The following is a 57,671-nucleotide window of genomic DNA, read 5'->3' on the forward strand; positions in this document are numbered from 1 at the left end:
AAATCGAAGCCGGCCATGTCCGCCTTGAACAGATCGCTGGCCATATAGCGGTCTGAGGCCGCTTTGGGATCGACGCCTTCTGGATAGTCGACGAGCGCGACGACTTTCGCCGGATCGCTCGCGACGGCAAACACGCCATGGGTGACGATCCCGAATGCTTTAAGGCTTTCGATATGCTTGATCCAGATCTTGCGATAGGCCGTGGCGGCCTCGGCGGATTTCAGCGTGTAGATGCGCATTTCATAGGTCGTCATGGTTTTCTCCGCTCGATGGCGTGATCAGAGGTTCGCGCTACTGCATCGGTCCAGGCTGTGGCGGCGACGCCTCGTCCCTCGGCACACGCCGGCGTCGGCAGATGCTCGGCTGCCGAGCCTGCAGAGCTTGCTCGCTCAGGGCGCGACCCTCGAATAGCCGGCGATCAATTCCTGCATGATGACGCTCGCCGGCAAGATGGCGTCGAGCAGCCCGAGGTTCTGGCCGACGACGAGACTGCCGTTCTCGACGTCGCCGTCGACGGCCGCCGCGCGCAAGACGCCACGGCCAATCTCGCGGATGCGCTCCGCGGCCTCTTCGGGCGGCAGTTCCCGTTCGAAGCGCAGCATTTCATCCGTCAGCCGGTTTTTGACGCCACGCACCCCGTCGCCTGCGCTGACGCCGGTCAGAACGGTGTCGCCCTCCCCGGCGGCGACGATGGCGTTCTTGTAGTTGGCGTGGATCGGGCATTCCTCGGCGACCAGGAAGCGGCTCCCGACCTCGACGCCGGCGGCGCCGAGCATGAACGAAGCGGCGACGCCGCGTCCATCGGCGACGCCGCTCGAATTGATCACGGGGATGGAAACGGCGTCCACGACCTGGGGTATCAGCGAGAATGTGCCGGTGAGGCCGAAGATGTGACCGCCGCCGTCGTAGCCCTTGACCGAAACGAAATCGACCCCGGCCGCTTCGAACACTTTGGCCTCCGACACTGAGGACGCCTTGCCGATCGTCGCGGCGCCGTGGCTCCTGAGCGCTTCGACGTAACGCGGAAGCGTGTCGAAATAGGCGAGGAATGTCTCGATCTCGACGACCCTGATCCCTTCGCGCAGGGTGATTTCCAGCAGCTTCTCGGCGTCGGGCAGGCAGGTGATGATGTTGAGGCCGAAGGGCGCCTCCGTCAGGACCCGGGCCGCGCGGATCTCGGCCTCGAAAACGGCCGGCGGGCAAAAGCCGAGCCCCATGATCCCCAGCCCGCCGGCGTTGGAAACGCTCGCGGCGAGCTTGCTGTCCGACGCCCAGGCCATCGGCCCTTGCAGGATCGGGTAGCGAATGCCGAGCTTGTCGCAGACAATGTTGGTCATGATCCCCTCTCGCCTACCCTGACGGCGACGGCGTCCTTTGCGGGATTGGACGGGCGCCCGCAGCGCCGCGACCGCCTCTTCCGAAACTGCGCGCCGTTCAAATGAACGGATTGGTTTTGTGTTTGCGCTGTAAAAGGCTATCAATGTCCAAGCGAGCCGTCAACTATTGAACGGTGACGTTCAATTACGGATTACGAATGAGGATCGCAATGGCGGATGCCGGCAGACCGAAAGTCAGGACGAGAGGACCGCGTACGGTCGAGCGCATCGTCGAGGCGGCTCACCGGCTGTTTCTCAGCAGGGGCTTCGCCGAAACATCGATGGAGGCGATCGCTCAGGAAGCCGGCGTCAGCAAGGCGACGCTCTATGCCCATTATGGCAGTCGGGATGAACTGTTCACGGCGGTGATCTGGTCGACCGGCGACCGGTTTTCCTCTCGCCTGGTGTCGGGGGTGACAGGCGCCGCAGATTTGAAAAGCAAAATGGAGCGTCTCGCCGGCGCAGTGCTCGATCTATTGCTGTCGCCCGACGTGGTGGCCACGAACCGGATCGTCGCGGCCGAGGCTCGGCGCTTTCCCGAACTCGGCAAGCTCTTTTACGAGAACGGGCCGGACAGGCTGATCGCGCGACTGGCGGAGGTGTTCGAGACCGCAATGGCGGCAGGCTCGCTCCGCCGGTCCGTTCCCCGCGACGTCGCCAAGCATTTCATCGGCCTGATCCGTGGCGACCTTCAGTTGCGGGCGATGCTCGGCGACGAATCGGCAGTGTCGGCGACCGAGCGCAACCGCGCGATCGCCACCGGAGTCGCCGTATTTCTCGCCGCCTATGCTCCGGGGGAGCAAGTTCGAGAGAGCTGATGATCGAGATCAGCGCCCAGCAGCGTCGATCAACCTTGTCCTTTCGGACCTGGCGCGAAAGCGCGAGCTTGCCCGCATTTTCCTGCGCCGAGGCTCTTGACCCGACAGCTCATGCGCCATAGGTATGTGTGTGTATACTTACTTATGAGGCGACATGCACTCCGACGACATGGTCCGCAAGCCACGAGCCCGCGACCGCCAAGCCACTCGTGACGCTCTGATCGCGGCCGCAGCGACGGCGATCGCCGATTGCGGCTACGAGGGAGCGACGACGCGCGCCATCGCCGACGCCGCAGGTTGCTCGGAGGCCCTGATCCAGCGCTATTTCAACGGCAAGGAAGGACTGCTGCTCGCGGTTCTCGACAAGGAGGACGACCGCTCCGACGCGGCGCTCTTCTTGGCGCGACCGCTTTGTCCGACCATGGCGCAGGAAGCGCGCGAGATGCTCGGTCATTCGGTCGAGAAAATCTCGGAACGTTCGGACCGAATTCGCATCGTGATCTCGAGAGCTCTGCTCGATCGAGCCTTCAAGACGCATTTCAACCGCATCTGGATCCGAGAGGAAATCAGGAGCGGCCTCGAGACGCGGCTCGCGCGCTACGTCGACGCTGGAATTGCGGAAGCGGATCTCGACGTCGGCTCCGCCGCCGAAATGTTGCTGAGCCTCGGCTTCGAGCTGGGGTTCGTCCATCGCGAGGTTCTCGAGACTTCGCCCGAAATAGCGAGCCGGCTTCTGGAACAGTTCGCGGACATGTTCGGTCGAGCCGTTTCGGCGCCGCCCTCCTGCGGATCGTCCGCGGAGACCCGGCAAGGCGGCGAATGAGAGGCCTCGGCCTCTCCGACGCCCTACGAAGAAAAACGCCATGTTTTCCGCACTCTCTCGAGCGAAGCCGCACATGATGTCGACGCGTCACCGAGCCCCCTCGTCGCCCTTGATCGTCACGAATCCTGAAGCACGGATTTCGCGCCCGGCCGCAGCAGGCCTCTTCGGCGGTTTCTTCGCGCTGCTGTCTCTGGCGGTCGCTGCGAATTGTGAGCAAGCGCTGGCCGCAGAGCCGACGCGTCCGCCTGCGCAGGCGGGCTATGTCGTCGTCCATCTCCAGCCGATCACGCGCGTGACGGAACTACCCGGGCGCACGACCGCCGTTCTGACCGCAGAGGTGCGGCCCCAGGTCAATGGGGTGGTCCTGAAACGGCTATTCGAAGAAGGCAGCGAGGTCAAAGAAGGCCAGCAACTCTATCAGATCGATCCGGCTCTCTACCAAGCAGCCTATGACAGCACGGTCGCCACATTGGCGCGCAATCGAGCGACTCTGCAAGCGGCAAACGCGAAAGCCGCTCGTTACAAGTCGCTGTCCTCCATGAAGGCCGTGAGCAAGCAAGACCTCGATGACGCCGTGGCGACGGCGCAACAAGCGGAGGCCGATATCGCCATCGCCCAGGCGAGCATCTCCCAGGCGAAGATCAATCTTTCCTATACGAAAGTTCTGGCCCCCATCTCCGGTCGGATCGGTCGATCCACAGTCACGCCGGGCGCACTCGTGATCGCCAATCAGAGCAATGTGCTCGCGACAGTGACGCAGCTCGACCCGATCTATGTCGATGTGACGCAATCGGCGACGACTCTGTTGCGTCTGCGCAAGGCGCTGGCGAGCGGCGAGATCGAAAGCGTCGGCCGTGGCGCGGCGAAGGTCACTTTGAAGCTCGAAGACAACAGCACATATGACGTCCCGGGAAAGCTGCAATTTTCGGAGGTCACCGTCGACGAGGGGACGGGCACGGTTCTCATGCGGGCGATTTTCCCCAACCCCAAACATCTCCTGTTGCCGGGCATGTATGTACATGCCTCCCTTCAGGAAGGGGTCGATCGAAACGGCATTCTGGTGCCGCAGCAAGCCGTCTCCCGCAATACGCATGGAGATGCGACCGTCTTGCTGATCGGAGACGATGACAAGGCGAGCCTGCGCGTCATACAAACCGGTCAAGCGATCGACGATCAATGGATCGTCATCGGCGGCCTGCGCGCTGGCGAGCGCGTGATCGTCGACGGATTGCAGAACATCCGTCCCGGCGATGTCGTTCGGCCCGTCGCCGTCGAAGACGCGGCAATCCGCCCCGACAAACGGTCCTGACGTTTCGTCGCGGGGATTCCATCGATGTCACGTTTCTTCATCGACCGTCCGGTGTTCGCATGGGTGCTCGGCCTGATCGTGATGCTGCTCGGCGGCATCTCGATCTTTCGGTTGCCGATCGCGCAATATCCCAGCATCGCTCCGCCGCAAATCTCGATCACGGTCACCTATCCGGGAGCCTCCGCTCAGACGGTCATGGATACGGTGGTGAGACCCATTCTCCAACAAATGTCCGGCCTCGATGGCTTGGAATATCTTCTTTCGACCGCCCAATCGAATGGATCGATGGAAATCGACCTGACCTTTGCGCAAGGCGTAGATCCGAACATCGCGCAGGTGCAGGTTCAGAACAAGCTTTCTCTCGCCCAGCCGAATCTGCCGACCGAGGTCACCCAGCAGGGGATCAAGGTCAACAAATCCGTCAAAAGCTTCATGTTGATCGTCGGCGTCTATTCCGACGACGGCGCGATGTCGGCCATCGACATCGACGACTATGTCTCTTCCAACCTCAAGGATCCGTTGACGCGCATCACCGGCGTCGGCGACTTCACTTCGTTCGGATCCGAATACGCCATGCGCATCTGGCTCGATCCGGATAAGCTCAACAAATATTCGCTGACCGTCGGCGATGTCACGAGCGCGCTCACCGCGCAGAATGTGCAAGTCTCGTCAGGAGAGCTCGGCGGACTGCCGGCCAGCAGAGGCAATCGCCTCGACGCCGCCATCATAGGACCGGCCCGGCTCGAAACGCCCGAGCAATTCGAGAACATCTTGCTCAAAGTGAATCCGAGCGGCTCGCAGGTGAGATTGATGGACGTCGCGCGCGTCGAGATCGGCGCGCAGTCCTATTCGACAACATCGCTCTATAATGGCAAGCCCTTCGGCGCTCTCGCGCTCAAGCTCGCCCCGGGAGCCAACCAGCTTTCCACGGAAGCGGCCGTGCGCGCCGAGCTGGGCCGCCTCGAAAAGTTTTTCCCTCCCGGCCTGAAGCTCGCCTATCCGCTCGACACCGAGCCCTTCATCACGCTTTCCATCGAGGAGGTGGTGAAGACGCTTTTCGAGGCCGTCGCGCTGGTCTTCGTGGTCATGCTCGTCTTCCTGCAAAACTTTCGCTCGACGCTCATTCCGACGATCGCTGTGCCGATCGTGCTGCTCGGCACATTCGGCGTTCTCGCCGCTTTCGGCTATTCGATCAATACGCTCACGATGCTCGCAATGGTGCTCGCCGTCGGCCTCCTCGTGGATGACGCCATCGTCGTCGTCGAAAACGTCGAACGGCTCATGAGCGAAAAGAGATTGTCGCCGCGAGACGCCACGCGCGCGTCGATGGACGAGATATCGGGAGCGCTCGTCGGCATCGCGCTGGTGCTCTCGGCGGTGTTTCTGCCGATGGCCTTCTTCGGCGGCTCGACCGGCGTGATCTATCGTCAGTTCTCGGTCACGATCGTATCGGCGATGGCGCTCTCCGTGCTGGTGGCGTTGATCCTCACCCCCGCTCTCTGCGCGACGCTGTTGAAAGAGCCGGCGCGGGACAGCGGTCCCAGGTCCCGTTTCTTCGCATGGTTCAATCGCACATTCGCTCGCCTCACCGAGCGCTACAAGAACGGCGTCCACAATTTGATCATGCGCCCGCGCGCGTTCCGTCTGATCTTCATGGCGATCACCGTGGCGGCGGTCGTTCTGTTCAACCGAATACCGACCGGCTTTCTTCCCGACGAGGATCAGGCGCTGCTCTTCGGCCAAGTGACGATGCCGCCTGGAGCCACCGCGGAACAAACGGCGGCATTGAACAAGCAGATGGCCGATTACTTGCTGACAGCCGAAAAGGAGAATGTCGAATCGGTGCTGACCGTCTCGGGATTCAATTTCGCCGGTCAGGCCCAGAACGCCGGTTTCGCGGCAATCAAGCTGAAGGATTGGTCGGAAAGACCGAGCGCCCGACAGAGCGGCGCAGCGGTCGCCGGTCGCGCGATGCAACATTTTGCCGGGAGCCGCGACGGTCGAGTCTTCGTCTTCCAGCCGCCGGCGGTGATGGAGCTCGGCAATGCGACGGGGTTCGACCTCCAGCTCGAAGACCGCGGCCAGCTCGGGCGTGATAAATTTCTCGCTACACGCAATCAATTGCTCGGAATGGCGGCGCAGGAGGTTACACTTGCCGGCGTGCGCCCGAACGGGCTCGAAGATGCGCCCCAGTACCGGCTGAAGATCGATCGCGAAAAAGCCAATGCGCTCGGCGTCTCGGTGAGCGACCTCAACGCGACCATACAGGGCGCTCTGGGCTCGCAATATGTCAATCAGTTCTTGCGATCGGGACGCGTGAAACAGGTCTATGTCCAGGGCGACACGACTTCGCGAATGTCGCCGAGCGACCTCGCGCGTTGGCATGTGCGCAACTCGTCGGGAAAAATGGCTCCGTTCGACGCCTTCCTCGACGGCGCATGGACATTGGGTCCACAAAAAGTGGAAAGCTACAATGGTCTCACATCCTTTGAAATTCTCGGCGCCCCCGCGCCCGGCCACAGCACGGGTGAAGCCATGGCGACGATGCGGCGCCTCATCGAGAAGCTTCCTCCGGGAGTCGGCTACGAATGGACCGGCCTCTCTTATGAAGAACAGAAATCCGGCTCGCAGACAGCTGCGCTCTACGCCATCTCACTGACGGTCGTGGTGCTCTGTCTCGCCGCTCTCTACGAGAGCTGGGCGATCCCTCTTTCCGTCCTGCTGGTCGTTCCCCTCGGCGTCATCGGCGCGATCGTGGCGACATTGAACAGCGGTCTGGCCAATGACGTCTATTTTCAGGTCGGCCTGCTCACGACGGTCGGCCTCGCGGTAAAGAACGCGATCCTCATCGTCGAATTCGCAAAAGCGTTCTTCGACAATGGCGCAACGCTGGCGGAGGCCGCAATCGCCGCCGCCGGAGAGCGGCTGCGGCCGATCTTGATGACGTCCATCGCCTTCGTGGCCGGCACTCTGCCTCTCGTCTTCGCGACCGGCGCCGGTTCGGCCAGCCGCATCGCGATCGGCACGGCGGTCGTCGGCGGCATGCTCAGCGCGACGCTTCTGGCGATCTATTTCGTGCCGGCGTTCTTCGTCGCGGTCTCGAGGGCTTTTCGGGTCAGACCGAACCGAGTTGCCGAATCTGGTGCTACCATGACGCGGGACTTATCGAGCGAGCATACGGTGAGGTGAGGCAGCCCGTACAAAACATGCGCAGGCCTCGCAATATCCGATAGCCGCGCTGAGAATGTTTGCCGCTCACACTCACCGTTCAAGCAGCGCCAACGGTTTGTATGGCGGCGGAGTTGCTTCATGCGAAGCGATTGCGCCTTTTTCCGATCTGAGGGCCGCTCCATAGTCTTTCGATGAAGCCGACGCCCGATCGCTCCTCGCCATGCGCCGGCGGCGCGACGCGGGAATCAATCTTATTTCTTCACAGCCGCCGGCGCAAACAGATCGAAATGGCGATTGACGCCGGCGTGGATCAAATTGCCGTCGAAACGCGTCGACGTCGTCATAGCGTATTGAAAGAGGCGGTTCGGCTGCGCTGCATAGGGCGAGGAGGTCGCGCGGCCGAGATCATAGCGCAGATAGTCGATCTTCACCGACCAATCGGGCGAGAGCGCCCATTCGACGCCCGCGCCCACCGTCCAGCCGAGAAGGCTGTCCTGAAAGGCGGGAAAATTGAAGCTCAAGGCGCCGCCATTGACGCGCTGACTGCTGATGATTCCGGCGGAGATCACGCCGCCATAAGCGAGGCCGCCCGTGCCATAGATCGCGAGCGTCGGCGTCGCCAGATAGCCGAGGCGTCCCCGAATCGTGCCGAGATAGTTCAGCGTCGTCGTCCGCGACGCATAGGTCGAGATCGCGTCTTTGATCCCCATGCGCCATCGCGTGTCGGTATTGCCGGAGACGCCATGCAGATCGGCTTCGAGCCCCATGAGGACGCCGGCGGCCTGCTGGTTGATTCCCGCCTGCAGGCCGCCGATGAATCCCGCGAGATGATTGCCATTGTCGAGCGGCGATCCGATGGTGGTGACAAAGGGACTCGCCGGCGCGGCGCCGATCGGCCAGATCCTCACATCGGTCGGCGGATTGGACCAGGCGCCGCCGCCGTTCAAGCCGACATAGACATCGTTCCAGCCGGTCGGCGACGGGGGCGGCGGCGCGAGCGGCGAGGATACGCCGAACATTTCGGAGATCGGATTGCTCGCGATGGGCTTGCCATCGCCGAAAGCGTTGGCCTGGGCTTCGAGATAGAAGAAATCGGTCGGGCGCTGGGTGAGCCCGTTGGTGGTGGTGGTCTGGCCGGGAAAGGACTGCGGGAAATAAGGCTGTCCGGCCACCGGCGGCGCGAAGCTCGCGGGGAAGGAGCCGGGCCAGAAGCGCGCATAGCTCGCCGTCAGATTGACGAAGGCGCTGAGCTTGTGGCGGATGCGAAAGTCATATTCCGTGCCGAGGAACGTGCCCCTGTTGCCGAGCGGCGCGGAGAGATTGGTGCGATCCCAAGCGTTGGCGGCGCTCGCGAGCCAATAGGCGTTGAAGGCGGTGTCGACCCACACATCGGGAAAAGGCGTGAACTCGATGCGCGCTTTGGGCGCCTTCATATTGTTCCAGGCGAAATAATCATTGCGCGAGAAGGGCTGATTGAAGCCGTAGAAAATATCGAAGTTCTGGTTGACGCCGTCATAAGAGCTGGTGTTGCCCGAGCCGTAGGCGTAATTGGCGCTGATGCGCGGCTTCCACGGATGATCCGAAAACGTGTAGCCGAACTCGAACGCATAAGCGATGGCGTCGTGCCGGACCGTGGTCGGCGTCGCGGGAATGCTGCCGATGGCGGGACGCGTCTCGCCGAGCGCGCCGAACTGCTTGTTGATGTCGAAGTCGTAATCGAAATTTCCGAGGATTCCATAGGCGCGCAGGCCCGGCGCGAAGGTCTCGCGATGCACTCTGAGAGCCGCGGAGACATTGTTCGGATCGGCGAATTGCTTGCGTCCGAGGAAATAAGGCTGGATGGTCGCATATTCCGACCAGCGCCGAATGTTGAGCACCGAGCCATAGATCCAGTTCGACCATTCCGCGCGATCGAAGGAATAGGGGTAGCGCACCACAGGGCGCATCGCGAAGCTGTCGAGCTCGAAATCATTCTCGCGCTTGCCGAACTTCAAGCGGAAGCCCTCGAATGTATTCGTCGTGTTGCGGAATTCGTTCTCCGCGATCAGACGCCTGTCGAGCAGCTCGAGATGGAAGCGGCCGGCGCGAAAAATCAGCGGGCGCTCATTGCCGAGATCATCCGCGCCGAAGGCGCCCTTGAAATAGAGCTCGCCATAGGCGGAGATCAGATCGTTCTGATTGATCTCCTGCCCCTGATATTCATAAATGCTGTTGAAGGCGCGAGAGTCCTGAAACTCGACGACGAAGCGGAACGGGTCGAGGATGTCCTGTATGCCGAAATAGAGTCGCGTGCGCTCGAGCCACAGGGAGTTCGGCAGATATTTTCGGCGCGACGCCGCCGGATAGACGGAGGTGTCGAGCCAGGGACGATAATCGTCCTGGCGATATTCGAAACGCACGCGCGAATCGAAGCCGATGTTGAGCCAGTCGATGCCTTTGAACGCCTCATAGGTCTTGCCGAGATTGCGCACATAGGGCGGAATGTCGGGCTGCGGCTCGAGCCGGTAGGCGCGAGTGGGAACGTGATAGCTCTTCTTTTCCTTATCCTTATCCTTATCTTTGTCCTTCCCTTTGTCTTTCTCTTTGTCCTTGATCTTCACAGAATTCGTCGCCTTGCCGCCTTGCGGCTGCGCTCCCGATTCGGCCTTGTCACTGGACTCGTTGCTCTCGCTCTTCTCGCTCGCCGACGCATCGAAGGCCGGCGCAATCGACACTGCCAAATAGACGCCCAGGGCTGCCGATATCATCAAGCGCGAATTGGTGCGATTGCTCATCGAGAAGGTCCGAATCGTCATATAGCAACAATATATCTGCTCATAAAATCGGTTTAGAATGGCTCTGGACCCAGATTCAATACGCAGCTTTCCCTATGTCGAGACCCACGACCTGCCGAGGTCTCATACGCTTCGAGACACGACGGCGGAGCGCGCAGCATGATCTTTTCCGCCTTGCGATCATGACTGCCGTTCCTCATCGCTCTCAGCGACGGCGCGACAAATTCAGTTTGCAGAAAGGGCGGAAACCCGCGCGCCGCACGTTATGTATCCCGAGCAAAGCACGATCGACGCTGTCATCGCTCGGAGTGGACAAATGAAGGGATTGCTTGTCGTATCGCTCCTGCTCACGCTGCTCGGCGCCCCGGCGCGGGCTGCGGGATCGATCGCCATCGCCGCCGCAGCCGATCTCAAATTCGCCATGGACGAGATTGTCGCCGACTTCAGATCAGCCCATCCGGGCGATGATGTGAGCGTGATCTATGGCTCATCGGGCAAGTTCCACACGCAGATCCAGAATGGCGCGCCCTTCGACATCTTCTTCTCGGCCGACATCGCTTATGCGCGATCGCTCTTGCAGAATGGCTCGGCCGCGTCCGAGCCCGTCCTCTATGCCGTCGGCAGGATCGTCCTGTGGAGCGGCGCGCTCGACGCCGCCAGGATGACCCTCGAAAATCTCGTCGATCCGCACATTCGCCGCATCGCCATCGCCAATCCCAAGCACGCGCCCTATGGCCGCGCCGCCGAGGAGGCGCTGAAGGCGGAGGACGTCTGGAATCGCCTGCAGGGACGACTGGTGTTCGGCGAGAATGTCGCGCAGACCGCTCAATATGCGCGAACCGGCGCCGCCGATGTCGCGATCATCGCGCTCTCACTGGTGCTGAGCCCGGAGCTCAAAGGCAAGGGAAGCTACAGCGAGATCCCCGAGAATCTCTATGCGCCGCTGCGGCAGGCATTCGTCGTCACCAAGCGCGGCGGGAACAATCCACTCGCTGAGACCTTCGCGAAATTCATGGCCTCGCCCGCGGCGCGGCGCGTGATGATCCGCTACGGCTTCGTGTTGCCGGGCGAAACCGCGCAGAAATAGGACACGCCATGCCGACCTCGGAAGATATAGAGGCGATCTGGCTGACGCTGAAGCTGGCCATCATCGTCACATCGCTGCTGCTCGTCGCGGGGACGCCGATCGCCTGGTGGCTCGCCCGCACCAGGTCGCGGCTCAAGGGGCCGATCGGCGCCGTGGTGGCGCTGCCGCTCGTGCTTCCGCCGACGGTGATCGGATTCTACATGCTGCTCGCCATGGGACCCCACGGCCCGATCGGTCGGCTGACGAATTTTCTCGGCGTCGGCGCATTGCCCTTCACCTTCACCGGCATCGTGATCGCCTCGCTCTGCTATTCCATGCCCTTCGTCATTCAGCCGATCCAGAACGCTTTCGAGGCGATGGGAGATCGGCCGCTGGAGGCGGCCGCCACTCTGAGAGCGAGCCCGCTCGACGCCTTTTTCTCGGTTGCGCTGCCGCTCGCCAAGCCGGGCTTCGTCACAGCGGCGATTCTCGGCTTCGCGCATACGATCGGCGAATTCGGCGTGGTGCTGATGGTCGGCGGCAATATTCCGAACAAGACCCGGCTCGTGTCGGTGCAGATCTACGATCATGTCGAGGCGATGGATTACACGCGCGCCCATTGGCTGTCGGGCGGCATGCTCCTCTTCAGCTTCTTCGTCCTTCTCGGCCTCTACACGCGTCGCACAGGAAAAACCGATGCGTGACACAGCACCCGAGAGCGCGATTCTCGCCCGATTTCATCTCGTCTATCGCAGCTTCGCGCTCGATATGGATGTCAGCCTTCCGGGCCGTGGCGTGACGGCCTTCTTCGGCCCCTCCGGCTCCGGCAAGACGACGGCTTTGCGCTGCGTCGCCGGCCTCGTGCGCGCGCAGAGCGGTCGGCTGCAAGTGGCGGGCGATGTGTGGCAGGACGAATCGAACCATGTCTTCTTGCCGACATACCGCCGCCCGCTAGGCATGGTCTTTCAGGATGCGGGGTTGTTTCCGCATCTCACCGTTTTCGGCAATCTCCGCTATGGGATGAAGCGCGCCGGCGCTGCGCGCAATTCGATCGATCCCGACGCCATTCTCACGCTGCTCGGCATCGGCGATCTGCTCGGCCGTTATCCGCGTCATCTCTCCGGCGGCGAACGCCAGAGAGTGGCGATCGCGCGGGCTCTGCTCACCGATCCGCGCCTGCTGCTGCTGGACGAGCCGCTCGCGGCATTGGATGTGAAGCGAAAGCTCGAGATTCTCCCCTATCTCGAGCGTCTGCGCGACGAGCTCGACATACCGATCCTCTATGTCAGCCATTCACCGGACGAAGTGGCGCGGCTCGCCGATCACATCGTGCTGCTGGAGGCGGGACGCGTCGTCGCCAGCGGCGCCATTTCCGATGTGCTGACGCGAATCGATCTGCCCTTCGCCTTCAGCGACGAAGCCGGCGTCGTCTTCGATGTCGTCGTCGCCGAGAGCGCGGACGGCTTGACGCGGCTCGCCTCTACCGCTGGCGATCTCATTGTCGCGCATCGTCTCGAGCCGCCCGGACGCAGATTGCGCTGCCAAATTCACGCGCGCGATGTGAGCCTAACTCTGTCGCGGCATCACGACACGACGATTCTCAATATTCTTCCCGCGTCCGTGTCCGATTTCGCTCGGACGCCGGTGGACGGCCATGTGCTGGTGAGATTGACGTTGAAGGACGGCTCGGGCCTTCTCGCGCGCATCACCGAGCGCTCGAGGCAGGAGCTCGGCGTCGTCGAGGGACGGGCGCTCTGGGCTCAGGTAAAGGCCGTCGCGCTGTTGAGCGCGGAACGATAGCTCGAGCGTCCGTGCTCACCTCAGAGCGATGATGACATTGGAGGACTTGATCACCCGCGTCGACCGGAACGCCGGGCTTCAGCGCGAGATCCTCAACGGCTTCGTCGGTGATCGCCGCCATCACGGTGACGCCTTTCACATCGATCTCGACATGGGACATGGTCGCGCCTTTCTTGACTTCCTTGACCGCGCCGGCGGCCAGGACGACCAGGACCGTCGCCCGGCGCGCGCGGCAATGGAACCGTGGAGCTCACGCAAATTTTGTTGCATTGATGTCGAACCGACAGATGTTGTCTTTCTTATAGCGATCGAACCACGCTTTTTCCATCTGCTGCACGTTGAAATACAGCCTATCATTGGCGATGTCGCCATAACCCTCGCACAGCTCCTTGCGCGAGGGTGCGACGAGATGTGCTGCACGCCAGCGAGCTTCGAGCTCCGTGATGATTTGATCGCACGAACGGGCCTCTGCCCAGTCGAGACTCTGCTCGTCGAGCGGGAGGCTGATGGCCATGGGTTCCGCTTCTTCATCGGGCGACTGGAGGACGTGCTCGATCCATTTCTTTTCTGATCGCCAATTGGGCCTGTCATCACGAAGACAGTTTTTGAGGCGCGCAGGAAGCGAATCGATCTCCTCCTCGGTAAGACGCTGCTCCTCGAGGCCACGCGCCACGCCGGAATAGAAAAGCGGAAGCGCCCAGCGCTCGCGGGACGCCGCGGGAATGCGGTCCAGATCATCCAGCAGTTCGTCCAAGCTCGGAACGCTATCCCGTATCAGCAAGATGCGCTCCTGCAGCTTCAGGCCGAGCTCCGTCGCCAAATGCAGAGCGTCGAGCTGGAATTGGTAATTGCCAGCCATATTGTTCCAATGATCGTGACGAGCGCCGTAGCCGCTGAAGGTCGCAACCACAGTGTCGATCCCGAGATCGCGCCGCTCCAGCAGCCATTGCTTCATCTCTTGTCGCGGTCGATGAGCGACGCCCCCGAGCAGAACGACGCGGCTTTTCCAGCCGAGCTTCTTCTCCAGCTCGCGAAGAGCTTTCGTCGTCGCCGACGAATAATCGTGGCTGTTCCCGTACCAAGGCGCGATCTCGAAATCTTCATGTCCGTCATTGCGCCATTCGATGAAGCGTTCGACCAGAGCGACAAAGCGTTCTAGCGGCGCCGGCCGCAGCCTATAGCTCTTCAGCTGGCAATAGCGGCAATGATGGAAGCATGGCGCGGCATTGGCGTGGAGATGAATGCCGGTGACGATGATCTCTCGCGGCATGGCTCAGCGTCGCTCCGCGTCGTTCGAAGCGAGGAAGCGGGAATAATCCGCCGAGCCCGCGTTTTCTTGCAATACGAGGGCTTCATCGATCGCGTCGTCCGTGAGGCCGAAGCCGTAGACATCCGCATAGGCCTGCCGCAGCTTCATGCGAAATCGTCGCTCAATCCACTCCGGATAGATGACCTCCGACATCCATTGCAACATGATCGGCTCCTCGACCAGTCCTTCCATGCGCATTCCCCCATGCGGCTCGCGATAGACCCTTTTTGATCGAACGGCTGGAGTACATCGCAGCGCTGGATTGTCCAGCACGCGACGAACCGCGTCGTCTTTCGGATAGCCGGAAATAATGACGACCTCCGGCTCGCGCGCGATCAACTCCTCGATTGTCATATGAGGCGAATGAAGCGAGGCTCCGATATTGTCAGCGTCCACCCGGTCGAGATCGGCATTGATTCCCGTTCCGCCGAACGCCATGATCAGAGGGTCGATCTGGAAGAGATAGGCGACCTTGCGACGAACTGGCGCGGGGGCGCGCTCCTTCGAAAAGGCGTCGAGCTCCGCCACGTGACGGCGAATCAGGAAATTCACACGCTCTTGCCGGTCGGCGATAGCGCCGATCAAGCGCCAGAGATGCTCCACGCTCTGCGACACATCGCCGGACGCCCGACTATCGAGCTGAACCAGAGGCGCGCCGATTCTCAGCAAGGGAGCAGCGAACCAGGACCACGACAGGATCGCGTCGCTTCGCGTCAGCAGAATTGCTTCCGGGTCGCCGGGGATCACGCTGTCGCCTCCCAGCGTCGGCGCGCGCGCAAGGTCACGCACTGAGGGAAACACTCGACGCAGCAATCCACGGCTCAATTCGTTTTCGCCAGATTGTGGACGGCTTACCGCGGCGATATGTCCTGGATCTCCGTCTATGGTGAGATAGATCCAGGACACCGGCGCAAAGATCAGAGCGTGTCGCGCCGGGACCGCGGCGGTGACGTCGCGGCCTCTCATATCCTTGATCGATCGATGTGGCGAAGGCGACGCGACATGCGGATCTCCGGCGGCCAATCCGAGGCACAGGATCGGCAGGAAACCGAAGCTCACAATCGCGAAAGAACGCAACCTTCGTCCCTTCAGAATTTGGCGGTCGCGGAAAAAGCGACGGTGCGCGGCGCTCCGAGCATTTCGGTCTGCTGCCAATAGGATGTGTTTGCGATATTGGTCACGTCGACGCGCCAGATCGTTTCGGTGTCGAAGATGCGCGTCTCATAGCGTAGCCCGATGTCGCCAGTCACGTAAGAGGGCAGCCGTTCGATCGCGCGCACATTCGTCGGCGCGAAGGCATTGCCGACCTGTGGGCCGACATAATTGAAGCCGCCGGTCAATGTCAGCCCCGGCACGAAGGGCTGGCGATATTCGACATAGAGCTTGCCCATGTTTTTCGCCGAGCCCACAGGAGGCTGGCCCAGAAGATATAATGTGTTGGTCTGAGTGATCTTCGCATCGAGCAGCGTGAAGCCGCCGGTGACGGTGAGATCGTCGAGCAGCTTGCCCGTCGCCGTCATTTCGAGACCGCGATGGAGCTGCCGCCCGTCATTGGTGAATGTGTAGCTGCCGCCATTGGCTTTGTAAAAAGTGTTCGTCTTGTCGATCTGGAACAGAGCGGCAGTCAGCAGAATTTGCGAGACATTGGCTTTCGCGCCGACCTCGACCTGCTCGCTGGTCGTCGGACTGAGCGCCTGGCTGGCGTTGGTCACCGGCAATGACGAAAAGCTGGTCGAGGCGGTCCCGCCATTTTCGAGAGCTTGGATATAGGTCCCATAGGCGGTCAACCAAGGCCGCGGCTTATAGATCAACGAGGCGGTCGGCGTGACCCGGGTCTTGTCGAAATAGCTCGACACCGTCCCATTGGTGTTGAAATTCGTCGCCTTTATGTTGGCGAGGCTCGCGCCGGCGAGCAGCGACCATTGATCATTGAAGGATATGTCCTCGCCGATGATCCAATTCGTCTGGTCCAGCTGCTGCTGGTGAAAGTAGGGCTGCACGCCATTGGTGAAAGTCGGACGCGCGACATAGATGGGATCGGCGGAAACGGGAAACGAGCCGAGGCCCTTGAAGAGCGTGTTGTCTTGATGCTGGCGAAGTGAATAGCTCGATCCATAGAGGCCGAACGTCGTCTTGGCCTTGATCGAGAGAAGATCGAGGTCATAATCGGCGAAGGCGTACCATGCCTGATTGCGCTGCACATGCGACGCATTATAGAGCGCCGCGAGCGAATAGGAGTATGAGCCATTGCTATAGGCGATATTATTGCCTGTGTAGAGGTTCTCGCTCGCAATGTCGACAAACTGATAGGCGGCGCGGATTTTCATATTGCGCGTCACTTCATAGGTGACGTTGGTCCCGAGCACGTTCATATCGTTCTTGTTGAACGTCCACGGCTGGCCGTAATTTTTCGCGGGATCGAGAATGCTCGCGCTGAAATGCGGGAACGTTCCATCGAACGATCCCCAATCGGCGAGCGTGCCTTTCTCGTAAATATGCTGATGAGAATAGTTGATCTGAAAGAGCAATTCCTGCAGCGGACGCCAATCGAGCGCGCCGCTGACGAGCCATCTGTCGACGAAATTGTCATTGATCGCGGTCTCGCCGCTGCTCTTCACCAAGTTGAGCCGATAGCCGAAATCGCCTCCCTTTTCGAAGGGGCCGCCCGTATCGACATGCACGAAGGGTTGCGAGCCGCCGTAATTGCCGGCTGTGACGCTGAAGAATGGCGTCGGCGTCGGCCGCTTGGTAACGAAATTGACGAGTCCTCCCACATGCGCTGGTCCATAGAGAAAGCCGGAGAGGCCGGAGAGAACATCGACGCGCTCCTTGTCCTCCAAGGGCATGACGAGATCGCTGACGCCCGACATGTTGAGGCCGTCGATCTGGCTGAAGCCGCTCTGCTGAACGCCGCGAATAAAGATCGACGAGCCATAGCCGCGCCCCTGTCCCATATTGAGCTGGGTGAGCGGATTGACGCGGAAGACCTCGTCCGTCGTCGAGAAGACGCGGTTTTCTATATAAGGAGCGCTCACTGAATAAACCGAATAAGGCGTATCCTGAATCGCCCTTTCGCCCCAAGGACCGGTCGTCGATGTCGCGTCGAAGCGATAGCCCGCGGCGGCGGCGCCGGCCGCAGTGGAGCGGCTGTGATTGTTGGTCGCGCTCGCGGCGGCGACTTCGATCGGAGGAAGCGTCGTCGCCTCCTGCGCGATCGCTCGTCCGAGCGAGCCCGAGATAGCGACGATCGAAGCGCTGGCCAGCAGAGCGTGAACGATCGCGCCGCTCGTGGATTGTGTCGTGGTCTTCATCCTTCAACACCCCCGTGGTTGCCGCTCGGCGGCCGGATTGAGAATCCTCAGTCGTGACACGAAGCTCATGGATGAGAGCCGCACGGACGCGCGTCCCCGCGCCGCGAGCGTGCGACTTTCAGAGTTCCAGTCCCGGCTGAAATTATCGACGCAGAAACGTCACCAAGGCGGCTGGACGAGATCCCGCCAAGTCGCATTCATCGCGCGGTCGAGAGCCGCCGCGAGACAGGCAAAGCCGTCATAACCCCAGAAGGCGTTGCCCTTTCGGTCGAAGAAGGGCGAGAAGGGAAGCGCGACCTGGCCGCGCTTGCGCCATTCATATTCGCCTCGCGTTTCGCCATTGCCGAAATGAAGCACGAGATCGGGCTTCGCCTCGGATATGTACGAGTCGATCGCCCTCTCGTCGGGATGGTCGTCATCGCATTTCAGGCGCGGCGTGCGCTGCTTCCCGGTCTTGCCCGTCCAGCCGGATGCGTCGCCGATGCGGAGCCCGAGAAGACGATAGGGCTCGAGCTGCGCCTCGGTCATCGGCCGAAAGAACAAGACCAGCTTCCCCTCGAGCCGAGGCCGATAACGATCGATCGTGTGTGCTACGAGCGCCTCGCCCTTCACGATCGCGGCGTCGACGCGACGCGCGACGCCGCGATCGAAACGTTTCGCGATGGCGCGCAACGACGCGCTCGTCGTCGACGGGCTCTCGAAGCATGTCCACACGATCGGCGTCGCGAACCATCGTTGCAGCAAATCCGCGTAGCCGCCGCGCAACTGCTCTTCGAGCGCGCCGACCTTGCTCGCGAAGCCGATCACCAATTTGCAATCGCTCACGCGGGCGAGGTCGATCGCCGATGATTGCGTCATCTCATGGACGGGCTCGAGGCCGATCTCCATGAGCAGCTTGCTGACGATCCAGACGAGCGCCGTCGCCTCGCGCGAATAGGGAAGAACCACGCGCTTGCCGCTGCTCGTCGTGAGCGGATGCAGCAGCTCGGCGGAGCGGAGCGCCGCCGCTGTCTCGACCGCCCAGGATCGATAGCCGTTGAGCGGCAGAATCAGCTTTCGCTGCTCCGCCATTTTGGCTTTTGCTATTCCGGTGATATCGGCGCCGAGCGCCGGCATGGGCTCTTCGCTCGCGACGACTATTCCGCGCGCCAGTGGAAACAGCTCTGCGATTTCGTCGATCGCGCGTGCGAGGCGGCGGTCGCCGGCGTCGCCGATGTCTTCCGCTCGAAGATCGGTGCAGGCGTGAAGTGCGCTGAAGCTCTCGATCCCTTGGACATAGCCCGGCGCCGTCAGGCGCATCGTCTGCCCATAGGCGCCGCAGCCGACAGGACCGTGATCGAGAGGGACCATGTCCAGCGCCGACGCCCAGCTCGCGACCGTGTGGCCGAGCAGACCGTCCGAGCAGAAATCGATTTTCCCAGCGTTCGGATAGGAGGGCGGAGTCCATGCGTCGATGGTGTCGACACGACCCGAATCTCGGCGGAGATCACGAGTCGGGCGCGTCTTCGCGGGCGACTTGGGCTTCCGGCCGCGGGGATCCTTTTTGTAGTGCGGCTCGCGAGACTCTTCGACCGCCGCGAGGGGCGGCGCGGCGGCCATGGAAGGGACGCCGATCGTGCCTTTGAGCGTTCCGATACGCCATCGGATCGGCTTTTTCTGGGGTTTCGGAAGCAGTGGGTTGCGAGGCACGGCGAGCTCGATCGAAAGGGCGACGCCATATAGCCAACAGAATAAAGTGAAGCAGTCAAACGTTTTTTATTTGGCTGAAAACGAATATATAATTTGTCCGTTATGTAACATATTTTATGTGCGATTCACGCTCGAGGCTGGGGCTCGCAGCGCCTCTCGTTGGGTGCTCCAGGCCGCGGAAAGCACGAGCCGACTTCCGCGCAATTTGGATCAAACGCTCCAGACGTCCCTTCCCGATTCGCAAGCCGCTGTTGGACCAGGGTTTCTGGCGGCGCAACCTCCGTCCGCCTTCTCGGCCTCATATTCGAATGCGCTCTCGACGGCGCCTTCTTCGCGCAGAACAGCATTGCATTCCGCGTCGAAATCGGACCGAATCGACACACCACAACCGCAAGTATTGGACTTTACCAGTTTTCCCGCTATTGCTGAAGGGCGCGACAGGCCTGTGCAGATTGTCGCAACGCCTACGCTCAAAGAAGCGGCTTCCTCTCGCTGAAAAATCGATATAACAATTGCATAGATAGCGTATGCCGAGCGCATGAGATGAGGATCGCGGCGAAAATGCTTCGCAAGCTGGGCGCTGACCATGTTCCGGTCCTTCTCTTCGTCGCCATCGTGCTGTTGATGCTGTTTTCGCTGACGCTGGGGCGCTACCCTGTCCCCTTCGCGGATGTCGCGCGCATCGTCTTCACCACCTTTCCCATCAACGCCGTCGGCGATTATGAGAACGCCCCGTGGGTCGTCGTCGAGATCGTGCGCATGCCGCGCATTCTGCTCGTCACCCTCTGTGGCATGGGTCTCGCCCTTTCGGGAGCCGCTATGCAGGGCGTCTTTCGCAATCCGCTCGTCGGACCGGAGGTCGCGGGCGTCTCCTCCGGCGCCGAGCTCGGCGGCGTCGCAGCCATCATGCTGTCCTGGCCGCCGCTCGCCATTGTCGGCATGGCTTTCGCCTCCGGCCTCGCCGCGCTCGCCGCCGCTTTCGCGCTGGCCCGCCTCGCCGGACGCGCCAGCACGCTCGCTCTCGTCCTCTCCGGCGTCATCGTCGGCGGCTTCTGCTGCTCGCTCGTCGGTCTGTTGCAGACGCTCGCCGACCCGATGGTGAAGCTGCCCTCCATCGTCTATTGGCTGCTCGGCAGCTTCGCCGGCGCGACCTATGAGAAGGTGGCGATCGTCGCCGGCGTCACCCTCTTTGCGGGAACGGCCCTGCTCGCCCTGCGCTGGCGCGTCAATCTGCTTTCGCTGGGCAATACCGACGCCGCCGCTCTCGGCGTCGATGTCGAAGCCTTGCGCTGGGGGCTCATGGGCCTCGTGGCCCTGCTCGTCGCGGCGCAGGTCTCCGTCTCCGGCGGCGTCGGCTGGGTCGGGCTCGTCGTGCCGCATCTCGCCCGCATGCTGGTCGGGCCGGAACATACCCGCCTCTTGCCGACCTCCGCCTTTCTCGGCGGCATCTATCTCCTCGCCATGGACGATATCGCGCGCGGCGCGACCGAGCAGGAGATTCCAATCGGTCTTCTGACCAGCGCGGTCGGCACGCCGGTCTTCGCTTTCCTCTTCTGGAAGACGCAATCGAAAGGTTGGATGCGTGAGTGAGCCGGCGATCTCCCTTTCCGACCTCGGCTATTTCTATGTGCCGGACCGATGGGTGCTGCGCCATTGCGACATGCGCGTCGCGCGCGGCAGCGTCTTCACGCTGCTCGGCCCCAACGGCCGCGGCAAGACGACGCTGCTGCATCTCCTCATTGGCGCTCTGAAACCCTGCGAAGGCGGCCTCGCGGTGAACGGCCGCATCGCCTTCGTGCCGCAGCTCTTCGAGACCGCCTTCGACTATACTGTGCTCGACATGGCGCTGATGGGCCGCGCGCGCAAGATCGGCCTGTTCTCGCAGCCCTCGCGCGTCGACGAGGAGGCCGCGCTCGCCGCGCTCGATCGCTTCGGCATGGCCGACTACGCCGGGCGGCTGTTCGGAGAGCTCTCCGGCGGCCAGCGCCAGCTCGTCATCTTCGCGCGGGCGCTCGTCGCCGAAGCGGACATTCTCGTTCTCGACGAACCGACGTCGGCGCTCGACCTCGAGAACCAGTCGCTCGTCCTCGAGCGCATCTTTGCCCTCACGCGCGACCACGGGCTGACGATCGTGATGACGACGCATCACCCGCATCACGCTCTGGCCGTCGCCGACGACGCGCTGCTGATGGGCGGGCAAGGCTATTATCTCTTCGGCAGGGCGCGTGAGATTTTGACCGAGGACAATCTCTGCTCGCTCTATCGCGCGCCACTGAAGCGCATCGTCTTCGAGCATGAGGGCAGCGAAATCGAGACGATCACGCCGATCTTGATGCCGGCGAGGACGGCGCGTCTTCACTCCGACGAGACCGTCGAAGCGGATTGAACCGCCCAGGGATTTGAGTCACGCCGCGATGGCGGCCTCCTCGAGTTCCGCATAGTAGCGCGCTTCGGCTTCGGCCGGCGAGGTTCTGATCGGCCCGCGCAATCTTCGGTTATTGAACCGGTCGACCCATTCGAGCGTGGCGAACTCGAAGGCCTCGAAGTTCCGCCACGGCCCGCGCCGCCAGATGACCTCGGCCTCGAAGAGTCCGTTGATCGTCTCGGCGAGCGCGTTGTCGTAAATGTCGCCGACGCTGCCGACCGAGGGGTCGACGCCGCTTCGGCGAGGCGCTCCGTGTATTTTATAGAGATGTATTGAACGCCTCGGTCGCTGTGGCGCACGAGACCGCTGCCGTGAGCGGGCCGGCAAATCCCTGGCGATATCCCGCACCGGCGCTTTGGTCTCTCGCGCGCTCTATCCCTACGACTGGCGGCGGCCGGTCGAATTCTACCATCTCACCATTGCGCCCAGCCATATCGAACGCTCGGAAGCTCATGCGCCGGGCGCCAAGGAAGATCTCGTCGTCGCGCGCGGCTCGATCGAGATCGTCGTGGGTCGCGAGCCGGCCGTGCAATTGGACGAAGGCGACGCCGTCGACTTCGTCGCCGCCGTTCCGCACAGCTATCGCAATCTCGGCGTTGTTCCCGCAGTCTATCTGGTCATGTCCTACGCCGACGCCGGCGACGAGGGCTGAGAGGAGCACACAGAATATCGTTCTTATAGACGTATACAAAACAAATATATTAGAAGCAATTTGCCGGTGTAGAATATTTTTCTACTTGTAATGCTATTGATTCGGGCGCGACGCCCGAGTAATCAGGGTGGGCGGCGCCTGCGCCGCTCCATTCGATGACGGCCGACGTTCTTCGGCGCGCTCCGAGGTATCCAATAAATGACCACAGAACCCGAAGTCCGACGGACTCTGAGCGAATCCGCGGCCCGCCAGCTCGCCAATGCGACCAAGACCAGAGCGCAATGGTCGGGCATAACGCCCCGCTGGCTCGTCTCCTTCCTGCCCTGGACGCCGGTCGAGGCCGGCATCTATCGCCTCAACCGCGTGCGCGAGGACAGCGCGCTCACCGACGCCGACGTGACCTGCAGCCCGGCCCGCGACCGCGACGCCGATCTGCCGGAGACCTTCGTCGATTACCAGGATGCGCCGCGCGAATATTCGATGAATGCGGTGACGACCGTGCTCGATGTGCAGACCCGCGTCTCTGACCTCTACAGTCATCCTTATGATCAAATTCAGGAGCAGGTGCGTCTGCTCACGGAAAAGGTCAAGGAGAAGCAGGAGAGCGAACTCGTCAACAATCCCGAATATGGATTGCTGGCCAACGCACATCCCTCGATGAAGCTGTCGACGCGCACCGGCGCGCCGACGCCCGACGATCTCGATGAGCTCATCGCCCGCGTCTGGAAGGAGCCGGCCTTCTTCCTCGCGCATCCGCGCGCCATCGCTTCCTTCGGGCGGGAATGCACGCGCCGCGGCGTGCCGCCGCCGACCGTCACCCTGTTCGGCTCGCCCTTCCTCACCTGGCGCGGATTGCCGCTCGTCCCCAGCGACAAGCTGTTCATCGACGAGAACGGCAAGACAAGCATCCTCCTGCTGCGCACCGGCGAGAAGAAGCAGGGCGTGATCGGTCTGTTCCAGCCAGGCATTCCGGGCGAGGTGGCGCCGAGCCTCTCGGTGCGCTTCATGGGCATCAACCGCAAGGCGATCGCCTCCTATCTTATCTCGCTCTACTGCTCGGCCGCAGTGCTGACGCATGACGCGCTCGGTGTGCTCGAAGGCGTCGAGGTCAGCAAATATCACGACTATCCGGACAAATATGTCTGATCCACTCGCGTCTCGAGGCTTTTGCGCCGGCGGCTTTCACGCCCGCCGGCGCGCAGTATCGGCAATTCCGAATAGAGAGAGCGATAATGTCTTCAGCGCCGTCGAATTCCGCGGCCTTCGGCGCCGCCGCGCCGGACGCGCCCTCCGAAGAGGCGCTGATGCGCCATGGCGCGCCGGCCTTTCCCGATCCGGCCCTGATCGCCCGCTTGGCCAACGCCTTTTTCCTGGCGCCGCCAAACGAAGCGCCGGCGCCGCTCTCGCCCGGCGCGCCGATCGTGCCGCCGGCGCTGCCAGAGGCGCCCGCGCCCTCCGTGGTCACCAGCGTCGCGCCATTGGCGCCGGCGCGTTCGCCGATGGGGCCGCCCGATGTGCCGCCGACCACGATTCCCTCCATCGCGCCGACGCCGAACCTTTCCACGCCTTCGGCTCCGGCCGGATTGCCGCCGGCGGTTCTGCCCCCCGCCCTTTCCGATGTTCCGCAGCCCGGCGCGTCGGCTGGCGCCTATGAGTCGGGGACCCCGGCCGCCGCGGCCATCGACTATTCGGCCATTCCGAGCTCTCTCGCGCAATTCGGCGGCGTGTCGCCTCTGCAAGGGCCGGCGCCCTATGGCGGCTATGACGCGGATTCTGTCCCTGGCGGCGTGAAGGCCGCACCGACGGACAATCTCTATTTTCTGCGCAAGCAGGACGTCGCTCCTGGGGCCATTCCCTCGGCTTCGTCGCTCTCGCTCGTCGATCGCTATGATGCGGACGCCGCGGCGCCGGATGCGCCGACGGCCGACATCGCGCGAGAGAGTTCCGCTTATGCCGGTCCGTCCCGAGCCGATCCGCACCGGCTCTCCGATGCGGTCGCACTCGGGACGCCCAATGTCGCTCTTCCAAGAATCTCCAGCCAGGAGCGCAGCTTCGCCCCTGGCGCCGCGGGTCCGGCCGCGGCGGACTCCTTCTATTTTCTCGACCGCGCCGGCGTGGTCCCCGCCGCTCCGGCTGCGGCTCCCGCGGAGCCGCAGGGCTTTGCGCCACAGATCGTCGCCGCAGCGCCTGCGAGCCCCAGCGCCTTCGATCCTTATGCAGTCAAGCGCGATTTTCCGATCCTGCAGCAGCAGGTGCATGGCAAGCCGCTGGTATGGCTCGACAATGCCGCGACGACGCAGAAGCCGCGCGCCGTCATCGACCGGCTCGCGCATTTCTACGAATATGAGAACTCCAATATCCACCGCGCCGCCCACGCGCTGGCGGCGCGCTCGACCGACGCCTATGAGGCGGCGCGCGAGAAGGTGCGGCGCTTCCTGAAGGCCCCATCGGTGAAGGACATCATCTTCGTCCGCGGCGCGACCGAGGCGATCAATCTGGTCGCTCAATCCTGGGGCCGGCGCAATGTGCAGGCAGGCGACGAGATCGTCATTTCCTGGCTCGAGCATCACGCCAATATCGTTCCCTGGCAGCAGCTCTGCGCCGACAAAGGCGCGCGTCTGCGCGTCGCGCCGGTCGACGACCGCGGCCAGATCCTCCTCGAGGACTATGAGAAGCTGCTCAATCCGAAGACGCGCATCGTCTCGGTGACGCAGGTCTCCAATGCGCTCGGCACGGTGACGCCGGTGCATGAGATCACCGCGATGGCGCATCGTCATGGGGCGCGCGTGCTGATCGACGGCGCGCAATCGGTTTCCCATATGCCCGTGGACGTGCAGTCGATCGACTGCGACTTCTTCGTCTTCTCCGGCCACAAAGTGTTCGGTCCGACCGGGATCGGCGTCCTCTATGGCAAGGATGAGGTTCTTGCCGACATGCCGCCCTGGCAGGGCGGCGGGAATATGATCGCCGACGTCACTTTCGAGAAGACCATCTATCAGAGCCCGCCCGAACGCTTCGAGGCCGGCACCGGAAATATCGCCGACGCCGTCGGGCTCGGCGCGGCCCTCGACTATGTCGAGTCCATCGGCATGGAGGTCATCGCCCGCTATGAGCATGATCTGCTCGTCTATGCGACCGAGAAGATGCGCCTCGTGCCTGGGTTGACGTTCATCGGCACGGCGACGGAGAAGGCGAGCGTGCTCTCCTTCGTGCTCGACGGCCATCGCACCGAAGACGTCGGCAAGGCGCTCGACCGCGAAGGCATCGCGGTGCGTGCAGGGCATCATTGCGCGCAGCCGATCCTCCGCCGCTTCGGCCTCGAAGCGACCGTGCGTCCCTCTCTCGCCTTCTACAATAGCTGCGCCGATGTCGATGCGCTGGTCGCGGCGCTGCTGCGCCTGCAGAGCGGTCGAGGCGGCCCGATCCGAGACCTCTGAGCTCGACAGAGCATTCGGTTGAACGGCGACGGTGTCGGAGGAGGCGCGCGTCGACCCCCTCCCTGTCGAGAGGGCGGTCGAGCGCCAACGACGCTCGGGAGGGGCGGCGCGCCCTCTCTCGTTCGCGGCGTTCGCAACACCCTCTAATATCTATGGTGTTCATTGACTTTAGGCGCTATCTATATAGCCTACCGTTTTTATATACGGAGGCAGGCGCTTGCTGACCAAGAAGGGCAAATACGGCCTCAAAGCGATGGCGCATCTCGCGCGATTTGCGCCCGGACATTGCGTCCCGGTGAGCGAAATCGCAACGACCCAGCACATTCCCAAGAAATTTCTCGACGCCATTCTGTGCGAGCTGCGTAACTGCGGCTACGTCGCATCCAAGATGGGAAAAGGCGGCGGATACACGCTCGCGCGGCCGGCGGATGAGATCATGATCGGAGACATTATTCGCGCGCTCGATGGTCCGCTCGCTCCGCTGCCCTGCGCCAGCAGGTCCAGCTACCGGCCCTGCGACGACTGCAGCGACGTCGCCCGCTGCGCCGTCCGAATGGTCATGCAGGAGGCGCAGCAGGCCCTGTCGAAAGTGCTCGACAACTGCACGCTCGCCCAGGCCTGCACAACTGCAATGACGATCCCGCTCTGCTACGAAATTTGAGCGACCATCCGTTTCTCGCCGTCGGATCGTTCGTGACGACGACAGACGCGAGCCTCGACGCATTCTGACGCTCGATGCGCCATTTGGATTTTCGATCGCGCCTTCGGGCGCTTTTTTTTTGCTTCGCGATCGGGCGACGCGGCGCAGGGGATCAGATTATTCGAACCGGCGCTCATTTGTCGGGCGGAACCGATCTTTGCGCTTGACCTTTGCCGCTATTCATACAAATTAGGTAGATATATGTAGCTTGGAGTACCAAGATGGCCGGCGGGAAATATCGTAATCGTCTTCTGTGCAGTGTTCGGATCGCGCCATATGCGTTGCTGGGCGGCGTCGTCGGAGCGCTCTGGTCGCCAGCTCGCGCGGAGGATGCGAAAGTCGACGATGTTACGGTGACGGCCCGTCATCGCGAGGAAAAAGCGCAAGATGTGCCGCAGCCGATCGCTGTCGTCGGCGGCAAGACGGCCGACCAGCAACAAATCTTGAGACTTCAGGAATTCGCACAGAAAGTCCCGAACTTCGGCTTCTTCGTCGGTAATCCACGGGGCTCGGGAGCGAACATTCGCGGCACATCTGGCGCGTTCACGAGCGCGGACGGCGCCGAGAGCGCCGTCGGTTTCATCGTCGACAATGTCTTCTACACGCACACAGGCTTCCAATGGGCCGATTACGTCGACCTTCAATCGCTGGAAGTGGCGCGCGGTCCCCAGGGAACGCTGCTCGGAAAGAACACGACCGCCGGCGCGGTCGTGATCCATACGCAGCTCCCGTCGTTCGCCCGCTCGGCGACGTTGGAGACGTCATACGGAAATCGCGGCCGCATCATTGAGAAGCTCAATGTCACGGGACCGATCATCGACGACACGCTCGCATATCGCGTGACCTTCTTTCTCGATAAGAGCGGCGGCTTCATTCATGACCAAGTGACCGGCGCCGGACTGCTGAACAACAATCGCTGGGGCGTTCGCGCGCAGTTTCTTTATACCGGCGACAATTTCACCGACCGGCTCATCTTCGAGCGGCTCCGGTCCGACGAATACAACAATTACAGCGCGATTTGGGGAGATTCGATTCCCTTCTTTGTCAATGGAGCGTCGGCGCGACAGTTCACTCAAAATGTGGCCAGCCGCCTCGGCAAGCAGATCCTCAGCCTCGACCCTTATCATCCGTATTTGACGCGACTGGGCGATCTCGATCAGCGAACTCACGGTCTTTCGAACGAGATCAACTATCAGTTCGGCGAGAACACGCTCACATCGGTCAGCGCCTGGAGGGAATTCATTCTCCATCCACGCAACTCTCTGGGCTCGGCATATGGCAATGAGCTCGAGATCATGTCCACAGCGTTCGACACCCAGGTCGAACAATATTCCGAGGAGCTCCGCTTGGCCTCGCCGAAAGAGCAGGAGCTCGAATGGCAAGTGGGCTTCTACGGCCTGCGCGAGTCGATCTGGTCCTATCGTCATGATGACTACGGCGTGGACTCGGCCCAGTGGTTCTCCAACAATATCGCCACCGATCCCGCTCTGCTGAATGGCGTGGTCGGCCACCAGGACGGCAAGGCGACGACGACGAGCTTCGCCGCATTCGGCCAGGGAACCTGGCATATCGACGAGCAATGGGCCCTGACTGCCGGGCTACGGAACACGTATGAAATCAAGAACGGCTCGGATTTCGGTTGGATCAGCGGCTTCAATCCGGCCTTTTCGGTTCAACAGGTTTTGAATGCGGTCGCGAAAGCGAAAGGCGGCGTCACCCAATTCGATACGGGCGGACAGAGGAAATTCAACAACTCCCTGGCCGGACTGCTCAACCCCTCCTATCGCTTCAACGAGAACATATTGACGTATGCCTCCCTCTCACGCGGCGAAAAATCTGGAGCGGTCAACACCAATGCGCTTCCCATTCTCGACAGTGCTCAAAATTTCGTGGGGTTCCAGCCGGTCATCATCAAGCCGGAAGTGACCTGGGACTATGAGCTCGGCGCCAAGACGAACTGGCTCGATGGAAAGCTCATCGTGAACGCCAATCTCTATTGGCAGGATACATATAATTTCCAAACAACACTCGTGAACACGAGCTTGGTCGACTCCACCGGCGTTCCAATCAACAACACTTATCTCGGAAACATCGGTCATGTTCGCTTCCGAGGCGTCGAGTTCGATGGACGATGGAGTCCATTCGAACGATTCTGGCTGACATTCTCCGGCGCTCTGACCGAAGCTCGATATATCAATTACAAGAATGGGTCGCCTCCGGTCGAATGGCGCTTTGCCGGTGGGCCCGCGTCGCTCGACTTCTCGGGCACGAAGATGGCTGGCGTCGCGCCCCTGTCGTTCAATGTGGGTTTCAACTACGATCACCCTCTCGGCAGCGCTCTATCCGGCGCGGGCTTCGATCAGCCTGTCACGGCCTACACCTACGCCAATGCGGCATGGAAGGACACGACGCCTTTCGCGAATGGCGCCGGCACAGGAGACTGGTTGCTCTACAAGGTCTCACAACGTCCGTACACCCTCGTCAATTTCGGCGTGGGCCTGCGCACGGATGATGATCGCTACAATGTGTTTTTCTGGGTCAAGAATCTGTTCGACGAGCGCTATTTCACAAACGTCGCCGTTTCGACTGGCGGAGCGCCCAACACCCTAACCTATGGCGATCCCCGTTGGTTCGGCGGAACCGTGCGTGTGCGATTGGAGTAGCGCGCCCCCACGACGAGATTCCGTCTTCCGGGCAGCAGCGCGCGAGCAGTCCAGCCACGTCCGATCGGCCGCCCAAATCATCGCTCGAGGAGTTGTCGAATGAATCGCAAAGTCATCACCATGTCACGCTTCGTCGCCGCGGCGATGCTGCTCGCCGCTCCGGCCGAGGCGGCCGACCTTCCATCCACCCAAGCGCCGGCGGCTCCCCCTGCTCCTTCGTTTTCCTGGCGCGGGTTCTATCTCGGCGGCTTCGCGGGCGCTCTGCTCGGAGACGGGACATTCACCTATTTCGAGCAGACGCCCATGCGAGGAGCCGCATTGGTCGGCGGCGGCACGATCGGCTATAATTGGATGTGGACGCCGACGCTCCTCGTCGGAATCGAGGCGGATTTCGGCTATCGGGGACAGGTCTACTCCGAGCGCGTGAATCGTGTGTATCCGGGTCCCACGGATGGCGGCGTGCTCGGCACCGCTCGCGCGCGATTGGGCTATGCCTTCGCCCCGCGCTGGCTGAGCTACGCCACTGCGGGCTTTGCTTATGGGACCGACTTCCCGCCGCGTGGCTTCACTTCGACCATGCCTCTGACATTCGGCGTGCAGAATACCGGGACGACAGTTCGAGCCGGTTGGACGGCAGGAGCCGGCGTCGAATACGCCTGGTCCGATCTGATCTCCGTCAAAGCCGAATATCTCTACGTTCGCCTCGCGGACTCCGGCGTCGCCTATTCGACCAATTTCGGCTCTGTTCCGCTCGGCGTGACGAGCGCCGGCCATATCGTGCGCGGCGGCGTGAACTTTCATTTCGTCACGGGGAACGCATCTGCGGTACAGGCGACAGCGCACTGACGGTTTCTCTCTACGCGCATCGCTCTTCGTAAACCGAATTCGCGCGTACGCCTCCACTCTCTCACGCCGGCCGTGTGATTCTCCGTTTGGTTCGTCGCGGCGACGCTTGTGAGTTATTTTCCTATGCGTTGATAGGAAAGCTCATGTGTAATGAATCCCGCTTCGGCAATGAGGGACCAATGTCGTCAGCGACCGCACCGAGCTATGCTCCCATCCTCGATGAACCCAATCCAAGGCGCGACGAAGCGCCGGGCGTCCAGGGACTGCTGCGCGCCTCCCCGCCGCGTCCGAACGACGCCGCCCGTTGCGGCGCCGTCCTTCTATACGCTCTGGCCTTCGGAGTTGTCGTTAAGTTGGGCTTCAGCGCTCAAGAGAAGCCGATCGAAGAGCAGAGCATGATCGAGCTCGCGACGATCCCACCGGAAGAGGCTCCCGCGGAGGAAGCGCCGGCTCCGCCTGAAGAGCCCGACCTGCCAGAGTCGCCGCCACCCGAGCCCGAAGCGGCGGCGCCGCTCCCGGAGGTGAAGCCTCCGCCGCCCAAGCCGGTTCAAAAGCCGAAGCCGAAGGTCGAGAAAGAGCGCCCGCGCCGCGAGGCTCGGCCCGCGCCGGCGGAGCGGGCGAAAGCGAGCGGCCCGCGTGTGGACGCTCCCGCGGCGCGCGCGCCCGCTCCCGCCGGCGCTCAGACATCCGCGATCGCCAATCATTTTCACGCCTGCATGCAGAGAGCGGCGAGCAACGCCTATCCCGAATCGCAGGCGCCGCGTCATGCGCGCGTCGGCTATCGCGCCGTGTTCGGTCCGACCGGCGCGCTCGTCTCCTATTCGATCACGCCATCGGGCAACGGCGCTTTCGATGCGATCGCCAATCGTCTCGGCGGACGTTGCGGCTCGGTTCCCGCGCCGGGCAAGTCCGTTTCATTGTCGGGCGCGCTCACCTTCAGTCCCTGACGCCCTCGGACCGTTTCCCTCGAGCTGAAAGGCCATGATTCCATGAGTGACGCTTCCGCCGCCTCGGCCGCATTGTCGCATTCGCTGACGCCGGTCGAATTGTTCCTTCAGGCCGATTCGATCGTCAAGACCGTCATCGTCCTGCTCATTCTCGCCTCGGCCTGGGGATGGACGGTGATCGCCGAAAAGCTGATCCGCCTCGGCGTGCTGCATCGGCGCGCGGCGAGGCTCATCGACAGCGTTCAGAAAGAGCTGCCCGTCGCCGACCTCCCGGCGTCTTTCGACGCCGCCTCGCCGGAGGATCCGCTCGTGCAGGTCTATCGCGCAATGGTCGACGAGAATGCGCGCTCGTCGGATTTGCAGCACAGCGAGACGCAGCGCGACGCGCTGCAGGAGCGTGTGCATCGGGTCGGCCAGCTCGCCGCGGCCAACGCCATCGATCACCTGCACGCCCGTCTGCAGGGCCTCGCGACGATCGGCGCGGTCGCGCCTTTCGTCGGGCTCTTCGGCACGGTCTGGGGGATCATGAATTCGTTCCAGGGCATAGCGGCGTCCAACAACACCAGCCTCGCGGTGGTCGCGCCCGGCATCGCCGAAGCGCTGTTCGCCACCGCCCTCGGACTCGTCGCCGCCATTCCGGCGGTGATCTTCTACAATCGCATCAGCGGCGATATCGGCGCCTATGGCAAGCGCCTCAACTCTTTCATCGGCGTGTTCGAGGTGGAGCTGTCCCGTCAATTGTCTCGCAAGGGAGATCGCAATGGCCTTCGCGCTGCGTAAGCATGATTCCGAATTCGACCCGCAACCGATGGCGGACATCAATGTCACGCCGCTCGTCGACGTCATGCTCGTCCTGCTCATCGTGTTCATGGTCGCGGCGCCGCTGATGACCGCGGGCGTTCCGGTCGATCTGCCGAAGACGCAGGCCAAGCAGCTCGACGATCAGCAGCCGCCGATCGTCGTGAGCGTGGATGCGAACGGCGCTTTCTTCGTCGACAAGCGCGAGGCCGGCGCCGCGGAGGGGCTGCTGGCTCTGCTCGCGGAGAGCAGCGGCGGCGCCAAGGACCGGCGCGTCCATATTCGCGCCGACAAGGCCGTGCCTTACGGCAAGGTCGCCGAAGCAATGGGCCTCGTCAGCTCGGCCGGCTACGCCAAGGTCGCGCTCGTCTCCGAGGCGGCGAGGGGCGCCGCGCCCCGATGACACGCGCTGCGGCAGCGTCCTATAGGAGAAGTGCGCGAAAAGAGATAGATTGGCCGGGCGCCCATGCCGTCGAGGAGGCCCATCGTCCGCCATGTTGTCCAATAAAGCCAAATACGGCTTGAAAGCGCTCATCCATCTCGCGGGAGCCGAAGGCCAATGCCTCGCAGGAGACATTGCGAAGACCATTGGTATTCCATCAAGCTAGACGTTCGTGAATCGATCACCCTCATTCTCGATCGTACGAGCATCGCATTGCTGCGCGACAGAGCCAGCCGCGAGACCACAGCCTTACGCTGACGTCTCCGGCTTTCAAAGCCGCAAGGGTCGGCGTCCGAGCCGCGCCGCACGGCTAGGAGCATCCAATGAAACCCATTCGGTCGCACGTCCTCGAGGCTCGCATGCTGTGGGCGTTGGCAACGCTTCTCGCGGGGCCCGCGAGCGCTGACACGGCGCCCACGACTGCGTCACAGTCGGATCGCCTCGCGATTCGCCGGACGGTGAGCGAGATCGCCGCGGGTTTTCGGTCGGCATATATTGATCCGGGCAAGGGCGACCGCACAGCCACAGCGCTCGAACAAGCCCTCGCGGCGAAGGCTTATGACGATCTCGTCGATCGGGATGAATTCATTCGACGCCTCACCGCCGACCTTCGGTCCTTGACGAACGACGAGCACATATTTCTCGTTCGCAATTTGCGACCACCGGGGCAAGCCGTGTCGCCTCGGCCCAATGACGCCGGATTCGAGCGGGTTGAACGCCTCGAGGGAAACATCGGCTATATTCGCTTGATCAGATTTGCGCCTCCGGAGATTTTCCGCGATGTGGCGAACAACGCCATGCGCCTCGTCGCCGACACGAACGCGCTGATCTTCGACATCCGCGGCAACAGAGGCGGTCATCCTCGATCGATCGCCTATCTGAGCAGCTTCCTGCTCGATCCCTCGAGGTCGATTCATCTCGCCGACGCGGTATGGCGCAACAAGGGAACGTTGAACTTCAGGACCGAGGAGTTCTGGACCAGCCGGACTCCCGACCATTATCTCGATAAGCCGGTCTACATCCTCGTCGGCCCGGAGACCTTCTCCGCCGCCGAGGGCTTCGCATATCATCTGCAAGCTTTGAGACGCGCGACGATCATCGGCGCCAAGACGAAAGGCGGCGCCCATGCGACCGAACCAGACGCAGTGGTTGCGATCGAGCCGGATTTGTTCCTCGTCGCGCCGAACGGGCGAACGGAAAATCCCGTCACGAAGAGCAATTGGGACGGCGTCGGCGTTCGACCCGATGTAGAGGTCGCTCCAGAGACCGCGCTGGTCGCCGCAATGAAGTTGGCGCTGGCGCGCCAGTCGGATTCGACGAGCGAGGGCGCCGGCGTTGCGGCCCCGCAGCAGACCGCCGGCGCTCCGGATCATCGCTGACGGGAATTCGAATGGCCACGGAAGATACAAAGATATTACTGCAGGCGCAGCTTTGGCGTCGCACGGGCCGTCGCGTCGCCATCGCGACTGTGATCGAGACCTTCGGCTCGGCGCCGCGGCCGGTCGGCGCGCATCTCGTGGTCGATGAGACGGGCGCATTCGTCGGCTCTGTTTCCGCAGGCTGCGTCGAGAATGACGTCATCGTCGCAGCGCTCGACGTGATCGCCGATGGCGTCGCGCAGCGTCTCGAATTCGGCGTCGCGGACGAGACCGCCTGGCGCGTCGGCCTCTCCTGCGGCGGGCGCATCTGCGTGCTCGTGCAAAAGCTCGACGACGCGGCCGCCGAGCTGCTCGATGTCTCGTTGCGCATGAGCACGGAGCGGCGCGCGCATACGATCGCCACGCCGCTCGACAACGGCGTCGCGCGCGTCATCGAGACCGGCGATCCACTCGCGGCTTTTGCCGGCTGGAGCGGCGTCGCCACGCATGAGGCGCAGCGATGGTTCATCGAAGGGCGCGAACCGGCGCCGCGGCTCGTGATCATCGGCGCCGTGCATGTCGCGCAATCGCTCGCGCCCATGGCGCAAATCGCCGGCTTCGAGACGATCATCGTCGATCCGCGCATCGCCTATGCGACCGCCGACAGATTCCCCGATGCGCGTCTCGAGCCGCGCTGGCCGCAGGAGGCGCTCACCGATATCGGCCTCGACCCATGCACCGCCATCGTCGTCCTCACGCATGACCCGAAGATCGACGATCCCGCGCTTCGCACAGCGCTCGCCTCGCCATGCTTTTATGTCGGCGCGCTGGGGTCGCGCGCCACTCATGGACGCCGCGTCGAGCGTCTCGCCGCGAGCGGCGTCTCGCGCGACGCGCTGATGCGCATCCGCGCGCCGGTCGGTCTGGACATCGGCGCGCTCGGCCCGGCGGAGATCGCGGTCTCCATCCTCGGCGAGATGATTCTCGCGCGCAAGCGCAAACCTTTGCGCAGCAGCGCCGCCGTGAAGGAGGTCGCGTGATCGCGGCGATGGTGCTCGCGGCGGGGCGAGGCGCGCGCTTCGACGAGCAGGGCGAGAACAAGCTGCTCGCGGAGTTCGGCGGGCGGCCGCTGATCCGCCGGGCCGTCGACGCCGCGCTCGGCTCGCGAGCCGCCCAGACCATCGTCGTGACGGGCTGGGACCATGTGCGCATCGCCGCTGCGCTCGGCGATCGCCCAGTGACGTTCGCGCATAACGCCCGGCATCGAAGCGGCATGGCCTCGTCTCTGCAAACGGGGCTCACCGAGGCGCGCGAGGCGGATGGCGTGATCGTGCTGCTCGGCGACATGCCGACGATCGAATCTCCTCTTCTCGATCGTCTCATCGACGCATTCGAGACGACAGGCGCCTCGGCAGTGATCCCGGTTCATGAGGGACGCCGCGGCAATCCAGTCCTGCTCGGCCGCGCGATTTTCCCGCGGCTCGCGGAGCTGCGCGGAGACGAGGGCGCGCGGCGCCTGCTGCGAGAGCTCGATCATGTCGTCGAGCTCGATATCGGCGAGACTGTGGTCCTCGCCGATGTGGACACGCAGCGCGATCTCGATCGGCTGCGCGCCGATCAGACGAAGCCGACGTCGAGCTTCTGAAGCGGAACGTCGCGAATGCGCTTGCCTGTGGCGGCGAAAAAAGCGTTGAGCACCGCCGGCGCCGCGACGCAGATGGTCGGCTCGCCGACGCCGCCCCAAAAGCCGCCGCTCGGCATGACGATCGCTTCGACCTTGGGCATATCCTTGATGCGCATCGAATCGTAAGTGTCGAAATTGGCCTGCTCGGCGCGGCCATTCTTCACCGTGATCGCGCCGAAGAACAGCGCCGACAGCCCATAGACGAAAGAGCCCGACACCTGACGCTCGATTTGCGCCGGATTGACGGCGTAGCCCGGATCGGTCGCCGCGACGATGCGATGGATCTTGATGCGTCCAGCGTTTTCGACGGAGATCTCCGCCGCCGCCGCGACATAGCTGCCATAGCCCATGAAGGAGGCGAGGCCGCGATGCACGCCTGCCGGCGCCGGGCGGCTCCAGCCGACCCGCTCGGCGACGGCGTCGAGAACCGCGAGCTGCTTTGGATGGCTCGCCATCAAGCCGCGGCGGAAAGCGAGCGGATCGGCGCCGGCGGCATGCGCCAGCTCGTCGATGAAGCTCTCGAGATAGAGCGCATTGTGATTGATGTTGACGCCACGCCAAAAGCCCGGCGGCACGGGCGGATTGCGCATCGCATGCTCGACGAGAAGATTGGGAATGTCATAGCCGAGCTGCGCGTCGCCGGTCGCGACGAGCCCCTGCAGCGCCGCCGGATCGAGACCATTCTTCACCGCCTCGGGCCGCACGCTGGCGAGGATCGATTGTCCCGACAGGCGAATGCGCAGACCGACGAGCTTATTATCCGCATCCAACGCGCCGACGAGGCGGCATTGCGTCACGGGATGATATTTCCCATGCGCCATATCCTCCTCGCGCGACCACAGCAGCTTCACCGGACGTCCCGGGAATTGCTTGGCGAGCAGCACCGCCTGCGTCACATAATCGGTGAAGCCGCGACGACCGAAGCCGCCGCCGAGCATTACCTTGTGAACCTCGCATTTTGCCGCCGGCAGGCCGGAGGCCGCGACGACGGCGGCGAAGGCCGCCTCGCCATTCTGCGTTCCGGTCCAGACCTCGCATCGCTCGGGCGTATAGAGCGCGGTCGCGTTCAGGGGCTCCATCGCCGCATGATTCTGGTGCGGATAACTGTAGACGGCCTCGATCATCTTCGCCGCGCCGGCGATCGCCGCCTTGGCGTCCCCATTGCTGTTGCCGACGACCGCAGGCTGCGAATCCTCGAGCCCTTCCGCGAGCCATGCAGCCGTCGCTGCGCTGGAGGCGTTCGCATTCGGGCCGTCGTCCCAGACGATCGGCAGAGCGTCGAGCGCCTTCTTGGCGCGCCACCAGCTGTCGGCGACGACGGCGACCGCGCTGTCGCCGACGGGCGCCGCATCGACGACGCCGGGCAGTGTGGCGATCGCCGTCTTGTCGAAGCTCTTCAGACGGCCTCCGAAGGTCGGGCAATCCTTGATCGCGGCGCTGAGCAGGCCCGGCAGCTTCACGTCTATGCCGTAGATCATCTTGCCGTTGGTCTTGTCGGCCGTGTCGAGACGCGCCACGCCCTTGCCGGCGATCTTCCAGTCTTTCGGGTCCTTCAGCGCGACATCGTTCGGCGGCGTCAGCTTCGCCGCCGCGGCGGCGACCTTGCCGAAGCTGATCGAGCGCCCCGACGCCGCGTGCGAGATGATCCCTTTCTCCGCCCGGCAGTCCTTCGCCGGAACGCCCCATTGGTTCGCCGCGGCCTGGATCAGCAATTGGCGCGCGATCGCGCCGCCCTTGCGCACATAATCCTGCGAGCCGCGAATGCCGCGGCTGCCGCCGGTCGAAAAATCGCCCCAGACTCTGTTGCGCGCGGCGCTCTGACCGGGCGTCGGATATTCGGTCGTCACCTTCGCCCAGTCGCATTCCAACTCCTCGGCGACGAGCTGGGCGAGGCCGGTGAGCGAGCCCTGGCCCATCTCCGAGCGAGCGATGCGGATGATGACGCGATCATCCGGCTCGATGACGACCCAGGCGTTGACCTCGGGCGCGCCATCCGCGGCGAGCGCGCCCTTCGGGCCGCCGGGAATATCGAGACCGAGCGCGAGGCCGGCGCCCAGCGAGGCGCCGCCGATGATGAAGCCGCGCCGGTGAAGAGAGAAAGACCCGCCCATCTTCATTCTCCTCACGCTTTCGCCGCGGCGTGGATCGCCTCGCGCGCTTGTTGAAAGGTTCCGCATCGACAAATGTTGGAGATCGCCTCGTCGATGTCCTGGTCGCTCGGATGCGGCTTCTCGGCGAGCAGCGCCGCTGCGGCCATCAACATGCCGCTTTGGCAATAGCCGCATTGCGGAACGTCATGGTCGATCCAGGCGCGCTGCAGGCGATGCTGCGCGGCGTTTTCTGCCAGGCCTTCGATAGTGGTGATCGCCTTGCCGGCGACATCGGCCGCGAGCACGCTGCAAGAGCGGACCGCGACTCCGTCGATATGAACGGTGCAGGCGCCGCATTGGCCGATGCCGCAGCCATATTTCGTGCCGGTGAGGCCGATCTGCTCGCGGATCGCCCAGAGCAAGGGCGTATCGGGATCGACGTCGATTTCGACGGCGCGCCCGTTCACGATCAAACTCGTCATGTTCCAATGCCTCTCGATCGCCGTTCGCTCGCGCTTTTCTTACCAAAGTTGTAGACTTAATGGAAGGGCGCTCGCTCACCGCGGCGGCGTCGCGAGCCGATAGGCGCGCGCGATGGCGGGATCATCGGGCGCGAGCGTGACGGCGCGGGCGAGCTCGCTGCGCGCCTCCATCTCACGGCTTTGGCGCAACAGCCACAGGGCGAGGGCGTAATGCGCCACAGCGTCGGCGGGGTCGCGCCGCACGGCCTCGCGCAAGGGCGCCTCGGCCTCGGCGTCGCGCCCCTCACTGCGCAGCAGATCGGCGAGATCGAGCCGCGCCGGCGTGAATTTCGGATCGAGCCGCAGCGCCGTCTCGAAAGCGGCGATGGCCTCCAGCGGCCGACCCTGCTCGGCGCGCAGCGCGCCGACGCCGAGATGAGTCTCCGGCCGCTCTGCCGAGACCAGCTCCGCGGCGACCCATTCCTCGGCCGAGACGCCCGTCGCGGCGAGCAGCCGCGCCGCTTCGAGACGCGTCGCCGCCGCCGGATCGGCGAGGAGCGGCGCGGCGAGCCGGCGCGTCGTTGCGTCATAGGGCTCGAGCGCGCGGATCGCGCCGAGGCGCAGAAGCGCGTCGGAGGAGCCGATCGCTTCACGAATCGCGCGCAGCGCCATCTCGCCGGGCGCGCGCGCCAGCAGCGACAGCGCCGTCGCCCGCATGATCGCGGATTCGCCGCCGTCGCCAGCGAGCGCGGCGAGCGCCTCCGCTGCGCCGGGCGCGGCGCGCCGGCCGAGCGCGATGGCTTTCGCGGCGCTCGCTTGTCCGAGGCGTCGGCTCCCCCAGCCGCGCATGGCCTCCGCCGCCCAGGACGCAGGCTTGTCGGCATGACAATCATTGCAGGCGTTGGGAACGCCGAGCGGCGCGAGATCGGGACGCGGAACGCGGAAGCCGTGATCATGCCGCTCATGAACCTGCATATAGATGCGGCTCGGCATGTGGCAGGCGACGCATTGCGCCTCGCGTGTTCCTGGCGCGTGATGATGATGGCTGGATGCGTCGAAGCCCGCGGGCTCATGGCAGCGCGCGCAAAGCGCATTGCCTTGCTCCCGCAGCGCGCCGCCATGCGGCTCGTGGCAATCGATGCAGGCGACGCCGGCGCGATACATGCGGCTCTGCAGGAAAGAGGCGTATTCGAACACCTCGTCCTCGATTTGCCCGTCGGCGCGAAAAAGACCTTTGTCGAGCAATGCCGGAGCATAATCGTCGAGAAAGCGGCGCGTCGGCGCGGGCGTCTCGGACAGAGCGCGACGCCGCGAATGGCAGGGGAAGCAGAGTTCCGAGCGATCATCGCTCGCCGATGCGGCGAAGCCCTTGTCGGCGCCCGCGCGCGCGCCGCCGCGCGCCCAGGCGACATGCGCCGAGCCCGGACCATGACAGGCTTCGCAAGCGACACTCACATCGGTCCATGTCGTGCGATAAGAATCCGTCGTCAGATCATAATTCTTGCGCAAGCCGGTCGAATGGCAATCAGCGCACATGAAGTTCCAATTCTGATTGCGGCCGCTCCAATGCAGCGGATCGCCCCAGGCGATCGTCTCTTCGGGATAGAGGCCGAACCATCGCTGGCCGCCTTTTTCTTTCGGCCGCGCATCCCAGGCGACGCTGAAGGCCTGTAGACGTCCGCCCGGCGCCTCGACGAGATATTGCTGCAGCGGCGTGACGCCGAAGGTGAAGCGCACGCGATCCTCGCGCGCTTCGCCGGCCGGTCCTCTCGTCTCGATGATGAAGGCGTCGCCGCGACGAAAGAAGCGCGTGGCCGCTCCATTCTCGGTGAAGGCCACGTCGTTGAAATCGCCGAGAACGGACGCTGAGGTCGCCTCCTGCATGGAGCGCGCGTGATGCGACGTCCGCCATAGGTTTGTCTGCGCGGCGTGGCAGTCGGCGCAGACGCCGCTTCCGACATGGCGAGCGACATCGTCGAGCGGCGTCTGCGCCGCCGCACCCGCGACGCAGAACCAGAGCAGCAGAACGCGCAGCCAAATCGCGATCAACGAAGCTCCACGCGGGCCGATTCGATCTCGCCGGCATAAGGGAACGGCGACGCATAGGCCGGGCTCACCGGCGCGCCGCCGTCACGTCCGAGATCGAGCGTCTCATTGTAGGAGAGCACGAGATTGTCGATCCGGCCTTCGCCCGCGAGCGTCTCCCCGATGAACAACTTGCCGGCGCCCGGGAAGGGGCCGTTCGGTCCTCTCGGCGGTGCGCCCGGCGCCGGCGTGAACTCGAAGGCGACGCGCAGCTTGCCGCTCGGCAGGCGCGCCTGCGATGCGACATGTCCGGTGATAGCGCCGAAGGAATTGGCGTCATATTGCAGCAGGCCATCCTTCACATAGAGCGTGAAGCCGCCGTAATCGCCGCCATCCGCCAGCAGGACGCCATCGGCGCCGCCCTTCGGCACGACGAGATCGACGACGATCCTGTGCGCGCGGCCCGAAAGCTTCGGCCCGATGCGCGACGGAATGTCGTCGGCTCCGGCGCGATAGACGAAGAGGTCGCGTCCATCGGCAGGCGAAGGCAGCGGCGTGCGCTCGGGAAGGATCGGATAGATCTGCGTGCGCTTCGCCTCCGTCTCGAACAGAGCGATGAGCTCGGCGAGCTTTTCCGGTCGCTGCGCGGCAAGGTCATGCGCTTGGGAAAAATCATGGGCGAGGTCGTAGAGCTCCCAAGGATGTTGGCCCAGCGGCGCGGCGGCGCGCTGAAGCCTCCACGGCGGCTCATGACGCGCGCCCGCCCACCAGCCATCCGCGTAGACGCCGCGATTGCCGACGGTCTCGAAGACCTGGCGCGGATGCGAGCTCGGCGCGGCGGCGTCGACGAAGCTCTTCACGAAGCTCGCGCCTTCGAGCGGGATTTGCCGAACGCCGTCGACGCTCTCGGGGAATTTCACGCCGGCGGCCTCATAAATGGTCGGCGCGATGTCGGTGATGTGCTGGAACTGCGTGCGCAGTCCGCCTTTGTCGGCGATGCGCGCGGGCCAGGAGACGATCAGCGGATCGCGCGAGCCGCCGAGATGCGAGGCCGCCTGTTTCATCCATTGAAAGGGCGTGCTGCTGCTCCAGGCCCAGGCCGCGGCGTAATGATTGTCGAAGCGCTCCTCGCCGAAGCGCTCCGCTTGCTTCAGCCGCTCCTGCGTCGACGGAATGGAGCCATCCGCATTGATGACATCGCGTCCGTCGAGTCCGCCTTCGCCGCTGCCGCCATTGTCTCCGGCGATATAGAGGACGAGCGTGTCGTCGGCGATTCCGTCCGCGCGCAAAGTGTCGAGCAGGCGTCCGACCTCATGGTCGGTGTGCTCGAGAAAGGCCGAATAGACTTCCATCTGCCGCGCATAGAGCGCCCGCTGCTCGGGCCTCAGCTCCGCCCAGGCCGGCAGCTCCGCGGGACGCGGCGTCAGCTCGGCGTCGGCGGGAATGACGCCGAGCTGCTTCTGCCGCGCAAACGTCTCCTCGCGCAAACGGTCCCAGCCCTGGTCGAACTTGCCGCGATATTTGGCGATATAGTCTTTTGGGACGTGATGCGGCCAATGCGTCGCGCCCGGCGCGAAATAGAGGAAGAAAGGCTTTTGTGGCGCAATCGCCTCATGGCGCCGCAACCAATGAACCGCGTCGTCGACGAGATCGCTGGTCAGATGATAGCCCTGCTCCGCCGACTTCGGCGGGTCGGCCGGAACGGTTCCGCGATAGAGCCGCGGCGACCATTGGCTGTCATAGCCGGCGAGGAAGCCATAGAAATAGTCGAAGCCGAGTCCCGTCGGCCAGCGCTCGAACGGCCCGTCTGGAGAAATCTCCTCATAAGGCGTGTTGTGCCATTTGCCGAAGGCCGCGGTGCTGTAGCCATTGTCACGCAGCACGCGGGCGATGGAGGCGGCGCTCTTCGGCCAATGGGCGTTATATCCCGGGTAGGGCGCGGCGATATCCGCGACCGTGCCGAAGCCGATCTGATGATCGGTGCGGCCGCTGAGCAAGGCCGCGCGCGTCGGCGAGCACAGCGCGCTCACATGGAAGGCATTGTAGCGCAGGCCAGAGCGCGCGAGTCTGTCGAGCTCCGGCGTCGCCGTCGCGCCGCCGAAAGTCGAAGTTGCGCCGAAGCCGACATCGTCGAGCAGCACGAGCACGATATTGGGCGCGCCCGCCGGCGCCTGCGGGCCCCTTGGCCAGCTCGGCGCTTCAGCCTTTGCGACCGTCTGCGCGCTTGCAGCGGCGACGCAAATATGAAGCGCGAGCGTCAGAGTCGCCAGCGTTGTGGTTTTCATTTCGATCATCCGAATGAGCGGCTGGGAGGCGCGCGGGTCTCGCCGCCAAATCGGCCGGCGATATGCTTTGGCAAGACCTGGCGAAAGCAATGGAGACACAAAGCGCGAGTTTACATGTCGACTGGTAGAACGCCGCATCCCTCGCCTCCCCCGCTGCGCGGGAGGGGAACGCGGCGGGGGAGGGTCGGGCGGGCCGTCGGCCGTTCAGGCGCGACCGAAGACGAGGATGAAATTATTGGCCGGCAGATCGAGAATCTTTTTCAGCGCGATCCCATGGACCGCGGCCGCCTTCTCGAGATCCTTCACATCCTTCAATCCCCATTCGGCGACATTGGCGGCGAGGATCTCTTTGTCGAAGGATTCATTGGACGACGTCGTATATCTGCCGTCGACCTTGAACGGACCATAAATGGCGAGGAAGCCGTCCTTGGTCAGCACGCGCGCGGCGACTTGCGCGATGCCGTCGGCGATGGCGACGGGCGCGACCTGGAACAAATTGACGACGAAGATCGCGTCATAGAGCCGATTCTTCGGATCGGGCCAGGTCGCCGGATCGGTGAGATCGATCCGGACCGGATCGGCGACATTGCCGTTGCCCGCCTCGGCGCGCTTCTGCTCGATCGTCGCGAACACATCGGCGTCATAGTCCGACGGCTGAAAGCTCAGCGCCGAAAAATGCGGCGCAAAATAATTGATGTGATTGCCGGCGCCGCTGGCGAGCTCCAGCACATTGCCGCGCTCGGGAAAGATCTCCTTGAACACGGAGAGGATCGGGTCGCGGTTGCGGTTTCCCGCCCAGGCGACATAGGGGCTCAGCGGATAGGGATCGATCGGCGGACGATCGGCGGGAACCGTGTCGCTCGTTGTTGTGGTCGACATGACGTTCTCCTCGGTTGCGGATGCGTGGCAGGGCTGCTCAGCTCGCGAGCAGCTCCTCGAGATGACGATCGATGGCGGCGTTGTAGGCGGGGTCGGTCCCGAACAGAGCGAGATGTCCCCACGGCGAGGAGACGCGCCGCAGCTCGCTCCCCGCGATCAGCTTCTGCTCCGCCTCGAGGTCGGCGAGCGGAAAGAAGCCGTCCTCCTTTATGGCGATGACGAAGGTCTTCGCGCTGATGCGGCCCAGCGCCCGCGCGAGATCGCCGTTCTCCAGACGCGAGGCGTCGGCGTCGCGCCATTTGGACAAGAGGAGGACGAGATTATTGGGGTCCTGGGGAAGGAAATGGCCCTCGACGAAACCGGCGACGAAGTCGTCGGGCGTCGAAAAGCCGAGATCGCTCCATCCGCGGGTGTTGAACAGAGCGGGCGAAAATCCGGAAGCGGCGAAAATGCGGGCGTGGCGTCGCAGGCCGCGATGAACCAGCGCCGCGCGCTCATACCAGCCGTCATCGAAGGCGGGATCGGAGACGATGGCGTCGATGAAGGTCGACACCAGAAGCCTGTTGTGCGCCGTGCCGCGCGCGAGCCCCGCGATCGGCGCCGCGCGTCGCACCGCTTCGGGGAAGCGCGCCGCCCATTCATAGGTCTGCTGCGCGCCCATCGAGCCGCCGAGGACGAGCGCGAGACGCTCGACGCCGAAGGCTTCCGTCACCAGACGATGCTGCGCGCGCACATCGTCGGCGATCGTGATGCGCGGAAAACGCGCCGCGTCGAAGGGCGGCGCGGAATTGCTCGGAGAGGACGAAAGGCCGGCGCCGATCTGGTTGACGAGGATGATGAAATATTTGTCGGGATCGAGCGCTCGTCCGGCCCCGACATAGGCGCGCTCGAGAATTTTCGACGTGCCCGAATACCAGCTCGGGAACAGGATGGCGTTGTCGCGCCGCGCCGATAATTTTCCGAATGTAGCGTAGGCGAGCTTCAGGCCGCGAATCTTGTCCCCGCTCTCGAGTTCGAAATCGCCGAGATCGCGGGTTTCATATGGCCCGTGCAGGGCTTGTGAATAGTAGCTGGCCGTCACTGACGCTCCCCTTCTGGGCTCCGCCGCAGACTGCATTATCATATCAAGTAGGTCAAGTTAGAAAAATCATAAGTCGCAGCATGCTCAGTTTTTTTGATCGATGTGGCTCAACAGCCCACATTTTGCCTTGTTATATGATAGGATTATTTGGTTTATGCGGGGCTAGAGGCGACGGCCCCGCCTCAGTCGCGGAGGGACAGATGAGCGTGAAGAAGGTGTTTCTCTATGCCGAGATTCAGGTCTCGATTCCGTTCGACAAAATCCCTTGGGAGGAGATCGACACGGCGATGAAGAAGAATCCGGGGCTGAAGAGCAAGACGTGGCTCGCAGGAATCAACACCGACACGGTCGGCGGCTTCTACGAATTCGACTCGCTCGACAACGCCAAGGCCTATGCGGTCGGCTATCTCGCCGAGGCGGCGCAGCAATTGGGCGGCTCGCTGACCGTGCGGCTCTATGACGGCGACGTCGTCGCGCAAGCGAGCAAGGCGATCCATTCGCCCTATTACTCCTGAAACCGCGCGTCTTCGTCGCGGCGGGCCTATGGCGAGAAGACCTGCCGCGCATCGCGCGGCAGGTCGTTCGATATGCTAGAGCGCTATCCGCTCTAGCATTCTTTCGTTGGAGCGAATTCTGATCGATCGAACGATCCCGTTCGATCGGAAAGCGCTTTAATTCGCCGCGGTCTGCCGGCCGATCGCCGTGCGCAGCTCGTCGAGGCTCGCCACGCGGCCGTGCAGGCCGGCGATCCGCTCCACATCGAGACCGAGCTTCTGAATCGTCTCGTAGAGATTGACCGAGAACGGGTTCGGCGTCTTCGGCGCCGGCGCGCCCACGGCCGCTGGCGTATAGGCGTCGGCCTCGATCACCAATTTCTCCTTGGGCAAATAGACGAGGGCGAGGTCGTCGGAATGGCCGCTGCCGGCGATATGATGCACTTCGATATTGTGATCGCCTTCGCCGAGCACATGCTTGTGCTCATAGCTTTCGAACTTCGCCGCCTTCTTCGACGCCGCGAGCCGATCGGGATGCAGCGTGTGCGGGAGCGTCCAGACTTGCTCGTAGAACGCCTTGCTGATGGTCTGCGTCACGATGGTCGCGCCGGCGTCGACGAAGGTGCGCAGCCCGCCCGAATGGTCGAAATGCACATGGCTGTTGACGACATATTTGATCGGCTTGCCAGGGAGGATCTCGCCGACCTTCTGGATCACGGCCAGCGAGCGCTCCTCGTTGAGCGGCGCCTCGATCAGAACGACATGGTCCTTCTCCTCCACGGCGACGCTGTGATGCGTGCCGCCGGTCAGATAATAGACGCCGTCTGCGATCCTCTCCGACGCGACCGTGATCGGCGGCGCCGGCGGAAGACCTGCAGGAATGGCGATGTCGACGGCGCCGTCGGCCTTGGCTGCGGCGACGGCGATATGAAGCACCTCATGGCCGCCGGCGCTGCGATGGATCTGCGTCGGGAAATGCAGCCCGCCGAAATCCTTATAGTCGGAGAAGGTCGTCTCCAGCAGCGTGTCGCCGAGCACGGGCGAGTCGATCCAGGTGCGGATCGATGCGACATGATTATCGGCGCCGATGGTCCCGACATAACGATGATTGCCGAGCGCGAAGGACACTTCGACATTGGCGCCGGCGGCTTCTGACTTCGCGCCATTGGCCAGCGCGGCTTTCAGAAATCCTTGCGGCGTCGTCCAAATGTCGGCGATGCGTTCTTCGACCGCGGCCGGCGCGGCGGTCGCGACAGGCGCGGCTCCGGGCGCGGCGCCCTGCGGCGGCGCGACGTTCCAGGCTGCGTCGCCAAGCACGCTCCATTCGAGCTTCTGCTCCACCGGCGCGGGCCGCGCGCGTCCATCCGGCGTCTGGCTGCGCGTGAGCTGAACGCGTTCGCTCGCTTTGTCGAAGTCGATCGCGGCGCTGTAGGCGGAGACGTCGAACTTCGGCCAGTCGCCGCCGGGGACGGGCGCTTGGCCGAACTGGCGCCAATGACCGGCGCCGGAAAACTCCAGGGACTTGATCTTGCCGGCCGAGAGCAATGTCGCCGACTCCTGCAGCGAAGCCGCTTGCGCAGCACCGGCGAAGGCGAGAGCCCAAACGCCGAGGCCAGCGAAAATCCAGGCGGTCGATTTTGGCATGAACAGTCTCTCTTTTCTGCGGAATGGATCGTCCCGGATTCGGGCCCGGGACAGGATGCGCCCTCGTCGTCGGTCCGCGCGGCGACGCCGGGCGAAGGATGAAAGTTCAGATTGCCGGCGCAGCGACGAAACCATGCTCGCCGCCGCCTTCGCTCACCGCATGCGCGCCGGCGTCCTCGATGCGAACGGCGTCGATCTGGGCGGTGGCCGGTCCCCGCGCGGCGAGCGCGAGGAACTCCGCGACCATGGATTTCGGCCCGGCGACCACCGTCTCCACCGAGCCGTCGCTGCGATTGCGCACCCAGCCAAAAAGATGCAGCCGTCCCGCCTCGCGCGCGACGAAGACGCGATAGCCGACATTCTGAACGCGCCCTGCGACGATGATGCGCGCGACGCGCGTCCAGGCGTTCACAGCGTCTGGCAATGAATCCTCCGAGGCTCGTTCGTCATCTCGCGGAGAAGAGTCGAAAGGAGATATTTTCCGGCGGCGTCACCGACGCCTCGGAATGCGGCGTTCCCGCCGGAGCCCAGTCATAAGGAACCGGCTGCGCGCGATAGACGTTGTAATCCAGCGTCGGCCGGCCGGTGTCCGCATCGACGCCGCGGCGCGGATAGGGATTCACATATTCCCAGACGATCTCGCCAGCGGGCGTCACCTGAAAGAAGCGGCCGAACTGCCCTTCGTCGATGAAAGTGTTGCCGTTCGGCAGGCGCCGAGCATTGCTGATATGCGTGCTGCGGAAGGTGTAATCGGGCCGGCCGGAGCTCGCGCCGGTATATTGCCAGACGATCTCCTTGGTGACCGGATTGATCTCGAGCACGCGCGATCCGCCGATGAAAGGCAGCGCAGCGCGCGGATAGCCGGCCTCGCCCTGATTATCGAAGACGAGAAGATTGCCGGCGCCCGGAAGTCCCTCGGGAATGATATGGGCGTCGTGCTGGCCGGAGATCTGATCGACCGGGCGCGGAACCTTGCGGGAGGACGCAAGCGCGGTCGCCGGCGCCGGCGGAAAATGCGGGCCGAGCGTCCAGGCGATCTTGCGCGTCTTGCGATCGACGATGGCGATGAAATTCGCATTGCGCGCATCGAAGATCAGATTGTCCGGCGCAAAGCGCTGGTCGCCTTCGTCGAACCAATGATTGGGGCCGACCGGCTTCAGACTGTTGACATGCAGATAGTCGGGGTTTTTGGAGCCCTTGATCAGCTTCACTTCCTCCGGGGCGAAGCCGATCTCGTCGATATGGTCCGACGCCGCCCAGGTCCAAGCGATCTCTCCGTCTGGATCGACCTCATAGGCGACGTCGTCCAGCACCTGCGGCGCGGCGAAGCCGGGCAGAGGATAAAAGAGATTGGAAAGCACCAGCGTGTTGCCGTTGGGCAGCCGGGCTATGTCGTGATGCTGATGCGCGCGGCCGTCGGGCGCGGATTTGCCGAAGCTCCACAGCGGCGCGCCGCTCCAATCGACCTCGCCGACCGTCTTGCGAATGCGGGTCTGCGCACGCCCCGGCGCGAGATCCGTTCCCTTGCCCTCTTCGCTCTCCAACGTGACGAAGACATGTCCACGCGCGCCGCCGACGAGCGCCGGATCGATGAAGGCGACCGGCTGGCCCGAAAACTTCCACTCGTGGACGACCGCGCCGGTGAGATCGATGAGACGCGAGACATCGTCGCCGCCCGTGAAGAGGACGTAGGAGCTATGAGCGCGCGCCGGATCGTAGATCGTCGTTCCGGTGGGAAAGACGCTTGGTTCGGCGCAGGCTTGCGTGGCCGTCGAAGCGACGACGCAGGCGAAAATCGTAGAGATCATGGGTTTGGTCGACCTGAGACGCGTCTCGGCCATGTGAGCCTCCCGCACTGCCGCGATAATAGGCTCTTTTATCATACTTATATGATATGATAAATGGTGCGGTCGAAGATTTTTACGCTGAAATTTATGGCGTTAAAATGCCATCCCTAAGAGAATTATCGACTTATCAGCTAAGGGTTATGCATGACTTTTTGCTGCGGACCATGCGAGCGCCGAGCCTTTCGGCAGCGGGACGGGGATGACGGGAAACGATTCCCGCCGAGGCGCGCCGCCGCGGAGCGGACACAATGAGCGGCTTTTTCTAGCTGTCCTTCAAACCGGTTTGTCGCCGGCCGAAACGATCGGCGATTGGCGCGCGCAGAGGCGCAACGCGTGCTGCATCGGCCATGTCGACCTCCTCGCCCGGCCGTCGAGCGGCGCCCTATAAATACACTTGTTAGATCGGATAAACGAATTATACCTCGGGCATGTTGTTCGCACGGTCGGGAGGCTGCGTGTCGGCTCCATCTGTTTCACGAGGCGCGCCCGGGGCGGCGCGCATCGACGTCGAGCGCGCGATTGCCGAGATTCGCGCGGGTCGGCCGGTCATCCTCCGCGACGCGGCGACGCGCGCTCTCGTCATCGCCGTCGATGCGCTGGACGCCGCCCTCGCCGCGCTGCTTCCGCCCGGGTCGACGCGGCTCGCGCTGACGGCGCCGAGGCTGCGGCGCCTCGGCGTCGCGACGCGGGAGGCCGGCGCCCTCGCATTCGCCGAATTCGATCTCGATCGGCTGGCGACGCTCGCCGTCGATCCAAACGCCCGCCTCGCCGAACCCGTGCGCGCCGCGACCTCCTCGGAGCGAGGCGCTCTGGAACTGATGCGGCTCGCGCAAGCGCTTCCCGCGGCGGTCGTCTCAGAGGCGCCGGCGACGGACGGCGCCTTTCCCGGACTGCTCGGCGTCGAGCTGAAGGATGTGACCGCCTATCGCAGCGACTGCGCGGCGGCGTTGCGCATCGTCTCGCGGGCGAGCGTGCCGCTCGACGGCGCGGCCGACGCCGAATTCATCGTGTTCCGCGGCGGCGAAGGTCTGCGCGACCAGACGGCGATCATCATCGGCAAGCCGGATTTCGCCGAGCCTGTCTCCGTCCGGCTGCATTCGGCCTGCCTCACCGGCGATCTCTTCGGCAGCCTCAAATGCGATTGTGGCGATCAATTGCGCCATGCAGCGCGCCATTTCGCCGAGAACGGCGGCGGCGTGCTGCTCTATCTCGATCAGGAAGGCCGCGGCAATGGACTCGGCAACAAGATCCTCGCCTATGACCTCCAGGCCCATGGCTTCGACACTTATGACGCCGACGAGGCGCTCGGCTTCGAGCAGGACGACCGCCGCTTCGAATTCGCCGCCGCCATGCTGAAGGCCCTGGGCGTGCAACGAGTGCGGCTGCTGACGAATAATCCCGAGAAGATCGCCGCGCTCGGCGTCGCCGGTCTCGAGGTCGTCGCCGATCAACGCATCATGGGACGGCGCAATGATCATAACGAGCGCTATCTCGCCGCCAAGCGCGACAAAGCCGGCCATCTTATCGATCTCGACCGCGCTCCACGCGCGAACGGCCGCGCCCGCACCCTCGCCGACCCTTCGCCGTTGTGACAAGTCGGCGGCGAGAATGCTGGAAATGACATTGATTATTCCTATCGATATTATATAGTTTTGTCGGGTGCGGCCGGCGGAGATGCGCCGCGACGACACCCGGACATTTCAGCTGCCGCGCGACGCTCGGAGCCTCGCCGACCCGCGCTACGAAGAAAGCATCGGACCGATGAATAGTCTCATCTTTCTGCACCGCTGGATCGGCGTCGTGCTGGCGCTGTTCATGCTCGTCTGGTTCTCCACCGGACTCGTCATCGCCTTCCTCGCGGCGCCGCCGATCACCCGCGCGCAGCAGCTCGCCCATGCCGAGAGCCTCGCGCCGGAGACGGGCTGGCTCTCGCTCGGCGATGCGCTCGAGGCGCGCGCCCGCAGCGGGCGCCATGGCGAGGAGGACGGAGTCGTCGCCGAAGGACGGCTCGTTCGCGTCGCCGGCGCGCCGGTTTGGCTGATCGAGAACCAATTCGGACGGCGTTCCGCCATTTCGGCGCTGGACGGCGTGCCCATCGTCTTCTCCCCCGAGCAGGCGCGGCGCATCGCCGATCTCTGGGCCGAGGGCGCCGATCTCGTCTACAGCGGCTCGGAAGAGGCGCCGGTCGGCGTTCGCAACGCTGAAACGCTGCGGCCCTTCCATCGTTTCTCGGCCCGGGACGGCCGCGAGATCGTCGTCTCCGCGCGCACCGGCGAGGTCGTGCAATCGGCGACGCGCAGCGAGCGCGCTCTGATCTACGCCGGCAATTGGCTTCATCTCTTCCGCTGGCTCGACCTCGTCGGCGCCGGCGACTATCGCCGCGCGGCGCTGTCTTGGGCCGGCTTCTTCGCGGCCGCCGCCGCGCTCACCGGCGTCATTCTCGGCTTCGCGAAATGGAGGCCCGGCTTCTTCGGCCGCCCGACCTATTCGCGCGGCCGCACGCAGCCCTATCGCGAGTTCTTTTTCGCCTATCATTTCTGGGCCGGACTGATCGGCGGCGTCTTCGCCCTCTTATGGGCGGCGAGCGGTTTCTTCTCCACCAATCCCGGGCAAATCTTCTCGCAGCCGACGCCGAGCCCGGAGGAGGTCGCGCGCTATCGCAGCGTCGGGGGCGTTGGGGCCATGGCGAGCGCCACCTCCGCCAACGTCGCGACGCTGGCGCCGGAAACGGTGGCTCTGTCCTGGAGCCGCATCGGCGACGACGCCGTTCTTCTCGCCGTCTCGCGTGACGGAGAGAGGCGCGCGCTCGAGACGGGACGAACCAAAGCGGCGTTCGGCGAAGACGCCCTCGCCGCGGCCGTCGCGCGCCTCGCCGGAGCGACGCCGATCGCCGGCCGCGAGCTGCTGATCGATTACGACAGTTATTACTACCCCAATCATCACCAGTCGCGGATCGACAAGCCGCTTCCGGTCCTGCGCGTGGACCTTGCAGACGCCGGCGGCACGTCGCTCTACATCGATCCGGTCGACGGCCGCCTGCTGGCCAAGTTCGATGCGAGCCGGCGCGTCTATCGCTGGCTCTATTCCGCGGTCCATCATTGGGATTTCGGCCCGTTCCAAAATCAATGGCTGTGGAACGGTTGGATGGCGCTGTGGGTGTTCTTCGGCCTCGCTCTGTCGACCACCGCGGTCGTGCTCGCCTGGCGGCGCCTGCGCCGTAGCATCCCGCAAAGGGAACGGCGCGCGCTCGCAGCGCAGAAAGCCTGATCGACCGGCCTGCGACGTCAGCCCCATACTCGCGCGGAGTTGCAAAATGAGTTCCGATGTCGGCGACGCCGCCCCGGCGCCACACGCTTTCGAATTCGCCCTGCGGCGCATGGTGAAACGAAAGATCGCATCGCGCATCGCGCTCGTCGCGCTGCTCGCCGGCGCAGTCTTCGCGGCATGGCGCTATTATTCGAGCGAAGCCGCTCGAACGCCGTCGGCCGGCGCGCGCGGACCAGCGACGACCGTCGCGACGGCGGAGGTGGTGCGCGGCGACTTTCCCGTCGTCGTCTCGGCGCTCGGCACGGTGACGGCCACCGCGACGGCCGTCGTCAAGCCGCAGGTCTCCGGGCCCCTGCTGAAGGTGCGGTATACGGAAGGGCAGGAGGTCGCAGCGGGAGACATATTGGCCGAGATCGATCCGCGCCCTTTCGAGCTCGCATTGGCGCAGGCGGAGGGCCAGCTGCAAAAAGACGAGGCGCTGCTCAGAAACGCCGAGCGCGATCTCACCCGTTACGAATCTCTACGCAACAAGATAAAGGATGGCGTTTCCGGACAGCAGCTCGACACGCAGAAAGCGCTGATCGGGCAATATCGCGCGGCGGTCGACATCGACCGCGCGCTGGTCGGCCGGGCGCGGCTCGATCTCGACTATACGCATATCGCCGCGCCGATCGGCGGCCGTATCGGTCTGCGCCAGGTCGATCCCGGCAACATCGTGCAGACCAGCGATCCCAATGGCGTCGCCGTGGTGACCCGCCTCTCGCCGATCACAGTGATCTTCAGCCTGCCGGAGGCGAAGTTGCAGAGCGTGCTGAAGCGATTTCGCTTCGGCGAGAGCCTCGCCGTCATCGCTTACGACCACGATCGCGCCGCGCAAATCGCGCGCGGCGTGCTCTATGCGATCGACAATCAGATCGACGCCTCCTCCGGAACCGTGCGGCTACGCGCGGAATTCGCCAATGAGGACGAGGCTCTCTACCCCAATCAATTCGTCAACGCCGAATTGACCGTCGAGACATTGAAGGAAGTCGTCCTCGCTCCCGCCGCCGCGCTGCAGCGCGGAGCAAAGGGACCTTTCGTCTATGCGCTCGACGGCGACGAAAAGGTCGCCGTGCGTTCGGTGCGCCTCGGCCCGAGCGACGGCGAGCGGGCGGTGATCGAAAGCGGCTTGGAGCCCGGCCAGCGAGTCGTGGTGGAAGGCGTCGATCGCCTGCGCGACGGCGCCAAGGTCATCGTGACACGTCCGTCGAAGGGCGAGCCTTCCAAGGCCGGCGATCCGGCGGCGGGCAAGCGCAAGGAGCCGCCAGCAGAGCGCCGCGCGGAGAAGGCCGAGGCGCGATGAGCGCCTTCGATATCTCGCGGCCCTTCATAGAGCGACCGGTCGCGACCACTTTGACGATGGCGGCAATCTTTCTCGCCGGGCTCATCGGCTATCGCCTTCTTCCCGTTTCGGCGCTCCCGCAGATCGATTATCCGACGATCGAGGTTCGCACCTTCCATCCCGGCGCCAGTCCCGAAGTCGTCGCAGCGACGATCACGGCGCCGCTGGAGCGCCAGCTCGGACAGACGCCCGGCCTCACAGAAATCGCCTCGACGAGCTCGGGCGGCGCTTCGATCATCACCCTGCAATTCAGCTTGAAACTATCGCTCGACGCCGCCGAGCAGCAGGTGCAGGCGGCAATCAACGCAGCTGCGAGCTTTCTGCCGACCGATCTGCCGGCGCCGCCAGTCTACGCCAAGATCAATCCGGCCGATGCGCCGGTTCTGACCCTGGCGCTGCGCTCGACGACCATGCCGTTGACGCAAGTGCAGGATCTCGCCGATAGCCGCGTCGCGCAAAAAATCTCGCAGCTCTCGGGCGTCGGACTGGTGAGCGTCTCGGGCGGCCATCGCCCGGCCGTCGTGGTGCGCGCCGATACGGCGAAGCTCGCTGCGCATAATCTCTCGCTCGAGGATCTGCGCGCGACGATCTCCAACGCCAATGTCGATCTGCCGAAGGGAACCATCGACGGGCGCAGCCGCCAGTTCGCCATCGACGCCAATGATCAGCTGCAGAGCGCGCGCGACTATGAAGGACTCGTCGTCGCCTATCGCGCCGGCGGCCCGGTGCGGCTGCAGGATGTGGCGGAGGTGGCGGACGGCTCGGAGAACCGCGAGCTCGGCGCCTTCACCGATCTCGAGCCCGCGATCATAGTCGATGTGAAGCGGCAGCCCGGCGCCAATGTCGTCGCCGTCGTCGATCAGATAAAGACCCTGCTGCCGGCGCTCGCCGCTTCTCTTCCAGCCACGGTGGATCTCGTCGTCCTCACAGACCGAACAACGGCTATTCGCGCCTCGATTCACGACGTCGAAATGGAGCTTCTGTTCTCCATCGCCCTCGTCGTCGCCGTGATCTTCCTGTTTCTGCGCAGTCCGCGCGCCACGATCATTCCGAGCGTCTCCGTGCCCTTGTCGCTGATCGGCGCCTTCGCCGTGATGTATCTGCTCGGCTACAGCCTCAATAATCTCACGCTGATGGCGCTGACGATCGCCACCGGCTTCGTCGTCGACGACGCGATCGTCATGATCGAGAACATCTCCCGTTATATCGAGCGCGGCGAGACGCCGCTCGCCGCCGCTCTCATCGGCGCGCGCGAGATCGGCTTCACCATCGTCTCGCTCACCATCTCGCTCATCGCCGTCCTGATCCCGCTCTTGTTCATGAGCGATGTCGTCGGGCGTCTGTTTCGCGAATTCGCGGTCACGCTCGCAGTCACCATCGTGATCTCGGCGATCGTGTCGTTGACGCTGGCGCCGATGCTCTGCGCCAAGCTGCTGACGGCTCACGACGCCCATGCGCATGATGCGAAGGGCGCGCACGACTGGTTCGATCGCCTGAGCGACGCCTATGCCGTCGCCCTGCGCTTCGTGCTCGCGCACTCCCGCACGACGCTCGCCGTGTTCGTGGCGACGCTGGCGCTGACCGGCGTCCTCTATCTGACGATCCCGAAGGGGTTTTTCCCGACGCAGGACACCGGCCTCGTGCAAGGCTTCTTCGAGGGCGGACAGTCGCTCAACTACGAGGCGATGACGCACAAGCAGCTCGACCTCGTCGCGCTGCTGCTCGAGGATCCGGCCGTCGAAAATGTCTCGTCCTTTCTCGGCGTGGACGGCGTCAATCGCACGCTCGACAGCACGCGCTTGCTGATCGAGCTGAAGCCGAAAGCGGAGCGCTCCGGCGCGATCGCAGACATCACACGGAGACTGCAGGATTCGGCGCGAATGCGCGCCGTCGGCGCGCTCTATCTGCAACCCGCGCAAGATCTGTCGATCGATTCCAGCGTGAGCCGCGGCGAATTCCATTTCGCTCTGCAGGACGCCAACCCCGCCGAGCTCGCCGATTACGCGCGCCGCCTCGTCGACGATTTGTCCCATGCTCCGGCGCTGCGTGACGTCGCCAGCAGCGCGCGCGACGGCGGCAGTGCGCTGTTCATCGAGATCGACCGTGAAAAGGCCGCGCGATACGGGGTCGGGGTCGCGACGATCGACAACATCCTGTACGACGCCTTCGGTCAACGCATCGTCTCGACGCTCTTCACGCAGACCAGTCAATATCGTGTGATTCTCGAGGCGGCGACGCGCGCGCGGTCGGGGCGCGAGACCCTCGCGGAATTGCGCGTGCCGACCAATGGCGGCCGGCAGACGCCGCTCGACACCTTCGTCTCCGTCCGTGAGATCGCGGAGCCCCTCTCCATCGATCATCTCGCGCAATTTCCGGCGACGACGATCTCCTTCAATCTCGCTCCTGGCTATTCGCTCGGCGCCGCCATGGAGGCGCTGCGAACCGCCCAGGCTTCCATCGGAACGCCAGCCAGCGTCATCACCGTGTTTCAGGGCGCAACGCACGCCTTCAACGCTTCCTCGGTCAGCACGCTGCTGCTCATTCTCGCGGCAATCGTCACCGTCTATATCGTGCTCGGCGTGCTCTATGAGAGCTACATCCATCCTCTGACCATTCTCTCGACACTGCCATCGGCCGGCATCGGCGCCTTGCTCGCGTTGATGCTGGCCGGCGACGATCTCGGCGTGATCGGCATCATCGGCGTCATCCTGCTCATCGGCATCGTCAAGAAAAACGCCATCATGATGATCGACTTTGCGTTGCAAGCGCAGAGGGACGAAGGCCTCGCGCCGCGCGAGGCGATCTACAAAGCCTGCATTCTCCGCTTCCGGCCGATTTTGATGACGACGCTCGCGGCGCTTCTCGGCGCGCTGCCGCTGCTGCTCGGCTCCGGCGAAGGCGCGGAGCTGCGCCAGCCGCTCGGCGCATCGATCGTCGGCGGGCTGATCTTCAGCCAGATCCTCACGCTATTCACGACGCCGGTGATCTATCTCGCATTCGACGGATGGACGAAACCGGCCTCTCTCCGCGTCGGGCAGGCGAAGGAGCGCGAAGCGGCATGAGCATCACCGCGGCGGCCATCGCCCGTCCCGTGGCCACGAGCCTTCTCATGTTGGGAGTCGTGCTCGCCGGCCTCTCCGCCTCGCTCCTTCTGCCGAGAGCGCCGATTCCCAATATCGACTTTCCGGTGATCGGAATTACCGCGTCGATGCCGGGCGCGAGCCCGGAGACCATGGCGGCCTCGGTGGCGACGCCTCTGGAACGCCGTCTCGGACAGATCGCCGGAGTAACGGAAATGACGTCGTCGAGTTCGCTCGGCTCGACGCGCATCTCGCTCCAATTCGATCTCGACCGTAATATCGACGGCGCACAACGTGACATTCAGGCAGCGATCGCGGCGGCGCGCGCCGATCTTCCGCAGGCGCTGCGCAACAACCCGACCTTTCGCACCTCGAATCCGGCCGAAGTCCCGATCGTGATCTTGGCCCTGTTCTCGGATCGGCTGACCTCGGGGCAGTTGTTCGAGGTCGCCGCCAATGTTCTGCAGCAGAAATATGCGCAGATCGAGGGTGTGGGCGAGGTCTCGGTCGGCGGCGCGGCTCTGCCGGCGGTGCGGGTCGAGCTCGACGCCCCGGCGCTATATGCGCATGGCGTCTCGCTCGAGGATGTGCGCGCCGCGCTGCAAGCCGCCAATTTCAACGGACCGAAGGGCTTCATCGACGAGCGCGATCGGCGCCTGACGCTCTACGCTAATGATCAATCGCGCAAAGCGGCCGACTATGAGGGTCTCGTCGTCGCCTATCGCAGCGGCGCGGCCGTGAAGTTGAAGGACATCGCCGATGTCGTCGATTCGGTCGAGGACGTTCGCAACCATGGACTCAGCAATGGCCGGACCGCCGTGCAGATTCGCATCTTTCGGCAGCCGGGCGCCAATTTCATCGATGTCGTCGATCGCATCAGGGCTTTGACGGCGCCGCTGGCGGCCGCTCTGCCGGCGGATGTGGAGATGCGCATCGTGCAGGACCGGACCCTGACCATTCGCGCATCTCTCCACGAGATCGAATCGACGCTGCTGATCACGGTTCTGCTCGTCGTGCTCGTCGTTTTCCTTTCGCTGCGGGACGCCCGCGCGACCTTTCCGGCGAGCGTCTGCGTTCCCGTCTCGCTGATCGGCGCCTTGGGCGTGATGTATCTCCTCGACTACAGCCTCGATAATCTGTCGCTGATGGCGCTGACCATCGCCACGGGCTTCATCGTCGACGACGCCATCGTCGTCGTCGAAAATATCGCGCGTCGGATCGAAGCGGGCGAGCCGCCCCGCGCCGCGGCGCTGACGGGCGCCCGCGAGGTCGCGCCGACGGTGTTGTCGATGAGCCTCTCGCTGGTCGCGGTGTTTCTGCCGATCCTGTTCATGGGCGGCATCATCGGCCGGATGATGCGCGAATTCGCCATGACCTTGTCGGTTGCGATCCTCGTGTCACTGGTCCTTTCGGTCAGCGTGACGCCGATGCTGTGCTCACGCATCTTGCACGGCCATGCCGGACCTCCGCAATTTTTCCTGCTGCGGTGGAGCGAGCGCGCTTTTTCGGCGCTGCATCGATCTTATGTGCGAACGCTCGATGTCGCGCTGGCGCGGCCGGGCGTCACATTCGCGACGCTCCTCGCGACGATCCTGCTCAATTTCCATTTGCTCCAGATCATTCCCAAAGGCTTTTTCCCAATTCAGGATTCAGGACGAATGCGCGGCGCGATCGTCGCCGATCAGAGCATCTCTTTCGCGGGGATGAAGGAGAAGCTCGTGCAATTCGTTGCGATCCTC

At 63.7% G+C, this 57,671-nt stretch carries 45 protein-coding genes and 1 pseudogene (2 of these 46 running past the window's edge); 28 read left to right on the forward strand and 18 right to left on the reverse strand.

The window, feature by feature from the left end:
• Both CQW49_RS21970 and CQW49_RS21975 read right to left on the reverse strand, forming a co-directional pair.
• On the reverse strand, positions 1–254 hold the 5' portion of the coding sequence (locus CQW49_RS21970) for an NIPSNAP family protein (RefSeq protein WP_003613825.1). 64 nt of this gene lie to the left of the window's left edge; 254 of the gene's 318 nt are visible here — the first part of the coding sequence; it begins with the start codon at positions 252–254; its stop codon lies off the left edge, out of view.
• 135 nt (positions 255–389) lie between these two features.
• Positions 390–1,337, reverse strand: coding sequence for an NAD(P)H-dependent flavin oxidoreductase (locus CQW49_RS21975; RefSeq protein ID WP_003613826.1), 948 nt, complete (start codon positions 1,335–1,337; stop codon positions 390–392).
• Positions 1,338–1,546: 209 nt separating this feature from the next.
• On the opposite strand from CQW49_RS21975, the gene CQW49_RS21980 reads away from it, so the two are divergent.
• From CQW49_RS21980 to CQW49_RS21995, 4 genes are all read left to right on the forward strand, one after another.
• Positions 1,547–2,194: a TetR/AcrR family transcriptional regulator gene (locus tag CQW49_RS21980; protein WP_003613827.1), complete on the forward strand. Its 648-nt coding sequence runs from the start codon at positions 1,547–1,549 to the stop codon at positions 2,192–2,194.
• Positions 2,195–2,348: 154 nt separating this feature from the next.
• A complete protein-coding gene (locus CQW49_RS21985; protein ID WP_003613828.1) occupies positions 2,349–3,017 on the forward strand; it encodes a TetR/AcrR family transcriptional regulator in 669 nt (222 codons plus the stop codon).
• A gap of 109 nt (positions 3,018–3,126) precedes the next feature.
• Complete coding sequence (locus tag CQW49_RS21990) at positions 3,127–4,326, forward strand: efflux RND transporter periplasmic adaptor subunit (RefSeq protein WP_024750029.1); 1,200 nt, start codon at positions 3,127–3,129, stop codon at positions 4,324–4,326.
• Between the two features lie 24 nt (positions 4,327–4,350).
• The gene (locus CQW49_RS21995; RefSeq protein WP_003613830.1) at positions 4,351–7,515 is read left to right on the forward strand and encodes an efflux RND transporter permease subunit; all 3,165 of its coding nucleotides are present in this window, start codon (positions 4,351–4,353) and stop codon (positions 7,513–7,515) included.
• Between the two features lie 233 nt (positions 7,516–7,748).
• Here the strand turns inward: CQW49_RS21995 and CQW49_RS22000 are convergent, their stop codons facing one another.
• Positions 7,749–10,211: an alginate export family protein gene (locus CQW49_RS22000; RefSeq protein ID WP_244441399.1), complete on the reverse strand. Its 2,463-nt coding sequence runs from the start codon at positions 10,209–10,211 to the stop codon at positions 7,749–7,751.
• Between the two features lie 376 nt (positions 10,212–10,587).
• Between CQW49_RS22000 and modA the strand changes: the two genes are divergently transcribed.
• Genes modA through modC form a run of 3 tightly spaced genes read left to right on the forward strand, consistent with a single transcriptional unit; the run spans position 10,588 to position 13,137 of the window.
• Positions 10,588–11,358 carry a molybdate ABC transporter substrate-binding protein gene (gene modA / locus CQW49_RS22005; protein ID WP_003613833.1) on the forward strand — a complete coding sequence of 257 codons (771 nt, stop codon included), beginning with the start codon at positions 10,588–10,590 and terminating at the stop codon, positions 11,356–11,358.
• An 8-nt stretch (positions 11,359–11,366) separates the two neighbouring features.
• Entirely contained in the window at positions 11,367–12,041 is a 675-nt protein-coding gene (gene modB / locus CQW49_RS22010; RefSeq protein WP_003613834.1) for a molybdate ABC transporter permease subunit, read from the forward strand.
• On the forward strand, positions 12,034–13,137 hold the full coding sequence (modC, locus tag CQW49_RS22015) for a molybdenum ABC transporter ATP-binding protein (protein WP_003613835.1): 1,104 nt from the start codon (positions 12,034–12,036) through the stop codon (positions 13,135–13,137). Before modB ends, modC begins: the two co-directional genes overlap by 8 nt.
• Here the strand turns inward: modC and CQW49_RS26225 are convergent.
• Positions 13,043–13,297 carry a hypothetical protein gene (locus CQW49_RS26225; protein ID WP_338065225.1) on the reverse strand — a complete coding sequence of 85 codons (255 nt, stop codon included), beginning with the start codon at positions 13,295–13,297 and terminating at the stop codon, positions 13,043–13,045. The two genes, modC and CQW49_RS26225, sit on opposite strands and share 95 nt — an antisense overlap.
• 90 nt (positions 13,298–13,387) lie before the next feature.
• Positions 13,388–14,092, reverse strand: a complete 705-nt coding sequence (locus CQW49_RS22025) for a hypothetical protein (protein WP_244441398.1) — start codon at positions 14,090–14,092, stop codon at positions 13,388–13,390.
• 15 nt (positions 14,093–14,107) lie between these two features.
• Here CQW49_RS22025 and CQW49_RS25820 point away from each other — a divergent pair, with 15 nt between their 5' ends.
• A complete protein-coding gene (locus CQW49_RS25820) occupies positions 14,108–14,296 on the forward strand; it encodes a hypothetical protein (protein WP_244441397.1) in 189 nt (62 codons plus the stop codon).
• Between the two features lie 114 nt (positions 14,297–14,410).
• Here CQW49_RS25820 and CQW49_RS22030 read toward each other — a convergent pair whose 3' ends face one another.
• From CQW49_RS22030 to CQW49_RS22040, 3 genes are all read right to left on the reverse strand, one after another.
• Positions 14,411–15,193: an ABC transporter substrate-binding protein gene (locus tag CQW49_RS22030; protein WP_003613837.1), complete on the reverse strand. Its 783-nt coding sequence runs from the start codon at positions 15,191–15,193 to the stop codon at positions 14,411–14,413.
• Between the two features lie 341 nt (positions 15,194–15,534).
• Positions 15,535–17,757 carry a TonB-dependent siderophore receptor gene (locus tag CQW49_RS22035; RefSeq protein ID WP_003613838.1) on the reverse strand — a complete coding sequence of 741 codons (2,223 nt, stop codon included), beginning with the start codon at positions 17,755–17,757 and terminating at the stop codon, positions 15,535–15,537.
• Positions 17,758–17,916: 159 nt separating this feature from the next.
• Positions 17,917–19,107, reverse strand: coding sequence for a nitrogenase component 1 (locus CQW49_RS22040; RefSeq protein ID WP_244441396.1), 1,191 nt, complete (start codon positions 19,105–19,107; stop codon positions 17,917–17,919).
• A 900-nt stretch (positions 19,108–20,007) separates the two neighbouring features.
• Here CQW49_RS22040 and CQW49_RS22045 point away from each other — a divergent pair.
• Complete coding sequence (locus CQW49_RS22045; protein WP_040567885.1) at positions 20,008–21,036, forward strand: FecCD family ABC transporter permease; 1,029 nt, start codon at positions 20,008–20,010, stop codon at positions 21,034–21,036.
• A complete protein-coding gene (locus CQW49_RS22050) occupies positions 21,029–21,832 on the forward strand; it encodes an ABC transporter ATP-binding protein (RefSeq protein ID WP_003613843.1) in 804 nt (267 codons plus the stop codon). Before CQW49_RS22045 ends, CQW49_RS22050 begins: the two co-directional genes overlap by 8 nt.
• Positions 21,833–21,850: 18 nt before the next feature.
• Here the strand turns inward: CQW49_RS22050 and CQW49_RS22055 are convergent.
• Positions 21,851–22,194, reverse strand: a pseudogene (locus tag CQW49_RS22055) (IS3 family transposase); the annotation flags it as partial.
• 32 nt (positions 22,195–22,226) lie between these two features.
• Between CQW49_RS22055 and CQW49_RS22060 the strand changes: the two are divergent.
• The 12 genes from CQW49_RS22060 to CQW49_RS22120 all read left to right on the forward strand — a co-directional run bounded on the left by CQW49_RS22060 (position 22,227) and on the right by CQW49_RS22120 (position 35,359).
• Positions 22,227–22,523 (forward strand): cupin domain-containing protein, encoded by a 297-nt coding sequence (locus tag CQW49_RS22060; RefSeq protein ID WP_003613845.1) that lies wholly within the window; start codon positions 22,227–22,229, stop codon positions 22,521–22,523.
• A 198-nt stretch (positions 22,524–22,721) separates the two neighbouring features.
• Positions 22,722–23,669 (forward strand): family 2A encapsulin nanocompartment shell protein, encoded by a 948-nt coding sequence (locus CQW49_RS22065; RefSeq protein ID WP_003613847.1) that lies wholly within the window; start codon positions 22,722–22,724, stop codon positions 23,667–23,669.
• An 86-nt stretch (positions 23,670–23,755) separates the two neighbouring features.
• Positions 23,756–25,960, forward strand: a complete 2,205-nt coding sequence (locus CQW49_RS22070; protein ID WP_003613850.1) for a family 2A encapsulin nanocompartment cargo protein cysteine desulfurase — start codon at positions 23,756–23,758, stop codon at positions 25,958–25,960.
• A 217-nt stretch (positions 25,961–26,177) separates the two neighbouring features.
• Positions 26,178–26,621 (forward strand): RrF2 family transcriptional regulator, encoded by a 444-nt coding sequence (locus tag CQW49_RS22075; RefSeq protein ID WP_003613853.1) that lies wholly within the window; start codon positions 26,178–26,180, stop codon positions 26,619–26,621.
• Positions 26,622–27,013: 392 nt separating this feature from the next.
• Positions 27,014–29,323 (forward strand): TonB-dependent receptor, encoded by a 2,310-nt coding sequence (locus CQW49_RS22080; protein WP_244441395.1) that lies wholly within the window; start codon positions 27,014–27,016, stop codon positions 29,321–29,323.
• 99 nt (positions 29,324–29,422) lie between these two features.
• On the forward strand, positions 29,423–30,169 hold the full coding sequence (locus tag CQW49_RS22085; protein ID WP_003613857.1) for an outer membrane protein: 747 nt from the start codon (positions 29,423–29,425) through the stop codon (positions 30,167–30,169).
• 179 nt (positions 30,170–30,348) lie between these two features.
• Positions 30,349–31,116: a hypothetical protein gene (locus CQW49_RS22090; protein WP_024750072.1), complete on the forward strand. Its 768-nt coding sequence runs from the start codon at positions 30,349–30,351 to the stop codon at positions 31,114–31,116.
• A 42-nt stretch (positions 31,117–31,158) separates the two neighbouring features.
• The gene (locus tag CQW49_RS22095; protein ID WP_065083594.1) at positions 31,159–31,896 is read left to right on the forward strand and encodes a MotA/TolQ/ExbB proton channel family protein; all 738 of its coding nucleotides are present in this window, start codon (positions 31,159–31,161) and stop codon (positions 31,894–31,896) included.
• The gene (tolR, locus tag CQW49_RS22100) at positions 31,877–32,317 is read left to right on the forward strand and encodes a protein TolR (protein ID WP_024749691.1); all 441 of its coding nucleotides are present in this window, start codon (positions 31,877–31,879) and stop codon (positions 32,315–32,317) included. Before CQW49_RS22095 ends, tolR begins: the two co-directional genes overlap by 20 nt.
• Before the next feature lie 713 nt (positions 32,318–33,030).
• The gene (locus CQW49_RS22110) at positions 33,031–33,735 is read left to right on the forward strand and encodes a S41 family peptidase (protein ID WP_157926103.1); all 705 of its coding nucleotides are present in this window, start codon (positions 33,031–33,033) and stop codon (positions 33,733–33,735) included.
• An 11-nt stretch (positions 33,736–33,746) separates the two neighbouring features.
• On the forward strand, positions 33,747–34,754 hold the full coding sequence (locus tag CQW49_RS22115; RefSeq protein ID WP_003612347.1) for an XdhC family protein: 1,008 nt from the start codon (positions 33,747–33,749) through the stop codon (positions 34,752–34,754).
• On the forward strand, positions 34,751–35,359 hold the full coding sequence (locus tag CQW49_RS22120) for a nucleotidyltransferase family protein (RefSeq protein WP_003612349.1): 609 nt from the start codon (positions 34,751–34,753) through the stop codon (positions 35,357–35,359). Before CQW49_RS22115 ends, CQW49_RS22120 begins: the two co-directional genes overlap by 4 nt.
• On the opposite strand, the gene CQW49_RS22125 is transcribed toward CQW49_RS22120, so the two are convergent.
• From CQW49_RS22125 to CQW49_RS22150, 6 genes are all read right to left on the reverse strand, one after another.
• Positions 35,332–37,509: a xanthine dehydrogenase family protein molybdopterin-binding subunit gene (locus tag CQW49_RS22125; protein ID WP_003612351.1), complete on the reverse strand. Its 2,178-nt coding sequence runs from the start codon at positions 37,507–37,509 to the stop codon at positions 35,332–35,334. The two genes, CQW49_RS22120 and CQW49_RS22125, sit on opposite strands and share 28 nt — an antisense overlap.
• Before the next feature lie 11 nt (positions 37,510–37,520).
• Positions 37,521–37,970, reverse strand: a complete 450-nt coding sequence (locus CQW49_RS22130; RefSeq protein ID WP_003612353.1) for a (2Fe-2S)-binding protein — start codon at positions 37,968–37,970, stop codon at positions 37,521–37,523.
• A 75-nt stretch (positions 37,971–38,045) separates the two neighbouring features.
• Positions 38,046–39,998, reverse strand: coding sequence for a multiheme c-type cytochrome (locus CQW49_RS22135; protein ID WP_003612355.1), 1,953 nt, complete (start codon positions 39,996–39,998; stop codon positions 38,046–38,048).
• Complete coding sequence (locus CQW49_RS22140; RefSeq protein WP_003612357.1) at positions 39,995–42,259, reverse strand: arylsulfatase; 2,265 nt, start codon at positions 42,257–42,259, stop codon at positions 39,995–39,997. Before CQW49_RS22140 ends, CQW49_RS22135 begins: the two co-directional genes overlap by 4 nt.
• A gap of 204 nt (positions 42,260–42,463) precedes the next feature.
• Entirely contained in the window at positions 42,464–43,138 is a 675-nt protein-coding gene (locus CQW49_RS22145; RefSeq protein WP_003612359.1) for a DUF938 domain-containing protein, read from the reverse strand.
• Between the two features lie 37 nt (positions 43,139–43,175).
• The gene (locus CQW49_RS22150; protein WP_003612361.1) at positions 43,176–44,219 is read right to left on the reverse strand and encodes an alpha/beta fold hydrolase; all 1,044 of its coding nucleotides are present in this window, start codon (positions 44,217–44,219) and stop codon (positions 43,176–43,178) included.
• 200 nt (positions 44,220–44,419) lie between these two features.
• On the opposite strand from CQW49_RS22150, the gene CQW49_RS22155 reads away from it, so the two are divergent.
• Complete coding sequence (locus CQW49_RS22155; RefSeq protein WP_003612363.1) at positions 44,420–44,734, forward strand: hypothetical protein; 315 nt, start codon at positions 44,420–44,422, stop codon at positions 44,732–44,734.
• Between the two features lie 156 nt (positions 44,735–44,890).
• Here the strand turns inward: CQW49_RS22155 and CQW49_RS22160 are convergent, their stop codons facing one another.
• The 3 genes from CQW49_RS22160 to CQW49_RS22170 all read right to left on the reverse strand — a co-directional run bounded on the left by CQW49_RS22160 (position 44,891) and on the right by CQW49_RS22170 (position 48,165).
• Positions 44,891–46,357, reverse strand: coding sequence for an MBL fold metallo-hydrolase (locus CQW49_RS22160; protein WP_003612364.1), 1,467 nt, complete (start codon positions 46,355–46,357; stop codon positions 44,891–44,893).
• A 106-nt stretch (positions 46,358–46,463) separates the two neighbouring features.
• On the reverse strand, positions 46,464–46,781 hold the full coding sequence (locus tag CQW49_RS22165) for an acylphosphatase (protein WP_003612366.1): 318 nt from the start codon (positions 46,779–46,781) through the stop codon (positions 46,464–46,466).
• A 22-nt stretch (positions 46,782–46,803) separates the two neighbouring features.
• Positions 46,804–48,165: an aryl-sulfate sulfotransferase gene (locus tag CQW49_RS22170; RefSeq protein WP_040567876.1), complete on the reverse strand. Its 1,362-nt coding sequence runs from the start codon at positions 48,163–48,165 to the stop codon at positions 46,804–46,806.
• Between the two features lie 494 nt (positions 48,166–48,659).
• On the opposite strand from CQW49_RS22170, the gene ribA reads away from it, so the two are divergent.
• The 5 genes from ribA to CQW49_RS22200 all read left to right on the forward strand — a co-directional run.
• Positions 48,660–49,796: a GTP cyclohydrolase II RibA gene (gene ribA, locus CQW49_RS22180; protein WP_003612370.1), complete on the forward strand. Its 1,137-nt coding sequence runs from the start codon at positions 48,660–48,662 to the stop codon at positions 49,794–49,796.
• A 169-nt stretch (positions 49,797–49,965) separates the two neighbouring features.
• The gene (locus CQW49_RS22185) at positions 49,966–51,471 is read left to right on the forward strand and encodes a PepSY domain-containing protein (RefSeq protein ID WP_040567874.1); all 1,506 of its coding nucleotides are present in this window, start codon (positions 49,966–49,968) and stop codon (positions 51,469–51,471) included.
• A gap of 46 nt (positions 51,472–51,517) precedes the next feature.
• A complete protein-coding gene (locus CQW49_RS22190; protein ID WP_003612372.1) occupies positions 51,518–52,813 on the forward strand; it encodes an MdtA/MuxA family multidrug efflux RND transporter periplasmic adaptor subunit in 1,296 nt (431 codons plus the stop codon).
• Positions 52,810–55,914 (forward strand): efflux RND transporter permease subunit, encoded by a 3,105-nt coding sequence (locus CQW49_RS22195; RefSeq protein WP_003612373.1) that lies wholly within the window; start codon positions 52,810–52,812, stop codon positions 55,912–55,914. Before CQW49_RS22190 ends, CQW49_RS22195 begins: the two co-directional genes overlap by 4 nt.
• Positions 55,911–57,671, forward strand: partial view of an efflux RND transporter permease subunit gene (locus tag CQW49_RS22200; protein WP_003612375.1) — the 5' portion only. Its footprint extends 1,395 nt past the window's final position; 1,761 of the gene's 3,156 nt are visible here — the first part of the coding sequence; the start codon lies at positions 55,911–55,913; the stop codon falls past the right edge of the window. Before CQW49_RS22195 ends, CQW49_RS22200 begins: the two co-directional genes overlap by 4 nt.

It is taken from the genome of Methylosinus trichosporium OB3b, from assembly GCF_002752655.1.
GTDB lineage: Bacteria > Pseudomonadota > Alphaproteobacteria > Rhizobiales > Beijerinckiaceae > Methylosinus > Methylosinus trichosporium.

Bases quoted from the DNA above. Each gene is read 5' to 3' on its own strand.
- CQW49_RS21975 (WP_003613826.1), bottom strand. From the start codon at position 1,337: ATGACCAACATTGTCTGCGACAAGCTCGGCATTCGCTACCCGATCCTG.
- CQW49_RS21980 (WP_003613827.1), top strand. From the start codon at position 1,547: ATGGCGGATGCCGGCAGACCGAAAGTCAGGACGAGAGGACCGCGTACG.
- CQW49_RS21985 (WP_003613828.1), top strand. From the start codon at position 2,349: ATGCACTCCGACGACATGGTCCGCAAGCCACGAGCCCGCGACCGCCAA.
- CQW49_RS21995 (WP_003613830.1), top strand. From the start codon at position 4,351: ATGTCACGTTTCTTCATCGACCGTCCGGTGTTCGCATGGGTGCTCGGC.
- modA (WP_003613833.1), top strand. From the start codon at position 10,588: ATGAAGGGATTGCTTGTCGTATCGCTCCTGCTCACGCTGCTCGGCGCC.
- modB (WP_003613834.1), top strand. From the start codon at position 11,367: ATGCCGACCTCGGAAGATATAGAGGCGATCTGGCTGACGCTGAAGCTG.
- modC (WP_003613835.1), top strand. From the start codon at position 12,034: ATGCGTGACACAGCACCCGAGAGCGCGATTCTCGCCCGATTTCATCTC.
- CQW49_RS26225 (WP_338065225.1), bottom strand. From the start codon at position 13,297: ATGTCCCATGTCGAGATCGATGTGAAAGGCGTCACCGTGATGGCGGCG.
- CQW49_RS22025 (WP_244441398.1), bottom strand. From the start codon at position 14,092: ATGAAGCAATGGCTGCTGGAGCGGCGCGATCTCGGGATCGACACTGTG.
- CQW49_RS25820 (WP_244441397.1), top strand. From the start codon at position 14,108: ATGAGCGACGCCCCCGAGCAGAACGACGCGGCTTTTCCAGCCGAGCTT.
- CQW49_RS22035 (WP_003613838.1), bottom strand. From the start codon at position 17,757: ATGAAGACCACGACACAATCCACGAGCGGCGCGATCGTTCACGCTCTG.
- CQW49_RS22040 (WP_244441396.1), bottom strand. From the start codon at position 19,107: ATGGTCCCTCTCGATCACGGTCCTGTCGGCTGCGGCGCCTATGGGCAG.
- CQW49_RS22045 (WP_040567885.1), top strand. From the start codon at position 20,008: ATGCTTCGCAAGCTGGGCGCTGACCATGTTCCGGTCCTTCTCTTCGTC.
- CQW49_RS22065 (WP_003613847.1), top strand. From the start codon at position 22,722: ATGACCACAGAACCCGAAGTCCGACGGACTCTGAGCGAATCCGCGGCC.
- CQW49_RS22070 (WP_003613850.1), top strand. From the start codon at position 23,756: ATGTCTTCAGCGCCGTCGAATTCCGCGGCCTTCGGCGCCGCCGCGCCG.
- CQW49_RS22085 (WP_003613857.1), top strand. From the start codon at position 29,423: ATGAATCGCAAAGTCATCACCATGTCACGCTTCGTCGCCGCGGCGATG.
- CQW49_RS22090 (WP_024750072.1), top strand. From the start codon at position 30,349: ATGTCGTCAGCGACCGCACCGAGCTATGCTCCCATCCTCGATGAACCC.
- CQW49_RS22095 (WP_065083594.1), top strand. From the start codon at position 31,159: ATGAGTGACGCTTCCGCCGCCTCGGCCGCATTGTCGCATTCGCTGACG.
- tolR (WP_024749691.1), top strand. From the start codon at position 31,877: ATGGCCTTCGCGCTGCGTAAGCATGATTCCGAATTCGACCCGCAACCG.
- CQW49_RS22115 (WP_003612347.1), top strand. From the start codon at position 33,747: ATGGCCACGGAAGATACAAAGATATTACTGCAGGCGCAGCTTTGGCGT.
- CQW49_RS22125 (WP_003612351.1), bottom strand. From the start codon at position 37,509: ATGGGCGGGTCTTTCTCTCTTCACCGGCGCGGCTTCATCATCGGCGGC.
- CQW49_RS22130 (WP_003612353.1), bottom strand. From the start codon at position 37,970: ATGACGAGTTTGATCGTGAACGGGCGCGCCGTCGAAATCGACGTCGAT.
- CQW49_RS22140 (WP_003612357.1), bottom strand. From the start codon at position 42,259: ATGAAAACCACAACGCTGGCGACTCTGACGCTCGCGCTTCATATTTGC.
- CQW49_RS22145 (WP_003612359.1), bottom strand. From the start codon at position 43,138: ATGTCGACCACAACAACGAGCGACACGGTTCCCGCCGATCGTCCGCCG.
- CQW49_RS22155 (WP_003612363.1), top strand. From the start codon at position 44,420: ATGAGCGTGAAGAAGGTGTTTCTCTATGCCGAGATTCAGGTCTCGATT.
- CQW49_RS22160 (WP_003612364.1), bottom strand. From the start codon at position 46,357: ATGCCAAAATCGACCGCCTGGATTTTCGCTGGCCTCGGCGTTTGGGCT.
- CQW49_RS22170 (WP_040567876.1), bottom strand. From the start codon at position 48,165: ATGATCTCTACGATTTTCGCCTGCGTCGTCGCTTCGACGGCCACGCAA.
- CQW49_RS22185 (WP_040567874.1), top strand. From the start codon at position 49,966: ATGAATAGTCTCATCTTTCTGCACCGCTGGATCGGCGTCGTGCTGGCG.
- CQW49_RS22190 (WP_003612372.1), top strand. From the start codon at position 51,518: ATGAGTTCCGATGTCGGCGACGCCGCCCCGGCGCCACACGCTTTCGAA.
- CQW49_RS22195 (WP_003612373.1), top strand. From the start codon at position 52,810: ATGAGCGCCTTCGATATCTCGCGGCCCTTCATAGAGCGACCGGTCGCG.